Genomic DNA, 47,025 nt, shown 5'->3' with positions numbered 1-47,025 from the left:
GCTCCGTCCGGGTCGGAGCGGCCGCGGGCCCGGAGCGGGTCAGATCCGGGCCAGGTAGCCGTTCTCGACCAGCCAGAGCACGTTCGGCCTGGCCGGGCCGCCGGGCAGCAGGGCGCCGTCGAGCTGGTACTGGAGGCCCCAGCCGGGCTGGTTGAACCACGGCGCGATCGGGCCGGCGTGCACCGTGAAGGCCTTGACCACCTTGTAGTCGTGGTAGTTGCAGGCGGCCGGCGGGTTGCTGTCCAGGCTCTGCGGCGGGAGCGCGCGGTTGGCGTAGGGCAGGCCCTCGGGGGCGAGGTAGGCGCCGTACTCGCTGCCGTAGCGGTCGATGTTCTGGTTCGGGTACAGCGTGAGGTCGAACTCGATCGGGCTGCCGTCGGGCAGGGTGACGTAGCCGTCGGCCGGCGGGTAGATCCAGCCGCCCTTGCCGCCGTTGCCGGCCGGGTCGTAGTACTGGGCCAGGAAGGTCTGGTCGCTCGCGCCGCCGGTGCGCTGGTAGCCGGCGAGCTGGCGGCCGACCGGACCGGTGGTCGGGAGGTCGGCGGGGCCGAGGCGGGCGTCGTCGTGGTGGAAGGCGGCGGAGCACTGGTCGGAGGGGGTGGCCGCCGGGGCCGCGAGGGCGGCGGGGGTGCTCACGGCGGTGAGGGCGGCGGCCGCGGCGAGCGGCGCGACGAGCAGGCGAAGGCGAAGGCGCACGGTGTCTCCGTCGAACGGGTCAGCGGTCGAAAAGGGAGCCACGGAGGGGCGTTGTGCTCACCCTCCGTGGCTGGTTCGACACCAGGCAATCGGATCTTCTGATCATTCGTCAATATGATCCGTACGACTGCTCGTTCGACTGCGCGGATTCCACCGAACCCGGGACAGCGGGGCCGCCCGTCCAGGAGGATGGGCGGTCCGGCGCCACCGGGTCACCCGCCCGGGTCACCTCCCCGGGGCGACCCGACCGAGCAGGTGGAGCAGCCGGTCGAGAGCGTCCTTGGAGTTCGGCTCGGTCAGGTTGACCATCAGCCGGAACGCCACCTTCAGCAGCGCCGGGTGGCCCAGCCCGGCGGCCCCGGCCGCGCCGAGCAGCTTCGGGCGGCCCAGCAGGTCCGCGGCCAGGCGACCGAGCGCGAAGTAGCCGGCGTACGCGGAGCGCAGCGCCTGCGGGTAGGCGCGCAGGGCGAGTTCGCGGCCGCGGTCGGTGCGGCGGGCGAGGGCCTGGACGATGGTCTCGGCGGCGAACCGGCCGGACTCCATCGCGTAGGCGATGCCCTCGCCGGTCCCCGGGCTGACCGTGCCGCCCGCGTCGCCGACCAGCAGCAGGCCGTCGGCGTAGTGGGGCCGGCGGTTGAGGCCCATCGGCAGGGCGGCGCCGCGGATCGGCTCGGTGACCCCGTCGGGCGTGTAGCCGTACTCCGGGGGCAGGCCGTCGCACCAGCGGCGCAGCAGTTCCCGCCAGTCCACCTCGGTCCCGGTGGTGTCGAGGACCCCGAGGCCGACGTTGGCGGTGCCGTCGCCCATGCCGAACACCCAGGCGTAGCCGGGCAGCAGGCCCCGGGCCGGGTCGTCGGGGTCGCGCAGGTCGAGCCAGGCCTCCAGGTAGCGGTCGTCGTGGCGCGGGGTGGTGAAGTACGTCCGGTACGCGACGCCCATCGCGCGGTCGGTACGGCGGTAGCGCTTCATCGCCACCGACAGCCGGGTGGAGTTGCCGTCGGCGGCGACCACGACCGGGGCCCGGTAGGCGACCGGCCGGCGCTCCTCCCCCGACCTGGCGGTGACGCCGGTGATCCGGCCGGTCCGCTCGTCCAGCAGCGGGCCCGTCACAGTGACGCGTTCGACCAGCCGGGCACCGGCCGAGGCGGCCTTGCGGGCGAGCAGTTCGTCGAAGTCGGCACGGCGCCGGACCAGTCCGTACCCGGGGTAGGCGGAGAGCTCGGGCCAGTCGAACTCCAGCGAGCGGCGCCCGGAGATCAGCCGCAGGCCCCGGTTGTGCAGCCAGCCGGCGCCCTCGGAGACGTCGATGCCGAGGTCGGTCAGCTGCTTGACGGCGCGCGGGGTGAGGCCGTCGCCGCAGACCTTCTCGCGCGGGAAGGCGGACTTCTCCAGCAGCAGGACGTCCAGCCCGGTCCGGGCGAGGTGGGCGGCGGCGGTGGAGCCCGCCGGTCCGGCGCCGACCACGATGACGTCGGCGCTCTCCGCGGCCCGGACGGCCTCCTCGTCCCTGTCGGTCTCCTCGGGCCGGACGGTCCGCTCGGGTCGGACGGTCTGCTCTGGGCCGGGCATCGCACTCTCCCACGGGTCGGATCGGCTGTACTCGCGACGGATTCCTCGGACTGGGCGGTTCCGGACGGACGATAGAGAACCCCGGCACCCGCCCGCCGCCCCGACACGCAGGCCGCCGCCGCGAACCGGTCAATACCGGCCACCACGGCCGTCCGGGTTCACCCACCGGACCGGGGAGCGGAGTCGACGGCTCGGGCCGCTCGGGCCACTCGGGCCGCTCGGCGACACCCGGCACCATGACAAGCGGGTGATCGAGTACCTGCGGGGCGCCGCGGCCGGGCCGCGGCGCCACTGAGCCCCCGGCCCGCGAGCAGCTGCGGGACCAGGGGCTCCTTGTCGTTCCACGGTGCGCACCCCCTGGCCAGGGGGTCCACCGGCGGTCGCACCGGATTCGACGAGGGTCCCCGGCCACGGGGGCGGACCAGGGGCCCTCACCCGGTACCACGGCCGCCGCCGCTCCCCGGGTTCACCCACGGCCCCGCCGGCCACATCGGCCGCACCGGGCGCACGCGGTCCGCCCGGTCCGGCCCCGGGAACGCCGGAAGCCCCTGGTCCGCACGGGGGAACGGGCCAGGGGCTTCCACTCCGGACTACGGCCGGCGGGCCCTCACGGGTTCAACGCCAGCACCACGTACCCCGCCAGCACCGCCAGGTGCACCGCGCCCTGCAGCGGGGTCGCCCGGCGCGGGATGACCGTCAGGGTGAGCAGCATGATCGTCAGGGTCAGCAGCACCATGTGCGCCGGGTCGAGGCCGAGGACGAGGGGGCCGGAGAGCCAGCTGGAGGCGATCGCGACCGCCGGGATGGTCAGGCCGATGCTGGCGAGCGCCGAGCCGAGGGCGAGGTTGAGGCTGGTCTGCACCCGGTTGCGGACGGCCGCGCGCAGCGCCGCGATGGTCTCCGGCAGCAGCACCATCAGGGCGATCACCACGCCGACGACCGCGTGCGGGAGCCCGGCGTCGTCCACCGCCTTCTCGATGGTCGGCGACACGCCCTTGGCCAGGCCCACCACCGCCACCAGGGCGACGGCGAGCAGCAGCAGGCTGACCCCGGCGGCCCGGACGGTCGGCGGGGAGGCGTGCTCCTCCTCGTCCAGCACCCGGCCCTCGGGGGTGACGGGCAGGAAGTAGTCCCGGTGCCGGATGGTCTGGGTGGCCACGAACAGCCCGTACACCACCAGCGAGGCGGTGGCCGCGAAGGTGAGCTGGGTGGTGGAGAACTGCGGGCCGGGCGAGCTGGTGGTGAAGGTCGGCAGCACGAGGCTGAGGGTCGCGAGGGTGGCGATGCAGGCGACCGCGGCGCCGGTGCCCTCGGCGTTGAACACGGCGGTCCGGTACTTGACGGCGGCGACCACGATGGACAGTCCGAGGATGCCGTTGCAGGTGATCATCACGGCGGCGAAGACGGTGTCCCGGGCCAGCGTGGAGGACTTGTCCCCGCCGTCGGCCATCAGCGTCACGATCAGCGCGACCTCGATCACGGTGACCGCCACCGCGAGGACCAGTGACCCGAACGGCTCCCCCGACCAGTGCGCGATGACCTCGGCGTGGTGCACGGCGGACAGTACGGCGCCCACCAGGAAGCAGGCGACCACCGCCACCACCCAGCCGGGCAGTTCCTTGTGCCAGGTCAGGGCGAGGACGAGGAACGACACCACCGGAACGACGACGGTCCATTGCGCGACGGCCGCGCGGAGCTTCGTGATCATGCCGCCGAGGATCCCAGACCGGAGGCCCGTCACCCGGGTGCCCGCGCCGGGATTCGTAGGGATGTGGCATAACTCATCCCATTTCGCGGCGTCACCCTCCGTAGTCGCGAAGGTACTGAAGCACTTTGTCGACATGTGGTCGAACCCGTTCCGGGACGCCCCCGGCGGCCACCACGCTCTTGTCACTGGTGCGGTAGGCCGCCGCGACCAGGGCGGGCAGGCCGTGGGTGAGGCCGCGGTGCTTTATCTGCTGGTCGAGCCAGCAGACGTAGTTGCCCATCGCGGCGATCGCGTCGCCCGGGTCCCAGTACGACTTGGCTCCGGGGTGGGCGGCGGCCTTGCCCCAGGCCTCGAAGACCGAGGGCGTCCACATCGCGATGCCGTACTCGCCGGTCTCCGGGCGGGCCGCGTCCGGGTCGAAGCCGCTCTCGGCCTTCAGCATGGCCGCCAGCAGCACCGGGGTGACCTCCGGCTCGGGGCAGCGCCGCGCCGCGGTCTCGATCATTCCCCGGTAGGCCACCGGGACGTCCGAGCCGGCCGGGATCGCACCGGGCAGCGGGGGCACCGCGCGCCGGGCGGCGCCCGGCCCGCCCGGCTCCGGCCCGCCCGGCTCCGGTCCGCCGGTCAGGGCGAGGACGGCGAGCCCGCAGGCCAGCAGGCCCGCGCCGGCCCGGACGGCGGCGCGCCGGCGCCGGCCCGGCGGAGCGGCGGCCCGGGCGACCAGCAGGGCCGGCCCGGTCCGGGTCCGCTCCTCCCGCCCGGGGGCGAGGCAGGCGGTGACCACGGGCCGCCAGCGCGCCGGCAGCGCCTCGTCCAGCCGCAGCGGCGCGGCGCCCCGCGCGTACGCCTGGGCGGCCAGCGAGCGGGCCCGGGCGGTCGCGCCGAGGAAGGGGTGCAGGCCGCCGGTGAGCAGCTGGTGGGCGATCACGCCGAAGGCCCAGACGTCGGCGCTGGGGCGCACGGCGACGCCGCGGGCACCGGTGCGCTCGGACCACCACTCGGGCGGGACGTGGTCGGGCGAGCCGAGCGGAGGGGCGTAGGCGTGGGTGCCCTCCAGCTCGGCGGTGAGGCCGAAGTCGGCGATCTTGGCGGTGCCGTCGGGCATCAGCAGGACATTGGCCGGTTTCAGGTCCCCGTGCACCCAGCCGGCCCGGTGCATGTGGGTCAGCCCGGCGCAGACCTCGGTCAGGATGCGTTCGGCGCCGGGCACCGCCGTACCGGGGCGGGCCTCGGCCAGCAGGTCCTGGAGGCTGCGGGCGGCGCGTTCCATCACCAGGGCGACGGCGCCGTCGAGCTCCGGGTGGTCCGGGTCCTCGACGGTGGCCACGGCGAAGGTGCGGATCAGGTGGGGATGGTCGGCGCGGCGGCTGAAGCGCTGCTCGCTGCGGGCCATCCGGGCCACGGTCCGGCGCTGGCCGGGGCTGAACCGGGCCGCGCCGAGGATCTTGACGGCGGCCGGGCCGCCGTCGGGGCCCTCGGCGGCGTACACGCTGCCCCAGGCGCCCGCGCCGAGGAAGGCGCCGAGGCGGTAGCCGGCGATCGGGTAGCCCGCCGGGACCGCGAACGGCGGGCCGCCGGGCGTCACGGCCGGGCGGCCGGGCGCCGGGGCGGGAGCAGCGCGAGGTGCTCCTCCCGGACGAGGTCGAACCTCAGCGCCAGCGCCACCAGTTCCTCGCGCTTTCCGCCGCCCGGACCCTCCTCGTACGGCTCGCGCAGCCGCAGCTTGGTCGCCACCAGGTAGTCGATGTGGTAGTTGACCGCCGAGCGGCTCAGTCCGCGGCAGCCGGGCAGGGCGCGCAGCCGGGCGAGCACCTCGGTCACCCCGGGGACGGCCGCGGCGGAGGGCGAGCGCAGTCTGGGCTCGCAGAGCGCGAGCAGGACCAGGAAGTACTTGGCGGTCGGGTCCAGGGCGAACGGGCTGACGGTGCGCTCGCCCTCGGCGCCGCCGGGCCGGCCGTCGAGGTAGGCGTGCTGCGGGGCGAAGACCTTGAAGGCGGCGGGCCCGCCGAGGGCGGGCAGCAGCACCCGGGAGAGTTCGAACGGGACGGGCGCGCCGATCCGGCCGGGCGCGACCTTGACGTGCTCCCCCGCGCCCTCCAGGTTCTCCACCACGTAGGTGGCCGAGGTGCTGAAGTTGGACAGCCGCCAGTAGTCCTCGGCCGCGACCACCTCTCCCGCCCGGCGGGAGACGCCCTGGTCGGGCAGCGGGATGGGGACCGGCCGGCCGGGCTCCCCGCGCCCGAACACCGCGGTCTCGCCCGGGCCCATCCGCAGCAGGCCGGGGGTCTCGCCGGGCGCCACCTCGGGCCCCGGGCCGGGAAGTTGCACGATGACCGTGTCCACGCGGCACCTCCGTGGGATCGGCTCGATGGTATCCGTCCGATTCGCCCCGGGGGCAACCCGCCACCCGGACGGGTGAGCGGGGCACCGGGGCACCGCCAACCCCGCCGGGCCGTGGGCGGGTTGCCGATGCCACCCGCAGCTTCCCGATGAACCGATCGTCCGTCAGGACTGGAGTTGTCCGTGTGCTGAACGGGCGGCGAATGGTTGCAGGATGTAGTTGAACCGTCACCATGAGTGTGACGCAACGCACACACACCGGGTTCACAATGTGTGCAAGACTCATCTCAAGGAGTGAGATTCCCTTAATTTCCAAGGAGGTTCGCATCATGCGCGCTCGGATCGCAGCTGTGGTCATGGCAGCGGCAGGGATAGCCGGCCTGACGGCGGCCCCGGCCATGGCGGCCACGGCGACGTCCGGCACCGACGGCGCGGCCTGCGCCGCGGTGCTCAACCAGCCCTGCGTCTCGCACCAGGCCGACGGCGAGGGCATCGTGGGAGTCGCCCGGGTCAGCGCCGACCGGGGCCAGTTGACGCTGGTTCGGGTCGAGATCCGCACCCAGGCCGCCTGGGGCAGCCCGTGGAAGACGGTCGCCGCCGCGACCACCGTGCGGTTCGGCTCCGCCGAGGCGGTCACCCCGCGGGTGGCCACCACCGCCCCCCGCATGATCTGCGCGACCGCCGGCCCCGCGCTGGACGTCGCCCAGCAGGTCACCACCTGTACCAACCCGTTCTGACCGCGGGGCCGCAGAGGCGCCGCGGCCGCCCGCCCCACGCCGTCCGTACGACCGGGCAGCCGTCCGGACGACCGGTGAGCGGGAAGCCGTAGAGGACACGAACACCGGGCCGGCCGTCGGGACATCCCCCGACGGCCGGCCCCGGCCGTTCCGACCTGGCAGAACGGGCAGGGGCGGAAGATCGCCCGCCAGTCGGACCCGGGTGGACCTGGGGCACCCCTTCACGGCAAACTGGTCTAGACCTCGGAGGTCTAGACCTCAGACTCGCCTCAGAACGGTGGACCCAGTATGGAAATCGTGATCGTCCCTGACGCCCGTGCGGCCGGCGACCTCATCGCCGCGGCGATCACCGATCTGCTGACCGACAAGCCCGACGCCCTGCTCGGCGTGGCGACCGGCTCGACCCCGCTGCCGATCTACCAGGCCCTGGCCGAGCGGGTCCGCGACGGCCGGCTGGACGCCGCCGAGGCGCGCATCTGCCAGCTGGACGAGTACGTCGGCCTGCCCGCCGGCCACCCCGAGTCGTACCGGTCGGTGGTGCTGCGCGAGGTCGTGGAGCCGCTCGGCCTGACCGAGGACTCCTTCCTGGGCCCGGACGGCAACGCGTCCGACATCGCCGCGGCGGCCGTCGCCTACGACCGCGCGCTGGCCGAGGCCGGCGGCGTCGACCTCCAGCTGCTCGGCATCGGCACGGACGGCCACATCGGCTTCAACGAGCCCTGCTCCTCGCTCTCCTCCCGGACCCGGATCAAGACCCTCACCCGGCAGACCCGGGTGGACAACGCGCGCTTCTTCGACAGCATCGACGAGGTCCCGCACCACGTCATCACCCAGGGCATCGGCACCATCCTGGAGGCCCGCCACCTGGTGCTGCTCGCCACCGGCGAGGCCAAGGCCGAGGCCGTCGCGCTCGCCGTCGAGGGCCCGCTGTCCGCGGTCGTCCCCGCCTCGGCGCTCCAGCTGCACCCGCACGCCACCGTGGTGGTGGACGAGGCGGCCGCCTCCCGCCTCAAGTTCGCCGACTACTTCCGCGACACCTACGCCGCCAAGCCGGCCTGGCAGAAGCTCTGACCACTCCCGGGCGGCACCCCTGACGGGCCGGGGTGCCGGCCGCCGACTCCCCTCGGTGGCCGGCGCCCCGGCCGCTTCGCGTCCGCCCCGGGTCCGGCCCCGGGTGCGCCCCGGGTCCGCCCCGGGTGCGCCTCAGCGCTTGCGGAGCCAGTCGCCGAAGGCCGCCAGGCCGGGGCCCGGGTCGCGGCGGCCGAGGCCGATCCGGAAGCGGTCGGCCGGGGTCGGAGTCAGCTCCGAGCGGAAGACGTCGGCGGGCAGCAGCAGCACGCCCGCCTGTTCGACCAGGGCGGTGCAGAACTCCGCCACGTCGCCCGGGCCCCGGTAGCGCGGGTAGGCGACGCAGCCGCCGTCCGGCGCGCGCCACTCGAAGAGCTCGGCGAACTCGGCGAAGAAGGCGTCGAACCGCGGCAGGTTCTCGGCGATGATCGCGCGGTTGCGGGCCAGGATGTGCTCGCGGGCGGTGATCGCGATCCGGGCCAGCACCTCGCTCGGCGCCGAGTTGCAGATCGTGGTGTAGTGCTTGGCCCGCTCCAGGCGCGAGCGCAGTTCCCGGTCCCGGCAGGCGATCCAGCCGATCCGCAGGCCGGGCAGGCCGAGCGACTTGGAGGTGACGTTGAGCGACAGGGCCCGCTCGGAGAGGTCGGCGGCCTGCGGCAGGGTGCGGGCCCGGTCGTGCTCCAGGCCGCGGTAGACCTCGTCCGAGAAGAGCCGGATGCCGCGCTCGTCGCAGAGCTCGGCCAGCCGGACGAAGTCGGCGGTGTCGATCACCTTGCCGGTCGGGTTGTTCGGGAAGTTGACCGACAGCACCCTGGTGTTGGGGCGCAGCGCCGCCTCGACCGCGTCCAGGTCCAGCGCCCAGTCCCGCTCCGCGTCCAGCGCGACGCCGGTGACCTCGCACAGCGAGAGCGGAACGGTCTCGGCGGACTGGTAGTTGGGGGTCAGCACCACCGCGTGGTCGCCCGGTTCGAGCAGCACCTGCATGGCGAGGTTGAGCCCCTCCTGGGCGCCGCCGAAGCAGATCACGTCGTCCTCGCCGACCTGCTCGTACATCCCGGCGACGGCGCGGCGCAGTCCGGGGTCGCCGAAGGTCTCGGTGTAGCCGAGGGCCAGGGTGTCCCAGGCCTCGCGGTCCTCGGGGCCGGCCAGGGCGAGCAGTTCGGCCATCGTCATGGTCTGCGCGTCGGAGGCGGTGAGGTGGTACCGGGCGGTGAACTCCCAGCGCGAGAAGTGGGTTTCGAGCCGGAAGTCGGGGAGCTGGGTCACTGGTGGTACTCCTTGGCGGGGCCCGCCGGGTGCTGCTTGAGCTCGGCGAGCAGGCTGTACGCGGTGGAACGGGAGATCCGCAGCGCGGTGGCGACGACCGGGACGGCGCGCCGGACGGCGAACACCCCGGCCCGGTCCAGTTCGGTCAGGACGGCGAGCCGGTCCTCGCGGGTGAACCGCTCCAAGGGGCGGCCCCGGTCGCGGACGTACCCGCCGACCACGTCGTTGATCCGCTCGGTCCAGTCGCGCTCGAAGAGCGGTTCGGGGCGCGGCGCGGTGGGGGCGGCGAAGCCGGCCAGCAGGGCGGCGGCCTGCTCCAGCGGGCCCCGGTCGAGGTTGACGCAGAGCACCGCCGTGGGCTTTCCGGCCTCGTCGCGCAGCACGGCGCTGACCGAGGAGAGCCGCCGGCCGTCGGGCAGCAGCTTCTCGTAGGGGCCGTAGACGTCGGGGGCGGAGGGGTCGATCCCGTCCAGTTCGCCGAGCAGCGAGGGGTCGCCGGGGGCCCGGGGGGTCATCGGGTTCCAGATGGCGAGGACCCGGTCGGTGGCGGTGTCGTGCAGCACCACCTCGGCGTACGGGCCGAGCAGCAGGGCCACGGCGCGGCAGACCGGGGACCAGGTCGGCACGCGTGGGTCGGGGTTTTCCGCAGACATGGTCGGACTGTACGTCCGGATCGGACACTTCGTCCAGGGCTTTCGCGCACCGGGCCCCGCCGAAGGGTCTCGGCGGGGCCCGGTGCGGCTGCCCGTGCGCGGCGGGCGGGCGCTACTTGCAGGTAATCAGCAGCCCCAGGATCGCGGAGCAGCTGCGGGTGGCCCGGCTGGTGGCGGGCGACGGGTCGGCGGGCGCCCCGGCGGTGCGGGCCACGGTGACGTCCCAGCTGCGGAGCAGCGAGAACAGGCCGACCCCGACCGAGAAGTGCCGGGTGGTGCTCGCGCCCTTGGCCAGTGGCGCGGTCAGCGTGCAGCCGAGCTTCCCGGCGGCGACGGTGCAGTCGCCGGAGGTCGTGGTCAGTCCGGCGGGCAGGTCGGCGGTGACGGTGGCCGCGGCGACCGGGTCGGGGCCCTGGCCGGTGAGGGTGACGGTGTAGTCGACCCGGCTGGACAGCAGGCCGGTCACCGGGGTCGCGGTGAGCGCGACGCCCAGGTGGGCGGCGGGGGCGGTGTAGGTGAAGCGGTCGGCGGCGACGGCCGCGCTGGTGCCGCCGGGCCCGGTGACCCGCACGTCCACCGGCCCGGTGACGGTGGTCGCGGGGGCGGTCGCGGTGCAGCTGGTCCGGGTGCAGCTGAACGAGGTCGCGGCGCCGGCCGCGCCGAAGGTCACGGCGGTGGCGCCGGCCAGGTCGGTGCCGGTGACGGTCACCGTGGTGCCGCCCGTCCCGGAGCCGCCGTTCGGGCTGATCGCGGTCACGTCCGGCACCGGCAGCGGGAAGTCCACCACGTCGACGGCGTTGCCGGTGAAGTCGGCGAGGTAGCCGTGCCGCCCGTCGGCGGTCAGGGCCAGGCTGTACGGAGCGGCGCCCACCGGGACGGTCGTGGTGACCGTCCGGCTCGCGGTGTCCACCACGCTCAGGGTGTTGTCGGCGTAGTTGGAGACGTAGGCCGCCGCGCCGTCCGGGGAGAGCGTCACGGCGTAGGGGCCGGAGCCGACCGCTACGGTGCCGAGGACCGTGCCGGCCGCGGTGTCGATCACCGCGGCGGTGCCGTCGTCGCCGTCGGCGGCCCACAGCCGGGTGCCGTCCGGGCTGAGCGCGAGCCCGAAGGCGCCGTGGCCGACCGCAACGGTGCCGCCCACCGTGCCGCTCGCGGTGTCGACGACGGTGACGGCCTTGTCCCCGGAGGCGGCGACGTACAGCCGCGCGCCGTCCGCGGAGACGGCCAGCCCGTGCGGTTCGGCGCCGACCGGCACGGTCGCGGTCACGGTGCCGGACGAAGTGTCCAGCACGCTCACCGTGTTGGCGGCGGCGTTGCTCACGTAGGCCCGGGAGCCGTCCGGCGCGAGGGCGAGGCCCCAGGGCTGGGCGCCGACCGGGACGGTCGCGGTGACGGCGTTGGTCGCGGTGTCCACGACGCTGACGGTGTTGTCCAGGTGGTGCGTCAGGTAGGCCCGGTGCCCGTCGCGCGACACGGCGACGGCGTAGGAGCCGCTCCCGGCGGTGAAGGTGCCGGACACGGTGTTGGTCGCGGTGTCCAGCACGCTGACCGCGCCGCTGCTCTGGCTGGTCACGTAGGCGTGGCCGCCGTCCGGCGTCAGCGCGACGCCCGCCGGGTAGGGCGCCACCGCCACGTGCGCGGCGACGGCCGGCGGCGGTGTGACGGCCTCGGCCGTCGCGGGCAGCGACAGCAGTGCGGCCGTGGTCGCGACTGTCGCGGCCACGGCCGTCCGGGTACGGGGTGCGCCGGATATGCGGGGTGCACGGGATGTGCGGGGTGTTCTCATGGATCTCTCCTGCTGCTCGACACGTACGGGTGGTGCGGATGTGGTGGTGTTCGGAGCAGGGGGAAGCGTAGGAGGCTCTCTGACTTTCCGTCAGGGAGTGACTACTAATGTCGCCAAATGTTCAGATCCGATCGCAGCGCGACACAGCGAGGCCCCGCGCCCGCCTCCCCGAGGGCAACGTGACCGCGGTCCCGGTCGGAGTCGTGCAGAAAATTGGAGTTGGAGAGTCGTATTCGGTAGCGTTCCGAACGTGAGGCTGACCAAGAGCACCGACATCGCCCTGCGGATCGCCATGCGACTGGCCGTCCTGGGCGAGGGCGACAACCCGACCACCCGCGAGGTGGCCGAGTCGGTCGGCGTGCCGTACACCCACGCGGCGAAGGTGGTCAGCCGGCTGCAGCACCTGGGGGTGGTGGAGGCCCGGCGCGGTCGCGGCGGCGGGCTGATGCTCACCTTCGCCGGGCGCACCGGCTCGCTCGGACTGCTGCTGCGGGAGCTGGAGGGGGTCGGCGACGTGGTCGGCTGCGAGGACGACCCGCCGTGCCCGCTGCGGGCCGCGTGCCGGCTGCGCGGGGCGCTGCGGAACGCCCAGGAGGCGTTCTTCGCGGCGCTCGACCACCTCTCCGTCGCCGACCTGGTGGCCTCCCCCACCGGACCGGTCCTGCTCAGCCTCACCACCGGACCCCCTGACACCGCCGGACCCACCGGCTGATCAGCCCACCCGGGGCCGCGCACCCCCTTGCGGCCTTTAATGCGAATCTCAGATACCAATAAGGAGTCGTCTGATGCTGTCCGCGAAGTCCGCCGAGGTCATCGAGGCCACCCTGCCCGTCGTGGGCGCCGCCATCGGGGACATCACCCCGCGCTTCTACGACCGGATGTTCGCCGCGCACCCGGAGCTGCTGCGCGACCTCTTCAACCGGGGCAACCAGGCCAACGGCAGCCAGCGCGAGGCCCTGGCCGGCTCGATAGCCGCCTTCGCCACCGCCCTGATCGCCAACCCGGACCAGCGGCCGGACGCGATGCTCGCCCGCATCGCCCACAAGCACGTCTCCGTCGGCATCGCCGACGACCAGTACAAGATCGTCCACGAGCACCTGTTCGCCGCCATCGTGGAGGTGCTCGGCGAGGCCGTCACCCCCGAGGTCGCCGCCGCCTGGGACGAGGTCTACTGGCTGATGGCCAACGCGCTGATCGCCGTCGAGGACCGGCTGCGCGCCGAGGTCGCCGCCGGCGGCGACCCGGCCGACCTGTGGCGCCCCTACGCCGTGGTCGCCCGCGTCCAGGAGACCGAGGCCGTCACCACCTACCTGGTCCGCCCGACCGACGGCCGTCCGGTGCCGGCCTTCCGCCCCGGCCAGTACGTCTCCGTGCGCACCGAACTGGCCGACGGCGCCCACCAGATCCGCCAGTACAGCCTCTCCGGCGGCGCCGACGGCGCACTGCGCTTCAGCGTCAAGCGCGAGGACGGCGGCGAGGTCTCCGGCCACCTGCACGACCACCTGAAGGCCGGCGACCCGATCGACCTGGCGCCCCCGCTGGGCGACATCGCGCTGGCCGACGGCGACGGACCGGTGCTGCTCGCCTCCGCCGGCATCGGCAACACCCCGATGACCGCCATGCTCGACCACCTGGCCACCACCGGCTCCACCCGGCGGATCGTCTCCGTGCACGGCGACCGCGACCAGCTGAGCCACGCCTTCCGGGCCGAGCTGGCGCGGCTCACCACCACGCTGCCGAACGCCACCTCGCACGTCTTCTACGAGCAGCCGCTCGGCGAGTGGCCGGCCGAGCGCACCGGCCTGGTGGACCTCTCCACCGTCGAGGTCCCGGCCGGCACCACCGCCTACCTGTGCGGGCCGCTCCCCTTCCTGCGCGCCGTCCGCGAGCAGCTGCTGACCGCGGGCGTCCCGGCGGCGGACATCCACTACGAGGTGTTCGGCCCGGACCTCTGGCTCGGCGCCTGAGGTTCCGAGGCCCTGAAGTCCCGAGGCCTTGAGGTCCTGAGGTCCTGAGGCCTTGAGGTCCCCCCGCGGAACCGGTCCGCTCGGTACGATCACGAGCGGCCCGGTGCCGTTCGGCTGCCGGTGCCCTCCGCGTGTCCGCACGTCCGTACACCGGTGCGTCCGGCGGGAGTTCGGCAGAAGGGAGCCCGGATGCGGGTCGCGCTGTTCGCCACCTGCGTCAACGACGCGCTGTTCCCCGCCACCGCGGTGGCCACCGTCCGGCTGCTGGAACGGCTCGGCGTGACGGTGGAGTTCCCCGCCGGGCAGACCTGCTGCGGTCAGCCGCAGTACAACACCGGCTACCGCAGGGCCTGCGAGCCGCTGGTCCGGCGCACCGCGAAGGCCTTCGCCGGGTACGACCACGTGGTGACGCCCTCCGGCTCCTGCGTGGCGATGGTCCGGGACAACTACCCCCGGATCGGCGCCCGGGCCGCCGCCGATGGCCGGGGCACCGAACTCGCCGACCTGGCCACCGGCCTGGTGCCCCGGGTGGTCGAACTGACCGAGTTCCTCACCGACGTGCTCGGCGTCGAGGACGTCGGCGCGTACTTCCCGCACACCGTCACCTACCACCCGTCCTGCCACGGCCTGCGCCTGCTCGGCCTCGGCGAGCGCCCGCGCCGGCTGCTGGGCGCCGTCGAGGGCCTGGAACTGGTCGAGCTGCCCGGGGCCGAGGAGTGCTGCGGTTTCGGCGGCACCTTCGCGGTCAAGAACGCGGCGGTCTCGGCGGCCATGGCCGAGGACAAGCTCGCCAACGCGCTCGGCACCGGCGCCCGGGTCCTGTGCGGCGCCGACAACTCCTGCCTGCTGCACCTCGGCGGCACCCTGCGCCGCACCGGCGCGCCCCTGCGACCGCTGCACCTGGCGGAGATCCTGGCCAGTACCGAGGAGCACCCCTGGAGGCCGTCCGCATGAGCGCGCGCAGCGAGCGGACCGGGAACCCGGCCGGCACCTTCCTCGGCATGCCCGCCTTCCCGCAGGCCGCCGCCGGGGCCGTACGGGACGAGCGGCTGCGCGCCAACCTCCGGCACGCCACCCGCACCATCCGGGACAAGCGGGCCCGGGCCGTCGCCGAACTCGCCGACTGGGCGGAGCTGCGCACCGCCGGGAAGGCGATCAAGGACCACACGCTGCGCCACCTCGACCGCTACCTGGTCCAGCTGGAGGAGAACGTCACGGCGGCCGGCGGCACCGTGCACTGGGCCGCCGACGCCGAGGAGGCCAACCGGATCGTCGCCGGGCTGGTCCGGGCCACCGGACGGACGGAGGTGGTCAAGGTCAAGTCGATGGCCACCCAGGAGATCGAGCTCAACGAAGCGCTGGCGGCCGAGGGGATCACCGCCTACGAGACCGATCTCGCCGAGCTGATCGTCCAGTTGGGCGAAGACCGGCCCTCGCACATCCTGGTGCCGGCGATCCACCGCAACCGGGCCGAGATCCGGGAGATCTTCGCCGACCGGATGGCCTCCTGGGGCCGCCCGGCGCCCGAGGGCCTCACCGACTCCCCCGCCGAACTCGCCGAGGCCGCCCGGCTGCACCTGCGGGAGAAGTTCCTGCGCGCCGAAGTCGCCGTCTCCGGCGCCAACTTCATGGTCGCCGAGACCGGCACCCTGGTGGTGGTCGAGTCCGAGGGCAACGGCCGGATGTGCCTCACCCTGCCGCGGACCCTGATCTCCGTGGTCGGCATCGAGAAGGTCGTGCCGACCTGGCGGGACCTGGAGGTCTTCCTCCAACTGCTCCCCCGCTCCTCCACCGCCGAGCGGATGAACCCGTACACCTCGCTGTGGACCGGGACGACCGAGGGCGACGGCCCGTCCGAGTTCCACCTGGTGCTGCTGGACAACGGCCGCACCGCCGCGCTCGCCGACCGGATCGGCCGCCAGGCGCTGCGCTGCATCCGCTGCTCGGCCTGCCTCAACGTCTGCCCGGTGTACGAGCGGGCCGGCGGGCACGCCTACGGCTCGGTCTACCCGGGGCCGATCGGTGCCGTCCTGTCACCCCAACTGCGCGGCACCGCGAGCGCGGTGGACGCCTCGCTGCCGTACGCCTCCTCGCTCTGCGGGGCCTGCTACGAGGTCTGCCCGGTGGCGATCGACATCCCCGAGGTGCTGGTGCACCTGCGCGAGCGGGTGGTCGAGCAGGGCGGGCACCCGCTGGAGCGGGCCGCGATGGCGGCGGCCGGCTTCGTGCTGGACCACCCGGCGGCGCTCACCGCCGCCGAGCGGCTGGCCGGGCGCACCCGCGCGCTGCACCCGCGCCGGCTGCCCGGGCCCGGGCGGGCCTGGACCGACACCCGGGACCTGCCGGAGGTGCCCGCCGAACCGTTCCGCGACTGGTGGCGGAGGAACCGCACATGACCACCCCCGACCGCACGCGACCCGACAGCCCTTCCGGCTCGCGGGAGTTGATCCTCGGCCGGATCCGGGCCGCGCTCGGCGACACCGCCGGGGTGGCCGAACAGCCGCCGCCCCGCGACTACCTGACGGCGCACGTGCCGACGGACGACCCGGCGGCGCTGCTCGACCTGCTGCACCGCAACCTGGCCGACTACCGGGCCCTGGTGCACCGCTGCCGCGAGGACGAACTGCCGTGGCTGATCGCCCGGTTGCTGGTCGAGCGGGGCAGCCGGACGGTCGTGGTGCCGGACGGTCTGCCGGCCGGCCGGCTCGCCGCCGCCGAGGCCGAGGGGGTCGCGCTCCTCCCGGACGACGGGACGCCGACCGCCGCCCGGCTGGACACCGCGGACAGCGTGGTGACCGGCTGCGCGCTGGCCGTCGCCGAGACCGGGACGATCGTGCTGGACGCCGGTCCGGGCCAGGGCCGGCGGCTGCTCTCGCTCGTCCCCGACCACCACGTCTGCGTGGTGCGGGCGCCGGAGCAGGTCGTCGCCTCGGTGCCGCTCGCCCTGCCGCGGCTCGATCCGGTGCGCCCGCAGACCTGGATCTCGGGGCCGTCCGCCACCAGCGACATCGAACTGGACCGGGTGGAGGGGGTGCACGGGCCGCGCACCCTGGAGGTGCTGCTGGTCACGGCGGCGGAACGGGACGCCGGGTAGGGCGTGTCACCGCGGCCTGAGCTCCAGGGTGCAGCACTTCGCCCCGCCACCGCCCTTCAGCAGCTCCGAGACGTCCACCGGGACCGGCTGGTAGCCGTGCTCGGCCAGGCGGCCGGCCAGGTTCTTGGCCGCCTCCGGCAGCAGCACCCGGCGGCCGTCCGAGACCGCGTTGAGCCCGAACACCTCGGCGTCGGCCCGGTCGGCGAGGACCGCGTCCGGGTACAGCGCGCGCAGCACCGAGCGGCTGTCGGCGTCGAACGCCTCCGGGTAGTACATGACGTGGTCGTCGGCGAGCACCGCCAGTGCGGTGTCCAGGTGGTAGAAGCGCGGGTCGACCAGGGTCAGGCTGACCACCGGGACGCCGAACAGCTCCCCGGCCTCGGCGTGCGCGGCGCGCGAGGTGCGGAAGCCCGTCCCGGCGAGCACCCGGCGGCCCACCACCAGGTGGTCGCCCTCGCCCTCGTTGACGTGCCCGGCCCGGCGCACCTCGCGGTAGCCGTGCTCGCGGAACCAGGCCAGGTAGGCGTCCGACTCGGCGGCCCGCTCCGGGTGGCGGAAGGTGGCGACCAGGGCCCGGCCGTCCAGCACGGTGGCGCCGTTGGCGGCGTACACCATGTCGGGCAGGCCGGGCACCGGGTCGATCAGCTCGACGGTGTGGCCGAGCCGGCGGTACGTCCAGTAGAGCCGCTCCCACTGGCGCAGGGCGAGCGCGGTGTCGGTGGGCTGGGACGGGTCCATCCACGGGTTGATCGCGTAGTCCACGGTGAAGTGCGTCGGCCGGCACATCAGGTAGCGCCGCGGCCGGGCCTGGCGCTCCGGTATCTGCGTGAGCATGACTCAACCATCCTTGGATCGCGGGGAGTTCGTCGCACGGAGTTCGGGGTTCGCGAGGCCGAACACCTTCGTTCCCAAGGCGGCTGCCCCGGCGGAACCGTTCGCACACCCGGGCGGGCGCTCCCGGCGGTCGCACGCCCCCGCGCACCCGGCGCAGGCACCGGCGCACCGGCCCTCCGGCGCCCGGCTACCAGCGGACCGCGCCGAAGTCCACCGGCCCGGGCCGCAGCTCCCGGCACCGCTCCGCCAGCGCCCGCAGCCGGCGGTCCGCCTCCTCGGCGGACATCCGGCGCCGCCCGCCGTGGCCGGGCAGCAACCACTCGAAGCGCAGTACACCGAGGCCGCGCCGCAGCGAGGCGGCGAGCTCCTCGATCGAGTACCAGGTCACCGATTCCGCCACCTCGATGTCCCCGGTGGTGCGGGACCAGTACAGGCTGTCGCCGCTGAAGCAGTACCGCTGGTCCGCGAGGTAGAGCACGCTGCCCCGGGTGTGGCCGGGGAACGGGTGGGCGACCAGGCCGGGCGAGACCTCCGTCGGCCCGGTGCCGCGCAGCACCCGGTCGGCGTCGGGCGCGGCCTCCAGGTCGCCCTCGTGGATCCAGAGCCGGGCCCCGAGGCGGTCGGCGTACGCCCGGCCGTGCGCGGCGTGGTCGCGGTGGGTGAGCAGGACGTCGGTGACCGGGCCGAGCGCGGCGTACCGGGCGGCCAGGGCCTCGCTGTAGCGCGGCGTGTCGACCATCACCCAGCCGGTCGGGCGGCGGCAGAGGTAGGAGTTGGCGCCCGCGATGCGGCGGGAGTTGTGGCCGAGCAGCAGCAGGTCGTCGGCGAGGGCCAGCGGGAACGGGTCCTCGGCCGGGTCCAGCGGCCCGGTGCCGGGGCGGATGGAGCGGGTCGGGCAGGCGTGGGCGGCGGCGAGCAGCTGTCGGCGCTCGGCCGCGTCGCGCGGCTGGCGGACCAGCTCGGAGCGGCCCTCGTGCTCGCGGACCAGGCCGGGCGCGAGCTGCCGGGCGACGTCGCAGTTGGTGCAGCGGTCGTCGATGGACCAGTTCTCGGGCGGAACGGGGCGCAGGTCGGTGGTCATGGATGCCTTCCCCCAGGAGGACTGCGGCCGGAGCCGGCCGCTCCCTTCGAGCATCCGCCGGACGGGCCGGAAAGCGGAAGGGGGTGCCGATCCTGCGCTTTCCGGGGACCGGGTCTCTGCGGGCGGAAGCGCCCGGTGCGGGTACGTGGCCCATCTCACGTGCCGCCGGGGTCACCTACGGTGGCGTAGGTCACTTGATTGGGTGAACTATCTCTTTCATGCCGAATCTCCAGGAGACCCTTGACCTCGATTCGTACGCCGCCCTCGGGGACAGCTTCACCGAGGGTCTGAACGACCCCGGCATCGATGGCAGGTTCGCCGGCTGGGCCGACCGGCTCGCCGGGATCCTCGCCGACGGACGCCCGCCGGGCGACTTCCGCTACGCCAACCTCGCCGTGCGCGGCCGGCTGCTGGACCAGATCACCGCCGAGCAGGTGCCGCAGGTCCGCCGCCTCCAGCCCGACCTGGTCACCTTCTGCGCGGGCGGCAACGACATCCTCCGGCCGGGCAGCGACCCGGACGAGGTGGCCGGACGCTTCGAGGCCGCCGTCGTCCAGCTCACCGAGAACGCCGGGACGGTGCTGGTCTGCACCGGCTTCGACACCAAGGACGTGCCGCTGCTGAAGCACCTGCGCGGCAAGATCGCCACCTACAACGGTCACGTGCGCGCCGTCGCCGACCGCAACGGCTGCCAGGTGGCCGACCTGTGGTCGCTGCGCGCGGTGCAGGACCGCCGCGCGTGGAGCGAGGACCGCCTGCACCTGTCCCCCGAGGGCCACCAGCGGGTCGCCCTGCTGGCCGCCCGCTCGCTGGGCCTGCGCACCGCACAGGACCCGGAGGCCCCGTGGCCGGACGCCCGCGTGCTCACCCCCGCCGACCAGCGGCGGGAGAACATCCAGTGGGCCCGCGAGCACCTGCTGCCCTGGGTAGGCCGGCGCCTGCGCGGCGAGTCCTCGGGCGACCACGTCGAGCCCAAGCGGCCGGAGCTGCTTCCGCTCTGACGGTCCGTCGGTTCACTCCAGTGGTTCACTCCGCCGGATGGCTCCACCGAACGGCTCCGCCGGCCGCTGCGACCCGGGAGGTCCGCAGCAGCCGGTGGAGCGCTCCGGCACAGCCCGCGCCGACCAGGTACCAGAACAGGTCCGGCGGGTTGAAGGTCGAGCCCAGTACCAGCCGGGCCAGGACGCTGTGCCGCCCCCAGGCGTCCGGCAGGCCGGTGAGCTGGAACAGCTCCACCGCCCAGCTCAGCGCGGCGGCCAGGACCGCGGCCCGGCCGGGGCGCAGCCTCGGCGCGGCCAGCACGAGCAGGGCGTACAGCAGGACGGTGTAGAGCGCGTCCCCGGCGTCCTTGGCGAGGTCCCCGCCCAGCGCCGCCCGCACCCCCAGCCCGGCCGCCACGGTCAGCGCGGCGGCGGCCCCTGCCGCCAGGCGCACCCGAAGGCCCTTCCCCCCAAGATCGTCCACCCGCCCCACGCTACCCCGCGCGGCACGCACTCCGCCCCGGCCGCCCGCCGCCCACCGCCCACCGCCCACCGGAGCCCAGACGCTCCGCCCCGCGCCCGATCCCGACCCGCGCCACCTGCGCCCCGCAACCGGACCCCCTTCCCCCGGAACCACCGCGCGACGCCGCACGTCACTCCCCCCGACGAACGTCCGCGCAGGTCGCGGGCGGGATGAGGACCGGAAGGGACGGGCGGGACAAGTGGCGCACGTGGGTGGGGCCGAGGCGGCCGAGGATCGGTCGGGGCCGGCGGCGGGGCGGGACGAGCGGACCCGGCGCGGGTTCGCGGTGGCCGGGTTCGCCCCGGCGCAGGACGGGAGGGCGCGGGAGCGCGGCAAGGAGCTGCGGGCGAGGGTGCCCCGGGAGCGGCACGCGGAGTTCGCTCCCGCGCCCGACCGGCCGACCGCCGTGTCCGCGCTGGAGACCTCCAACACGGGCCGAATAGCCCGGCTGGTACCGATCCGGGTCGGCCGGATGGCCGCGAGCCCGTTCGCGTTCCTGCGCGGGTCGGCCGGGCTGATGGCCGCCGACCTCGCGGGCACCCCGGTGACCGGGGTCGGCGCGCAGCTGTGCGGGGACGCGCACGCCGCCAACTTCGGTCTGTACGGCGACGCCCGCGGCCAGATCGTGCTGGACATCAACGACTTCGACGAGACCGTCCCCGGCCCCTGGGAGTGGGACCTCAAGCGGCTGGCCGCCAGCCTGGTGCTGGCCGCCCGCGAGGCCGGGGCGAGCGAGAGCACCGCGCGCGAGGCCGCCCAGCACGCGGCCGGCTCCTACCGCCGGACGGTGCGCACGCTCGCCAAACTCCCCGGGCTGGACGCCTGGAACGCCATCGCGGACGAGCAGCTGGTCTCCTTCGCCGAGGCGCACGACCTCGCCGAGGTGCTGCGCAAGGTCGGCGCGAAGGCGCTCGGCAACACCAGCGCGCGGTTCGCCGCCCGCAGCACCGCCCGTACCGCGGACGGCGGTTGGCGCTTCACGGCCGCTCCCCCGGTGCTCACCGAGGTGACCGACGCGACCGCCCGCGCCGTCGCGCACGCACTCGGCCCGTACGTCGAGACGGTGCCGGCCGAGGTGCGCACCCTGCTGTCCCGCTACCGGGTGCAGGACGTGGCGTTCCGGGTGGTGGGCACCGGCAGCGTGGGCACCCGCTCGTACGTGGTGCTGCTCACCGACCACCGGGACCAGCCGCTGGTGCTGCAGGTGAAGGAGGCGCGTCCCTCCGCGCTGCTGCCGTACCTGCCGGCCGGGCCGCGGTCCGTGCCGGACGGGCACGAGGGCCGCCGGGTGGTGCTCGGGCAGAAGCACATGCAGGTGGTCAGCGACACCCTGCTGGGCTGGACCACGGTCGACGGACTCCCCTACCAGGTACGGCAGTTCCGCAACCGCAAGGGCAGCGTCGACCCGGCCGCCCTGCAGCCGTCCCAGCTGGACGACTACGCCCGGATCACCGGCGCCCTACTGGCCCGGGCGCACTCCCACACCGCCGACCCGGGCCTGCTGGCCGGGTACTGCGGCAAGGGCGAGACCCTGGACGAGGCGGTCGCCGCCTTCGCGGTCGCCTACGCGGACCGCACCGAGGCCGACCACGCCGACCTTCTGACGGCGGTGCGCAACGGGCGGCTGCCCGTCGAACACGGCGTCTGACCCGCCCGGCCGCGGGTCGGCGGCTCAGCGGGCCCGCGGCTCACCGGCCGTGCGCCTCAGCGGGCCAGGAACGGCGCCACCGCGGCGACGAACTCGGCGGGCCGGGCACCGTGCACCAGGTGCCCGGCCTCGACGGTGACCAGGCGGCAGTCCGGGATCAGCCGGGCGAGTTCGGCGATCCGCTCCTGCGGGATGTGGCTGGCCGGGCCGCCGGCCACCGCCAGGGTGCGGGCCGTGATCCCCGCCAGCCCCGCCCGCCAGGCCGGGTCGGGGTCGTCGAGCTGGGCCCGGACGGCCCGGACCATCGCCCAGTCGAAGTGCACGTCCGGGTCCGGATCCTCGGGCAGCGCGCTCGCCGGGCGCGGGTACAGCGCGGGGATGTCCTCCAGGACCAGCCGGTCGATCCGCTCCGGCGCGGCCTGGGCGAGCAGGTAGGCGACGGCGCCGCCCATCGAGTGGCCGACCAGGTCGACGCGGGCGAGTCCGAGGGCGTCGAGGAAGGCCAGCACGTCGTCCCGCATCGCCTCCAGCGAGTAGGCGGCGGTGCGGGAGCTGCCGCCGTGGCCGCGCAGGTCGAGCGCGTACACGTGGTGGCCGGGGGCGAGCCCGGGCAGGACGGGTGCCCAGTCGGCGGCGCGTTCGCCGAGGGCGTGCAGCAGGACGAGGGGGGGACCGCCGGGGCGTCCGCTCTCCCGGTAGGCGAGCGTCACCCCGGGCAGGTCCACGGTCCGGTTCCGTACGGCGTCGGTCATGCCCGCCACGGTACGCACGGACCACCGGCTAGCGGACCGGCGTTCGCCCTCGGCGGATCGCGACCGGCTCGCCCTCGCGCTGCTCGCGGGCCGCGGCGCGGCCGGCGAACACCGAGGCGAGGACGGCGAGTCCGGCCACCGCGGCGCACACCGTGCTCGCCGTCAGGAAGGCCGAGCGGTGCCCGCCGCCGCCGGCGGTCTCCCGCAGGTAGACCCCGGACAGGGCCGAGATCGCGACGGCCGCCGCGATCCGCTGCGCCATCTGCAGGATCGCCCCGCTCACCCCGGCCGCCTCGGCGGGCGCGTGGCGCAGCACGAACGCCTGGTTGGTGGAGCCCATCAGTCCGACCGAGGCGCCGCCGAGCAGTTGCAGCAGCGCCAGCAGCCAGGGCAGGACGGCCGCGGGCGCCCAGTGCGCGAGCAGCCCGCTGAGCAGCATGGCGAGCCCCGAGCCGACCATCCCGGCGGTGACGGTGCGCCGGCCGTAGCGCTGGACGACCCGCCAGGCGAGCGCGGAGGCCGTGCCCATGGCCACGGCGGAGGGCAGCGCGACCAGCGCGGCGCCCATCGGGGACAGGCCGAGGCCGTCCTGCAGGAACATGGTCAGGACCAGCGAGGCCGCGAGCGAGGAGCCGAACTGGGCCATCGCGGTGGCCGTCCCGAGCGCGTACGGCGCGGAGCGGGTGAGGGCCGGGTGGATCAGCGGCCGGCCGCCGGCCCGGGCGTAGCGGCGCTGCCACCAGACGAGCGCGCCGAGCAGCAGCAGGGCGGTGGCCGCGAAGGCGAGCCAGCCGGTCCAGCCGGGCGGCCGGACGAAGGGCAGCATCAGGGCGAGGGTGAGCGCCCCGACCAGCAGCAGGCCGAGGAGGTCGAGGTTGGCGCCGCGCGCGCTGGGGCGGGGCTTCGGCAGGTGGCGGGCCGCCAGGACGACGGTGGCCAGCCCGAAGGGGACGTTGAGCAGGAAGGTCAGCCGCCAGCCGTTCTCGGGGCCGGCCAGGGCCAGCACGGCGCCGCCGATCGGCGGGCCGAGCGCGAAGGCGAGGCCGCCGGTGACGGCGTACATGCCGAGGGCGCGGGCCCGCAGCTGGCCGTCGAAGACGTCCTGGAGGGTGCCGATCATCTGGGAGTTGACCAGGCCGGCGCCCGCGCCCTGGAGCAGCCGGGCGGCGATCAGCACCCCGGGCTCGGTGGCGGTCGCGGAGACCAGGCTGACCAGGGTGAACAGGGCGAGGCCGGTGACGAAGAACCACTTGCGGCCCTTGACGTCGCCCAGCCGCCCGCCGGGGATCAGCGCGAGGCCGAAGGCCAGCGAGTAGCCGGCGACGATCCACTGGAGGTCGGCGGGCCCGGCGTGCAGGGTCTCGCGCAGGGCGGGGATGGAGGTGTTGAGGACGGACTGGTCGAGCAGCGTGGTGAAGCCGCCCGCGACGCAGACCAGCAGGATCCGGCGCCCGGCGGCGTCGAAGCGCTCCTTGGGCTTTCCGGATCCTCCGGGCTTTGTGCTGTCCTCGGGCTCCCTGCTGCCCTCGGGCTTTCCGGGCTCCCCGGGCTCCCCGGGCTCCCCGGCTATCGGGTCGGCGGCGGCGCTCACGGCTCGACCACCACCAGCGCGTACCGGGCCTCGCCCGGGCCGAGGCTGCGGAAGCGGCTGGTGACGCCGACGTAGCGCAGGCAGTCGCCGGGGCCCAGCGGCTGCGGCTCCCCGTCCACGGTCAGTTCCAGGTTCCCCTCGAACAGCCACAGGTGGTGCTCCCGGCCGGGCGTACAGGCGCGGTCGTAGGCGATGTCCGCGCCGGCCGGCAGCCGGCCCTCGATGATCTCCGCCCGCAGCGAGCCGTGCGGCGGCGAGACCGACCGGCGGACGAACCCGGTCGTCCCGTCCCGCCAGACCTGCTGCTCCCCGGCCCGCACCAGCCGGGCCGGGCCGGACTCCACCTCGGCGAGCAGCCGCGACATGGTCCGCCCGTACACGGCGCACAGCCGACCGAGCAGCGCGGCCGTCGGACTGACCTCCGCCCGTTCCACCCGGGACAGCGTCGAGCGGCTGACGTCCGCCAGCCGCGCCAACTCCTCCAGGGTCCATCCGCGTTCCAGCCTCAGCTCGGCGAGCCGTTGCGCCAACCGCTCGTCGGCGGCCGTGTCGATTCCCATATTCGCGATGCTATCCCGGATCTGAGATCATCTCACCGGGTCCGGGCCCGCGACTCCGGCCGGCCGGCGCAGCCGGGACGGCGGGCAGGGGGCGGGGGCGGGGCGAGTGGCGGGCGGCGAGTGGCGGGCGGCGAGTGGCGCACCCCTGGGGAGGTGCGTCCGCCACCTCCGCCCGGTCTCCGGGGCTTGACGGGGCCTCGGCCCGAACGGGGCGCCGATCATATGATGTGCGGCGGATCGTGGCCGGTCGGCGGCCCGTGAAGCAAGGGGGACCAGCGTGTTCGGCATCATCAGACCGTGCAGGCACCGATTGTCGGAGCGCCTGCAGACTTCCTGGATGGCCCACCTGTGCGGGCTCTGCCTCGCACTGCGGGACGACCACGGGCAGCTGGCGCGAACGGCGACCAACTACGACGGTCTGATCATCTCCGTGCTGGTCGAGGCCCAGGCCGCCCGGGAGGACTCCTCCTGGCGCCGCACCGCCGGGCCCTGCCCGCTGCGCGGCATGCGGACCGCCTCCGTCGCCAAGGGCGAGGGCGCCCGGCTCGCCGCCGCCGTCTCGCTGGCACTCGCCTCGGTCAAGATCCGCGACCACGTCGAGGACCGCGACGGCGTCTTCGCCCGCCGCCCGGTCGCGGCCGGAGCCCGTGCCGTCACCCGGCGCTGGGACCGGCAGAGCGCGGGCAGCGCCTCCACGGTCGGCTTCGACACCGCGGTGCTGCTCGACGCGGCCTCCCGGCAGGGCGAGTTGGAGCGCTCGCTGCGGCCCGGCGGGTCCGTCCTGCTGGTCACCGAGCCCACCGAGACCGCCACCTCGGCCGCCTTCGCGCACACCGCCGTGATCGCCGGGCGCCCCGGCAACGCCGCCCCGCTCGCCGAGGCCGGACGGCTGTTCGGCCGGCTCGCCCACCTCCTCGACGCCGCCGAGGACCAGGCCGCCGACGCGGCCTCGGGCGCCTGGAACCCGCTGACCGCCACCGGCACCGACCGCGCCGAGGCCGAACGGCTCTGCCGCGACGCCGTCCACGGCATCCGGCTCGCGCTGCGCGAGGTCGAACTCACCGACCGCACCCTCGTGCACGTGCTGCTCGCGCACGAGACCGAGCGGGCGGTGGAGCGGGTCTTCGGACCGGCCCGGCACGGGGCGGCCTGCCGCCGCCCGGACGCGGCGGGCACCGCCACCGGCGAGCACCCGCACCAGGCGCCGCCGCAGCAGACGCCGCCCGGCCAGGCGCCGATCCCGCCGTGGGTGCCGCAGGGCCCGGGGTTCACGCCGCCCGGCCAGAAGCCGCCGAACCCCCGCAACCTGCTCGCCGGGTGCGCGATGTGGGCGCTGATGGCCTGCACCTGCCAGCTGCTCTGCTGCGACCACGAGGACCCGTTCAGCCGCGAGCGCCGCGAGGGCTTCTGCGTGCGGAACGACTGCGAGTGCGGTGACTGCGGCGGCTGCGGCGACTGCTGCCAGTGCTGCGACGGGGACTGCTGCGACGGGTGCGACTGCTGCTCGTGCGACTGCGGCTGCAGCTGACCGGTCAGTCCCTCCGGTCGGCGCCGCCCTCCCGCTCCCGACCGCCCACCACCGGCCCGGGGTGCCCCCGCAGCACCCCGGGCCGGTCCGCGTTCCGCTCCTGCCCGGCCTCCCCGCGCCGCCAGAGCGGCAGCACGGCCACCGGCAGCACCGCCACCGGACCCGGCCCGGCGCACTCGGGCGCCTCGGCGCACTCAGGCATCGCGCCCCGCCGCCTTCCGGTCCACCACCAGCGAGTCCTCCAGCCGCGCCAGCAACCGCCGGAACCGCTCGGTGTCCTGCTCCGTCATCCGCCCCTCGGGCGACGCCCCCGGCCGCTCGGCCGCTCTCTCGTCCATGCGCCCGAGGCTAGGCGGTGGCGATCAATGGGCGATAAACGCGCGTTCGGGCGAAAAGCACTCGCCCGGTGCGGTTCGGCCGGGAACCGCCGCCCCGCATGGCGCCCCCTCCGCACCCCGCCGGCACCGCCGACACCATCGGCACCACCCGCTGCCGCCCGGCACCGCCCGAGGCCGAGGGGCAACGACGGCCCGTACGCGGCGGTCGCCACGGGCGACGGGGTGCGCCCGGCCCCCCGCCCCCGCCCCCGACCCCGTCGCCCCCTCCCCCGACTACCGCCCCGGCGCCGCGGCCAGCAGCAGCCGGGCGGCCTCCCTCGCGTCGGCGGCGGCCGTCGGATCGCCGTGGACGGCCGCGCTGGTGATCGCCCCCTCGGCCAGCAGGGTCAGGTGGACGGCCGTGGCGGACGGGGCTCCGGCGGCCCGGGCCAGGCCCGCGAGGTAGCTCCCGAACTCCGCCTTGTGGTGCCGGGCGGCGGCCACCACCGCGGGGCTGACGGCGCCCAGTTCGCCGAGCGAGTTGACGAAGGCGCAGCCCCGGAAGCCGGGTTCGGCGAACCACCGGCCGAGCCAGTCGTAGACCGCGAGCAGTTGCTCCCGCGGGTCGCCGCCGGTGCGCGAGACGTACTCGGCGAGGCTCGCCCGCCAACGGCCGTCGCGGCGCAGCAGGTAGGCCTCGACGAGCTCACCCTTGGACGGGAAGTGCTGGTAGACGCGGCGCATGGTCATGCCGGAGGCGGCCCGGACGGCGTCCATGCCGACCGCCTGGATGCCCTGCCCGTAGAACAGCTCCTCGGCCGCGTCGAGGATTCGGGTCCGCGGGTCTTCCTGCTCCATCTGCCGTGCCCTTTGCGTGAGAACGATGATTCTCCTATCGTATCCAGCAGAGTGAGAACGATCGTTCTCACCGGTGGAACGCCCATTCCGAGGAGCATCCATGCCCGAGACCGGCACCGAGCAGCGCCCGCCCCTGCCCCCGTTCACCGAGGAGACCGCCCGCCGGAAGGTCCGGGCCGCCGAGGACGCCTGGAACACCCGCGACCCCCGGCGGGTCGCCCTCGCCTACACCCCGGACAGCCGCTGGCGCAACCGCTCCGAGTTCCTCGCCGGCCGCGAGCGGATCGCCGACTTCCTCACCCGCAAGTGGCAGCGCGAGCTCGACTACCGCCTGATCAAGGAAATCTGGGCGCACGACGGCGACCGCATCGCGGTCCGCTTCGCGTACGAGTGGCACGACGGCGACGGCCGCTGGTACCGCTCCTACGGCAACGAGAACTGGGAGTTCGACCGCGACGGCCTGATGGCCCGTCGGCACGCGTCCATCAACGACCTGCCGATCACCGCCGAGGAGCGCCTGTTCCACTGGCCGCTCGGCCGCCGCCCGGACGACCACCCGGGCCTCACCGAACTCGGCCTCTGAACCGCCCCCGCCACGGGGCCACGGCACTCCCCCCGCTGTTCCACGGCTGTGACACGGCGCACATCCGCCGCTGACCTCGCACTGCGAGGCTCCTGGTCGAAGGCGAACAGCACACAAGGGGGACCAGGAAGATGTCCGTGCGCAACAGCTCCGTGCGAAACCGGTTCGGCACCACCGCGGCGATCGCGCTGATGGTCGGCGTCGGCGCCGTCCTGGTCTCCGCCTGCGGCCCCGAGAACGGCGACTCCGCCCCCACCGCCGCTCCGACCGGCGGCGCCGCCCCGGCCGGTACCGCCCCCGGGGCGGCGTCGCCGGGAACGGCCGCACCCGGCTCCTCCGCCCCCTCCGGCAGCGCCGCGCCCGGCGGCGGCAAGGAGGTCAACGGCACCTCGGCCGCCAACCACCTGACCATCTCCACCGGCACGGCGACCGTCGCACTGAACGGCACCACCGTCGACTTCGGCACCGTCGTCCGGGACCTGGCCTGGTCCCCCGACGGAAAGAAGGCCGCCTTCGTCAACGGCAACGGCGACCTGATGACCGCCAACCCGGACGGCACCGGCAAGGTCGTCCTCGCCAGGAACCCCGGCGGCGAGACCTGGTCCCACCCCACCTGGCAGCACGCCACCGCCGACCCGAGCGTCACCGCCGGCGGCGACGCGCTGGATCGGTTCGCCGCGATCGTCTTCACCTCCGACAAGGGCGGCACGCTGCGGTTGGAGAAGGTCCCCACCAAGTCCCCCGGCGCCACCCCCGAGGTGCTCACCCCGCACATCTCCGAGGGCGGCGGCGATCCGGTGCCGCAGCCGCCGCAGACCGGCAACACCTGGGCCAACGCGGGCGGCCACCGGGGCGAGATCGTCTACGCCAACACCCCGACCAACGAGGTGTACCTGTACGACGACTACATCCGCCCGGCCACCCGGGACCTGGGCAAGGGCTCGCAGCCGGCCCTCGCCCCGGACGGCGAGCACCTCGTCTTCGTCCGCTCGGTGAACGGGCACGACCACCTGTTCACCCGCTCCACCCGGATCGACCAGAAGGCCGAGAAGGACCTCACCCCGTCGGCCACCACCGACTACACCCAGCCCGCCTGGTCCCCCGACGGCAGGACCATCGCGGTCCGCACCCCGGACGGCATCAGCACCCTGCCCGCCGACGGCTCGGCCGCGCCGACCCAGGTCTCCACCGTCAAGGGCCTGCCCTCCTACCGGCCCTGATGCCAGCTCGGTCGGAGCGGCGGCCACCGGTACCGGACCGAGACGCCGTTACCGGAACCTGATCCTCTCGACGGACGGCCGAGACCCGTTCCACACAAAAGTCTGACGTCCCGCGCCTAGCGTGCCGGACATGCCGAAGACACCCGTAACCCCGACCGGAACACCGACCACCCGCCGCGCACTGCCCCGCAGGCTCGCCGCCGTGGGCGCCCTCCTGCTGAGCGCGACCACGGCGGCGGTGCTGCTGCCGAACACGGCCCTCGCCGCGGAGCGGGAGACCGTCACGACGCACGCCGGCGCCACCACCGCGCAGGAGCGCGACCTGGTCGACGCCTACTGGACCCCCGCCCGGATGAAGCTGGCGGGTGCCATGGTCCCCGAGATCACGCCCGTGCCCGAGGACGACAACACCCCCGACGACCCGCGGCCGCTGCCCGCGGACACCCTGGACCCCGGGGCCGTGTGGGCCCACGGCGGAGCGGTGACCCGCAGCGTCGGCCGGCTCTTCTTCACCTTCTCCGACGGCTACGACGGCAGTTGCACCGCGACGGTCGTCGCCGGCGCGAACCGCAGCACCGTCGTCACCTCGGCCCACTGCCTGCGGGGGGTCGGGGCGCCCGCCGCCGCCGACACCTGGAACCACAACCTCTACTTCGTGCCCGGGTACCGCAACGGGACCAAGCCGCTCGGCGGCTTCAGCATCAGGACCATGGCCACCTCCTCCCGCTGGGACTCCGCACCGAGCGGGACCGGGTCGGACGGGGTCGCCATGGCCGGCCACGACGCCGCGGTCCTGGTGGCGAACCGTTCGGCCGAGGGGCGGCGGGTCGCGGACGTGACCGGCAGCCAGCGGATCGCGTTCACCCCGCCCGTCGAGGGCGAGTTCGTCCACTCCTTCGGGTATCCGAAGGACCGGCTGAACAACCCCGACGGCAAGTACACCGGTTCGCGCCTGATCCACTGCGCCGGACCGAGCCACCCCGGACCCAAGGCCCCGCTGCTGTGGGGCGAGCCCTGCGACATGTCGCACGGGGCCAGCGGCGGCCCCCACTTCACCGGGTTCGACCCCGCCACCGGGACCGGCACCCTCGTCGGCGTCACCACCACCTCCGAGGAACTCGCGGGCGGCCCGGCCGGCACCTCGTACGCCACCCGCCTCGGTGACGGCGCCCGCCGCCTCTACGACTGGGCGCAGACCCGGGCGGTCTGACCCCCGCGGCCCCGAACCCGCCCGGCCGGCAGCTCCGCCGGCCGGGCCACCGGGGCCGCACGGGCCACGAGAGTTACCGAGGCTTCGCCAACTCGGCTCGCAGCTCGGCCAGGTGCTCGTCGGCCGACTCGTGCGGCAGGAACTCGACCACGTCGAGGAAGCGGAACAGCACCCGGGTCCCGGTGACGGCGTACTCGTAGTCGCCGAACCCGACCACCGCGCCCGTGCCGCCGCGCGCCGCGCCCCGGACGGCGGCCGAGGTCAGCTCGTCCGCCGTGTCCCCGGTGCTCACCCGCCGCCGGGCGTTGGGGCGCGCCAGGTACGGGCAGACCATGGCGGCGTAGAGCATGCAGGACCGGTGGCCCGGGCCCTCCATGGTGGGCGCGAGGTTGCGGTACGGCTGCCCGGCCGCGAGCGCCCCGGCGATCGCCGCGCTCTCGGCGGCGCCGACCACCCGCCACACCGGTCCGCGGTCCATGAACCGCCCGCACACCGAGCACCGCCGCTCCAGCGCGCAGTCGGCGCTGCGCCCGTAGTCGGTCAGCGCGAACTGCGGGACGTCGCCCTGCCACGGCGTGATCGCGGGCACCGGGTAGCCCCGCCCGTCCCGGGGCCGCGCCCCCACGCCGTCCGGCACCGGCACAAGTTCGAATCGCACGCCCCTATCGATACCAGGGACGGACGCCGCGGGTCGACCCCGGCCGCCCGCCCGGCCGCCCGCCCGGGGGGCCTACCGCTCGCCCTCCTGAGCGAGCATCACCTTCCGCAGCAGGTCCGCCAGCGTGCGCCGTTCCTCCTCGGAGAGCACTCCCAGCAGCCGCCGCTCCTCCCGGCCCACCACGTCCAGGGCCTCCTGCCAGGCGGCGCGTCCGGCCTCGGTCAGCACGATGTCGACCTTCCGGCGGTCCTCCGTGGACGGCGTGCGCAGGACGAAGCCGCGCCGTTCCAGGGTCTCCAGCCGGCCGGTGACCGAGGCGGGGGCGAGGTTGAGGTCGGCCCGGAGGTCGGAGGGGGCGGCGTGGCCGCCGCGGCCGGCGAGCACGTGCAGGGTGTCGAACTCGTGCTTGTGCAGGCCGTAGTCGGCGACGCCCTGTTCGCGGACCCGGCCGAGGTGGCGGGTGAGTCGCGACATCCGGGTGACGGAGGCCTCGATGTCCGGGTCGAGGCCGGGCAGCACCGGCTGCCAGCGGTCGAGGTGGCCGTCCGTCCAGTCCCGGGCCTCCGTCCGGTCACGGCTGTCCGTCCGGTCGCGGGGCGCAGTGGGCTGCTCGGGAGGGTGCTCGGCCATGGGAGGAGTCTACAAACCGCAGCAGAAACAACGGCGCAAAAATATTCGTTGCCGAAATTTCGGCAGCGAAATACAGTGCGGCGCGTGACACGACACCCCTTGAACCTGAGCGGCTTCCGCCTGCTCTTCGTCGGACGGACCCTCTCCACCCTCGGCGACTCCGTCGTCCCGGCCGCCCTGGCCATCGCCGTCACCCGCGCCACCGGCTCGGCCGCCGCACTCGGCCTCGTCCTGGGCTGCGCGATGGTGCCGAGACTGCTCCTGCTGCCGGTCGGCGGCGTGGTCGGGGACCGCTTCGACCCGCGTCTCGTCGCCCTCACCACCGACCTGGTCCGAGCCGCCGCCCAACTGCTGGTCGGACTCGAACTGCTCGGCGGGAACCCGGACCTGGCGCACGTCGCGCTCGCCTCGGCGGTCGGCGGCACCGCCTCCGCCTTCGCCATGCCCACCGCCTCCCCACTGGTCGCCGCCACCGTCCGGGGCGAGCTGCGACTGCGCGCCAACGCCCTGCTCGGCTCCGCCACCGCCGCCGCCCGGCTCGGCGGCCCGGCCCTCGCCGGACTGCTGGTGTACACCGCCGGGCCCGGCTGGGCGTTCGTGCTGGACGGCGCCTCCTTCGCACTGAGCGCCGCGCTGCTGACCCGGCTCCGCATCGACCACGTGCCCGGCGAACCGCGCTCGCTGCGCCGGGACCTCGCCGAGGGCTGGAGCGAGGTGCGCTCCCGGGACTGGTACTGGACCAGCCTGATCGCCCACGGGGTGTGGAACGGCGCGAGCTCCGTGCTGCTCACCCTCGGCCCGCTGATCGCCGCCACCCGGCTCGGCGGGGACGGCGCCTGGGTGGCGCTGACCCAGGCGGGCGCGGTGGGTCTGCTGGCCGGCTCGCTGATCGCCGGACGGCTGCGGCCCCGCCGCCCGGTGCTGGCCGGGAACCTCGCCCTCGCGCTGTACGGGCTGCCGCTGCTCGCACTCGCCCTCCCGGCCCCGGCGCCGCTCGCGGTGGCCGCACAGGCGGTGGCGATGGCCGGGCTGGGCTTCCTCAACCCGGTCTGGGAGACGGTGGTCCAGCAGGAGTTCCCGCCCGGGGCGCTGGCCCGGGTCACCTCGTACGACTGGCTGCTGTCGCTGGCCGGCGCCCCGCTCGGGTACGTCCTGGCGCCGTTGGCCGCCGACGCCTGGGGCGACCGGGTGCCGCTGCTGGCGGTGGCGGGGCTGGTGACGGCGGTCTGCGCGGGCACGGCGGCGGTGCCCGGCGTCCGGCGGTACGGCGCCCGGCAGGCCGCCGGAACCGCGCCCGCGCCCGGGCCGGCGACCGAACGGCCACCGGCCCGGACCCGGGCTCACGATCGGGCTCGGACCCCGGATCAGGAGCCGGACCAGGCCCGGGAACAGGCCCCGGAACAGGACCGGAGCCCGGAACAGGACCCGGCCGGGATCAGGGCCTGACCGCCGCCGTTCAGTTCCAGATGCCGGTGATGTCCGCGGCGGAGGCCGCGTTGCCCGCGTGGCCGGAGGCACCGGCCAGGTCCTCCAGGGTGCGCAGCACGTTGTAGTGGTTGTAGGTGGTGGCGCTGCTGCTGCCGGGCGTCACGTGGGCGCCGTAGATCACGGTCGGGATCCGGTTGCCGGACAGCTTGTTGTCCTCGTCGAAGGTGACGACCAGCAGGCTGTTGTGGGTCTGCGCCCAGGTGGCGTACGCGCCCAGGTTGTTCTTGATCCAGGTGTCGCCGGTGCCGACCGAGCAGTCGTGCATGTCGCTGCAGAGGTTCGGCACCACGAAGGAGACGTTCGGCAGGGTGCTGTAGTCGGTCGGGAACTGGGCGAAGGTCTTGGCGGAGCCCAGCGGGACGTTGCCGAAGCCGAACCAGGGGTTGTGCTTCTGGGCGTAGCTGCCGCTGCTGCACACGGTGCTGCCCTGGCTGGGCAGGGACTCGTTGTAGCTGCCCCAGGTCTTGCCGGCGGCGATCACCTCGGAGGCGAGGTTGGCGGCCTGGAAGCCGCCGACCGTCACACAGCTGTCGTCGACGGTGCCCTGGGTGGAGCCGGAGAACAGCGCGTAGTAGTTCGGCTCGCTCGGGTGGGTGATGCCGAAGGACTGGGTGAGGTTGGCCCCGCCCGCCTTCAGGGTGTTGTTGATGTACGGGGCGCTGCTGCTGCCGATGACCTGGGTGTAGGCGTGGTTCTCCATCACCACGACGACGATGTGGTCGGGCGTGGGCAGCGCGGCGGCCTGGGCGGTGGTGGCGGTGGCCGCCCAGAGGCCGGCGGAGGCGGCGAGCAGGGCGACGGCGGAGCCGATCGCGGTCGCGGTGCGGCGGGAGCGGGCGCTCAGGGCCTTCGTGGACGAAGTCATGACAATTCCTCGGGTGGAAGACGGCCCGGCGAGCCGGGCTCGGGACGGGAGGTGCCTGCCGCCGGTGTGCGGCGTCCGGGGTGCGGCGCCCGGGTACGACCGGGCGCAAAGCGCCCGAACAGCATCGGGCGCGGAGTTCGACGCGGGTAGACGACGGCAGGTGAAACCTTGGCCCCGGCGCGGGAAACGAACGGTGCGGCCGCCGACCGCCGCATCGACAACGCGAAATGCGGGCGAACCGGTTCACATTGCCACGGACCGCCCGGGCCGGTGATAGTGATCTTCGAACGACGCGGTCCGACGCCGCGTCAGCTCACGAGAGAACCGAGGAACATGGCGAAGACCAGCCTTCTGCGCCCGCTCGCGGTGGCCGCCGCCGGCGCCGTCCTGGTGGCGACCGGTGCCCTGCCCGCCGCGGCCGCCGGCCAGGACACCACCGCCGCGACCGCCCCCGACCTCGCCGGTGTGCGCGCCGCCCTCCAGGCCACCGTCTCGGCCGGCGCCCCGGGCGCCTTCGCGGTGATCCGCGACCACGACGGCGGCGACCGGACCCGCTCGGTGAACGTCGGCCTGGCCGACCTGGACGGGACCCCGATGAACTCCTCGTGGAGGTTCCGGGTCGGCAGCAACAGCAAGATGTTCACCGCCGTTCTCGTGATGCAGCTGGCGCAGGAGGGCCGGATCGACCTCGACCGGCCGCTGCGCGACTACCTGCCCGCGGGCACCCTCCCGGAGGGCTGGACCATGACGGGCCGCCAGGTGCTGGAGCACCGGGCCGGGATCTTCGACCACACCAACGACCTGCTGGAGCAGGCCGGCGAGGAGACCACCAGCGCCTTCGAGGCCCGCATCCGCAGCACGGTCTACGACCCGCGCGAGCTGGTCGCGATGTCGGTCAAGCACGGCCTGCAGTACACCCCCGGCACCCGCTACTCCTACTCCAACACCGACTTCGTGCTGATGGGCCTGGCGGTCGAGCACCTCACCGGCCAGCCCTTCCCGGAGGTGCTGAACGAGCGGATCATCCAGCCGCTCGGCCTGCGCAGGACCTCCTTCGTGGTGCCCGACCAGGCGATCCGCGGCGCCCACGTCACCGGCTACCTCACCAACGACGACCGCACCAAGCCGCTGCTGAACTCCACCGAGCAGAACGGTTCCTGGGTCTGGGCCGCCGGGGCCGTCATCTCCACCGCCGAGGACCTCGACCGCTTCCTCACCGCGCTGACGGCCGGCGACGACGGCGGGCTCGTCTCGACCGCCTCGCTCCAGCAGATGACCGCCGCCCTGCCCACGCCCACCGCGAAGATCTCCTACGGCCTGGGCCTGCGCCGCATCTCGCTCTCCTGCGGGGACGTGTACGGGCACGGCGGCATCGTGCAGGGCTTCAACAGCCAGTCCTTCACCACCCCGGACGGTCGGCGCAGCGTGGTGGTCTTCGCCAACGCCTCCAACAACGGCTCGGTGACCCAGGGTCTGATGAACACCCTGGAGCCAGCCTTCTGCGGCAAGCAGCCCACCGTCGCCCCGCGGACGGCCTTCGCACCCGCCTCCGCACCGGCCTCGGCCCCGGTCGACCCGCTGCCGGTGGTGGAGGACACCCGGATCTGACCGGTCCCACCGGTCCCACCGGTCCCACAGGTCCGACCGGCCGCTCCGACCCGCGCGCCCGCCCGCTTCCGTTGGGACCGGAGGCGGGCCGGGGCGTTTCCGGGTGCGGCCGACCGGCTCCGGGCAACCACCGGCCGGGCGCCTCGGGAGAACCGGTCAGTGCCGGGCGCCCGCCGCGCGGGGGCCCTCCGCGCTCAGGTCGGTGAGCGCCTCGGTCAGCAGCTCGCGGGCCTCCTCGGCGCGGCCCTGCTCGATCAGCGCGGTGCCCAGTTCGGTCAGCGTCTTGGTCATGCTGTCCGGGCGGCCCACCGCCTCGAAGTGCACCAGGGCCTGCCGGTAGGCCTTCTCGGCGGCCGGCCAGCGCCTCAACGCCGCGCGGTCCAGGCCGAGTTCGTGCGCGGTCATGGCCGCCAGCAGGTGCATCAGCGGCGAGGACCAGCGCTCCACCAGCTCCAGCGCCCCGGCCAGGGCCCGCCGGCGCGAATCCACCGCCTCCTCCGCCCGGCCGGACTCCCGCAGGCAGTTGGCGGCGCCCCGCAGGGTGACCAGCCGGCCGATCATCGCCGAGCGGCTGGCGAGCTCGGCGAAGGCGTCCGCCGCCCGCTGGAAGGCGTCGGTCGCCTCCCGGTGCCGCTGGAGGTGGCGCAGGCCCGAGGCGAGGTAGGTGAGCGCCCAGCCCTGCTGCTCCCGGTCGCCCACCGCGAGGGCCAGCTCCAGCCCCTCGGTGGCCAGTTCGATGCCGCGCTGGTAGCGGTGCAGGCAGGTGATGTACGTCCAGGCCAGGTAGTTGACGTGCACCGCCTCCACCCGCTGGTCCCCGGTCGCGCGGGCGGCGTCCGCCGAGAGCTGGAACACCTCCGCCCAGATGCCCCAGCTCAGCAGCCGGTCGGAGAACCAGTGCATCGCCTCGGCGGTGTCCACCACCTCCCGGTAGCGGCCGGCCAGTTGCGCCTGGTGCAGGGCGGCCAGCCACTCGGGGTGCTCGTACTCCAGCCAGGCGGCCGCCTCGGTGAGGTGCGGGGGCGCGCCGCCGCCGGTGCCGGCCGCGTCCGTGGCGTGGTCGGGGTCGAACCGCAGTCCGTACTCGGCCGCCCGGCCGAGGATCCAGCGGCCGGCCCGGGTGCGGGCCTCGGCCAGCTCCTGGCCCGTCTCGTCGGCGGTCAGCCGCTCGCCCGCGTAGAGCCGCACCAGGTCGTGCAGGCGGTAGCGGTCCGGGGTGGCCGCCTGCATCAGCCCGGCGTCGACGAGCTGCTCCAGCACCAGCTCGGTGCGGGCCGCCGACAGGCCCGCGTAGGCCGCGGCGATCTCCGCGGTGAAGTCCTGCCCGGCGGTCAGCGCGCAGCGGCGCAGGACCAGTTGGGACTCGGCGGGCAGTCGCCGGTAGGACAGCTCGAAGGCCGGGCGGACGGCCAGGTCGCCGGTCTCCAGCAGGTCCAGCCGGTTCTCCTCGGCGGTGAGCTGGCGCACCAGGTGGGCGACCGGCTGCTGCGGGCGGGCGACCAGGCGCTGCCCGGCGATCCGCAGCGCGAGCGGCAGGTAGCCGCAGAGCCTGGCCAGCTCGGCGGTGGCGTCGGGCGCGGCCTCGATCCGCTCGCGGCCGGCGATCCGGGCCAGCAGCCCGGCCGCTTCCGCCGGGGAGAGCACGTCCAGGCTCAGCCGGTGCACCGACTCCAGGCCGGGCAGCACGTTGCGGCTGGTCACGATGGTCACGGCCGGGCCGGAGCCGGGCAGCAGCGGACGCACCTGGCCCTCGTCGGCGGCGTTGTCCAGCACCAGGACGAGCCGCCGCTCGCGCACCAGCGCCCGGTAGAGGCCGGCCCGCTCCTCCGTCCCGGCGGGCACCGCGGCATCGGCCACGCCCAGGGCGCGCAGCACCTGGCCGAGCGCGTCCCGGGCGGGCAGCGGCTGCGAGGACATGCCGCCGAGGTCCAGCGAGAGCTGGCCGTCCGGGAAGCGCGGGGCCAGGACGTGGGCGGCGTGCAGGGCGAAGGAGGTCTTGCCGAGGCCGGGCTGGCCGCTGACCAGCACCACGCGCGGGTGGGCCGGCCGCTCGTCCTCGGCCAGCCGGGCCAGCAGGGCGAGGGCGTCCTCGCGGGCGGTGAAGTCGGCGATGTCGCGGGGCAGCGCGAGGGCGCTCTGGCCGGTCCCGGCGGCGGGCACCGCCGGGGCCGCGGCGCGCGGCGCGTCCGTACGGGCGGCGGCCTCGTGCGCGGCCGACCGGAGGGGCCGGGCGCGGCCCCCGGCGGGCGCCGAGCCCGGCCGCACCCCGCGCGGGCGTCCGGACTGCGCGGCCCGGTCCAGCGCCTCCGCCTGCACGCCGTCCAGCCCGAGCGCCTCGGCCAGGGCCCGCACGGTGCGCCGCTGCGGGCCGCGGGTGCGACCGCGCTCCATGTCCCCGAGGGCGCGCAGGCTGACCCCGGCGGCCGCGGCGAGCTCCTCCTGGGTCAGACCCGCGGCCACCCGGTGCCCCGCCAGCAGACAGCTGAACCCGTTCGCGTCCGTGTCCGTACCGCCCCCGGCCGCCATGCCCCGCCCCCACTCACTCGGTCCTGCGCAGTTCCGCACTTCTGCCTGGAGTCGCCTCCGGCGGTTCGTTCCAGGCAGAAGTATGCCCGGGCGGACGGATTCCTCCCAGTCGCCCCTCCCTCAGGATATCCGCCCAGGTCAGGAGGGATGCGTGCGGACGGGGCGACGCAGGCGGGGGCGGTTGCGCGGGAGCGGACCGCTGATAGTTCCGCCTGTGGTTCCGCCGGCCGATCAGCGGTTTTCCGCCACGGACGGCCGGTCTCCGGCGGCGGTTTCCCGCCGCCGGGGCGGCCGGGGCAGGGCCCGGCGGGCGACGGCCCTACACCAGGCGTCTCGCCTCCGCGCCCTCGACGGTGCGGCCGAGGGCGTCCAGCAGGTCGGCGAGCAGGCCGTGGGAGCGGGCTTCGAGCGCCGGGTCTCCGACGGTGCGGCCGAGGGCGACGGCGAGCCGGGCCGAGGAGAGCGCGGCGTCCCGGCGGCCGAGCGCGTGCAGGGCGCGGGCCCGGCTGTGGGTGGCGAGGACGGCCTCGGCGCCGCCGGAGCGGGCGGTGGCGGCGCGCACCGCCTCGTCGGCGTGGCGCAGGGCGGGCCCGGGGTCGCCGGCCAGGACGAGCGCGTCGGCGAGGTCGGTGAGCGCGCGGACCAGCAGGTGGTCGGTGGCCGGGGTGCGGGCGGCGGCCACCAGGTCGCCGAGCATGGGCACCGCCCGCTCGTACCGGCCGGTCCGCAGCAGCGCGGCCGCCACCCGGCTGCGGCAGTGGTGGCGCAGCGCCGCGTCGCCGGCCCGGTCGGCGGCGTCGACCGCCCGCTCCAGCTGGTCGGCGGCGGTGCGGTGGGCCCCGCGGTCGACGTGCAGGACGGCGAGGTCGGTGCCGAGCCGGGCGACCGCCGCCTCGTCCCGGTCCGCGTGCGCGGCGCGCATTCCGGCCTCGACCACGGCCCGCCAGTGCGTCCGGTCGTGGCCGGTGGTCTCGTACAACCGGCCGACCCGGTGGGCGAGTCGCCAGGCCGCGGTGGGCCGTCCCTTCTGCTCGGCGCAGAGCACGACGGCGCGCAGGGCGCTCTCCTCGCGGCGGAACCAGGCCGCCGCCGACCCGCTGCCCCCGGCCTCCGCCCCCTCGCCCGCCCAGTCCGCGGTGACGTCCAGGTAGTGGGCGATCAGCCGGTCGAGGGCCAGGTACCGCTCGTCGCAGGCGAGTTCGGCGGCCTGCGCGGCGGCGTGGCGGCGGACCAGCTCGCGCCGGGCGTACCGGCCGGGGCTGGTCTCCTCCAGCAGGTGCACGGCGTCGAGCCGGGTCAGCAGGGTGCGGGCGGTCGCGGGCGGGAGGTCGGCGAGGGCGGCGGCGGTGTCGGTGCCGATCTCCGCGCCGGGGTGCAGGCCGAGCAGGGTGAACAGCCGGGCGGCGTCCGGGGCCAGCGCGCGGTACGTGCGGTCCAGCGCCGTGGTGAGGCCGAGCGGGCCGCGGTCGGTGCCGGCGCCGGCGCCGGAGAGCGCGGCCAGGCCGGTCTGCTCGTCGGCGAGTTCGGCGGCGAGGTCGGCCGCGGACCAGTCGGGCCGGGCGGCGAGGCGGGCGGCGGCCAGGCGCAGCGCGAGCGGCAGGTGGTCGCAGCGCTCGGCGAGTTCGGCGACGGCCTCCGGCTCTCCGGCCGTGCGGTCCGGGCCGAGGATGCGGGCGAGCAGGTCGGCGGCCTCGTCGGCGCCGAGCGCGCCGAGCGGCACCGGTATGCCGCCGGTACGGACCAGCAGGTGGCGCAGCCGGCTGCGGCTGGTGACGATCGCGACCGGGGCGGGTTCGCTGTCGGTGGCCGGCGGGTCGGGCAGCAGCGGGGCGAGCTGCTCGTAGGAGGCGGCGTCGTCCAGGACGACCAGCATCCGCCGGCCGCCGATCAGTTCGCGGTAGTGGCGGGCGCGGTCCTCGGGTTCGGCGGGCAGCGCGTCCGGGTCGACGCCGAGGGCGGTGAGGAGCTCCCCGAGCACCTCGCCGGGTTCGCGCGCCCCGTCCGGGTCGAAGCCGCGCAGTTCGGCGCGGAGGACGCCGTCCGGGAAGTAGGCGTCGCCGCGCCGGGCCGTCCACTGCCGGACCAGGCTGGTCTTGCCGACCCCCGCGGGCCCGGTGACCAGGATCGGCCGGCCGTCCCGCGCGGCGGGCAACACCTGGTCCAGCCGGGCGAGTTCGACGCTCCGGCCGACGAACCGGCGGTCGGCGGCGGGCCGGGCGCCGGCCAGCTCGCCGGCCCGGCGCAGTTCGGGGCCGGGCGGCCAGCTGAGCCGGGCCACCGCCCGCTCGTAGCGCTCCCGCGCCTCGGCGCTCCGCCCGTCCTGCTCCAGGCAGCGCACCAGCCGGGCGGCCAGCGGCTGCCGGGCGGGGTGGCCGTCGGCGGCCTCGTCGAGTTCGGCGGCCAGCTCGCCGCCCCGGCCGGCCCGGAGCAGGCCGTCGGCCAGGAGCTCCAGGGCGCGCAGCCGCAGGTCGGTCAGGTACGGGAGGGTCCGCTCGCGCAGCAGGGCGGAGCCGCAGTCGGCGAGCGCCGGACCGCGCCAGAGGTCCAGCGCGGCGCGCAGCAGGGGCAGTGCCCGGTCCGGCGCGGCGCCCCGCGGCGGGCCGGCGGGCTCGGGGAGCAGCACGCCCGCCTGCTCGCAGAACCGGGCGAAGCGCAGCACGTCGATCCGGTCGGGCTCACCGGCCAGCAGGTAGCCGGAGCCGCGGGTGTCGAGTTCCAGTCCGGGGCCGTCCAGCAGCTGGCGCAGCGCCGCGACATGGCCCTGCAGGGCGGCCCGCGCGGTGGGCGGCGCGCAGCCCTCCCAGACCAGCTCGATCAGCTCCTCGGTGGCCACCGTCCGGTTCAGCCGCACGGCGAGCGCGCTCAGCAGCGCCCGGCGCTTGGGCGCCGAGGGCGTCACCGCCGTCCCGTCCTCCCGCCGCACCACCACCGGTCCGAGCAGATCGATGTGCACGCGCCCGTTCCCCTCCCCCGTCCTCGACTCCCCGGCCCGACCGAGGATAGGGCCGGTCAGGCCCTTCGCGCCGGTCCGGGGCCGTCCTCGGGCACCGTACCGCGCGGGTACGACACGGCGCCCCGGCCGGACCGAGGGGTACGACACGGCGTTCCGGCCCGATCCCCCGCCGGCGCAACCATCCGCCGCTCCCGACGCGTCAACCGGGGGCAGGGACAACCGACCGACATGACCGGACATCTTCTCGCACTACACTGCTCCACCCCGAGGGCCGATGGCCGCTTCGGGACGTGATGCGCGGTTCTGCGGTGAAGTGGGGGTACTGGTGCGGATTCGGCTGCTCGGGCCGGTGGAGTTGCGGATCGGGGCAGGCGGCTTCACGAGCGTGGCGGGCGCGCAGCGGCGGGCCGTGCTGGCGCTGCTGGCGCTGCGGCTGGGGCACCTGGTCACCGTGGACCAGCTGTGCGAGCTGCTGTGGGACGAGCAGCCGCCGCCGAGCGCGCGGGCGGCCGTGCAGGGCCACGTCGCCGCGCTGCGCAAGGTGCTCGCCGGCACCCCGTTCGAGCTGCACACCCGGGACTCCGGCTACCTGCTGGCCGGGCCGGCCGACGAGGTGGACGCGCTGCGCTTCGAGGAACTCACCGGCGCCGCCGACCGGCAGGCCGGCCACGGCGACTGCGCCACGGCGGTCGCGCTGCTGGAGGGGGCGCTGCGGCTGTGGCGCGGCGAGGCGCTGGCCGACCTGCCCGACACCCCGCTGCGCTCCGCCGCGGTGGACCGGCTGCGGCAGTCCCGCACCGCCGCCCTGCTCCGCTGGGCCGGGCTGCGGCTGGGCCAGGGCGCCGGGGCGTCGGCCGTGCCGCTGCTGGAGCAGGGCGTCCGGATGGACGGGCTGCGCGAGGAACTGGTGGCGCTGCTGATGCGCTGCCTGCACCAGGCGGGCCGGCCCGCCGAGGCGCTGACCGCCTACCACCGGGCCCGGATGCGGCTCGCCGAGGAGCTGGGCATCCACCCCGGCCCGGCGCTGCGGGCGGCGCTCGCCGAAGTGCTGGCCGACGACCGCACGGTGGAGCCGCCGGCCGCCGCTCCCCCGGCCGCCGAGCCGGCGCCGCAGGCCCCGCCGGTCCCGCCGGTCCCGCTGGTTCCGCGCCAACTGCCGCGTCGCCACCCGGACTTCGTCGGCCGCGCCGGCGACCTGGCCCGTCTCGACCGGGCCTGCGGGCCGGGCCCCGACGGGGGCGGCCGGACCGGGGACGGCCCGGTGCTGGTGGTCGGCCCGGCCGGGGTGGGCAAGAGCGCGCTGGTCACCGCCTGGGCGCACCGGGTCGCCGACCGCTTCCCGGACGGCCTGCTCCACGCCGAGCTGCACGGCCTCGCCCCGGACGGCCCGGCCCGGCCCGAGGCCGTCCTGGCCGGCTTCCTGCGCGCGCTCGGCGTGCCGCGGGACGGCATCCCCGCCGGGCGCGCCGCCCGGGCGGCGCTCTACCGCGAACGCACCGCTGGCCGGCGGCTGCTGGTGCTGCTGGACGACGCCGCCGACGCCGACCAGGTCGCCGACCTGCTGCCCGCGGGCCCGGCCGGCACCGCCGTGGTCACCGGCCGGGGCGCGCTGGAGGGCCTGGTCGCCCTGGAGGGAGCGACCCTGCTGCGCCTGGCCGCACTGCCCGAGGACGACGCCCTGGACCTGCTGGAGCGCGCGCTGACGCCCGAGCGGCTGCGCGCCGAGCCGGAGGCCGCCGCCCGGCTCGCCGGGCTCTGCGACCGTCTGCCGCTCGCCCTGCGGATCGCCGCCGCCCGGCTGGCCGCCCGGCCGGACTGGACGATCGCCGAGCTGGTCGCCGAACTCGCCGACGAGCGGACCGGGCTGGCCGCCCTGGACGCCGACGGCACGCTCTCCGTCGCGGGCCGGCTCCGGCTGACCCACCGCCGGCTCTCCGAACCCGCGGCCGAACTGCTGACCGTCCAGGCCGCCCACCCCGGCCGCGAGCTGGACCCTTCGGCGAGCGCCGCGCTGCTCGGCAGCGACACCGCCACCGCCCACCGGGCGCTCGGCGAGCTGACCTCCCACCACCTGCTCACCGGCACCGCCCCCGGGCGCCACGTCCGCACCGACCTGGTCCGGCGCTACGGCGCCGGGCTGCTCGCCGAACGGCCCGAGCGGCACCGGCGGCTGCTGCGCGAACGCCTGGCCGACCACTACCTCACGGCCCTGCGGCACTGCGGCTCCTTCCTCGACCCCGGACAGGAGGACACCGCCCCGCCCGCCGGCCCGGCGCAGTCCCTGCCGGCCGCCGTCGACATCCGCACCGCGCTCGACTGGTTCGACGCCGAGGAGCCGGCGCTCTCCGCGCTGGTCGCCTCCCCCGACACCGACCCGGCCCGCGCCTGGCGGATCGCGCTGACCTGCGGCTCGCTCTACTACGGCGCCGGCCGCTTCACCGACTGGCTCGCCTGCGCCCGGCTCGGGCAGGCGGCGGCCGAACGGTGCGGCGACCCGGTCGCGCTCGCCCTGCTGCTCAACTGCCGGGCGCAGGCCCTGGTCGCGCTGGAACGCCGGCAGGAGTGCGCGGAGGCGGCCCGGCGGGCGGTGGCCGCCGCCGAGTCCGGGACCGGGCCCGCGGCCGTGTCCGCGCACGTCCGGGCGCTCGCCACGCTGGCCATGGTCACCGCGATGCTCGGCAACGGCGCCGAGGCCGAACGGCTGGCGGCCGGCGCCACCGCGCTCGCGCTGGAGTCCGGCGACCGCCGGCGGCTGGTCGACGCCAAGGTGCACCAGGGCTGGGTGAGCCTGGCCGTCGGGGACCGGGAGGGCGCCCAGCGCCGGTCCCGCGAGGCCCGGGAGCTGCTGCCGGCCACGCCCGTCACCCAGGTCCACCTCTGGTCGCTGCTGACCGAGGCGCAGGCCCTCCCGCCGACCGTCCGCGACGTCGCCGCCGACCTCGCCTGGCACCGGCTGCTCGCCGCGTGCGAGGAGGCCGGCCTGCTGTACCTGCACGCCGTGGCCGAACAGTCCTACGCCGCCCACCTGTCGGCCCGGGGCCGGGAACCGGAGGTGGGTGCCAGGCTGCGCTCGGCGCTGGAGCGCTTCCGCTCGCACGACCGGCGCGCGGGCTACCGGAGCGGGTTCACCACCGGCCTGGAGGCGTCGCTCAAGCTCCGTACCGGGCGGCGGCCGGCGGACGACTGACCCGGGCGGCGGCCGGCGGACGACTGACCCGGGCGGAGGCCGGCGGGCCCGTGCCGCCCGACGGGACGGCGGCCCGGTCAGCCCGCGGCCGAGGCGGCCCCGCGCTCCGTCGGGGCGTACCCGTGCTCCGCCGCCAGCACCGGGCGCAGCGCCCGGATCGCGTAGAAGTTGCGGGACTTGACCGTCCCCGGCGGCACCCCCAGCCGGGCCGAGGCCTCCAGCACCGAGCGGTCCTTGAGGTGCAGCTCGACCAGCACCTCGCGGTGGTGCTTCTGCACCCGGCGCAGCGCCAGCGCGATGTCCCGGGCCACCACCACCCGCTCGTAGGGGTCGTCGGCGACCGGCCGGTCCTCCATCGGCTCGCCGATCACCTCCTTGGCGCGGGCGGCGGCCATCCGGTAGTGGTCGATCGCGATCCGGCGGGCCACCGTGAACAGCCAGGGCCGGCTCGCCTCCGGCCCGGCGGACAGCGCCTCCGGGTGCTGCCAGGCGCGCAGCAGGGTCTCCTGGAGGATGTCCTCGGCCTTGCCGCGGTCCCCGCCCGTGGCCCGCAGCAGCGCGCGCAGCAGGTAGCCGCCGTGCAGCCGGTGGATCTCGGCGAGCGTGTCCGGGTCGAGCGTCGGACGGGCCGGGGCGGTGACGCCTTCCGGCGCGTCCGCCGGACCCTCGGACGACGGGGTGACGGACGTGGGCTGGGCGACGGACGGCTTCGACACGCGCTACCTCTCAGGTCGGGCAGGGGCGCAGCACGGGCAGGGCGTGCTGGGCAGCGACCGGACATCCCCCGGCGGTGGCTGCAACAGCACACTGCCGGAGGCCGCCAAGTCCGCACCAAGGCAGCACCAACGCCCCCGCCCGGGGCACTCGGACCGGTCCCGGGTGCCACCGTTGGCGGGCGCCGACGACTGTTGGCCGGTCGTTAGCGGCCGTGAGCCGCGGCGCCCGCGCCACCGCCCGGACGGCGCCCCCACCGCCCCGGGCCCGGCGGTGTCAGCCCCCGCCGAGCGCCCGGAGCAGCTCCTGCACCCCGTCCTCGCCCCGGTGCTCGATCAGCACCGCGACCCAGCCCGTCAGCCGCTGCCGCTCCGCCGCCGACCACTGCGGGGCCGACGGGTGCTCGTCCACCACCAGCGCCGTCGCCATGTCCAGCAGCGCCGTCGCGGGCCGCGGCCACCACCGGCCCTCCGGCACCACGCGCAGCGCCATCCTCCGGGCGACCGCGATCACCTCCTCCGCCTCCGCCTCGGGCACCGCCAGCGCGGCCGGCCCGTCCGCGCTCGGCGCCCCGGCCCGCACCAGGGCCGCGACGAACTCCCGCGCCTCCGGCCCGTCCGCGGCCATGCCGCGTCCCTCCCCCGTCCCGTTCACGGGACTCACGCTCCTTCCGACTCGGTGGCACTCGGCAGGCGCCGGGTGCCACCGGATGACGGTACCGATCGGTAGCCGGTGGGGCGGAGGGTTTTCCGATGCGGACCTCCCGATGCGACCAGGGTGCTCCGTGCACCCTGCCCCGCTCAACGGGCCCCCCACCGAGGGCGGTTCAGTGAACCGGAGCGGCGCCTTCAGCCGTACTCCCGGCTGTACGGGCCGGCCGGACCGGAGGCACCGGTCCGGCGCACCCTGGACCGGGAGGTCATCCGATGGCTTTCTCCGACGGCACCGCGGGCGCGGGCAGCACCACCCCGGCCGCACCCGACTACTCGCCCGCCGCCTGGCCCGAGCCGGTCGCCCTGCTGCCCCGGCGCCCGCTCGACCCGCTCGGCACCGTCCTCATCCCGCCCGCCGAACGCCAGCTGTTCACCCGCGCCCAGACCGCCGAACCCCCCTCGGCGGCGCCCTCGGCCGTCCCGCCGGCGGAGCCGCCGGCCCGGCACACCGACACCGGCGCGGCACCCGGACCGCTGCCCGAGCCGCCCGCACAACGCCCCGGCACGGACCTCCCGCGCGCCCTGCGGCTCGTCCTGCCCGGCGGCGGGGAGGCACGGCGGCGGCGCCTGGTCGAACGCGTCCGGGTGCCGCTGCGGGCCTGCCACCGGATCGCCGTCCTGGGCGGCCCCGCCGAGGGGGCCGCCGCCGTCCTCGGCGCCCTGCTCGCCGAGCACCGGGCCGACCCGGTGCTCGTCCTGTCCACCGCCGGGCCCGCCGGGAGCGAGTGCCGTACCGGCGGCCGGCTCGTGCTGCGATCCGTACGACCCGACCCGGCCGCCGTGCGGGAGGCCCTCGACGAGGCCCGCGGCCACTACCCGGTCGTCCTCGCCGACACCACCGACGCCCCGGCCGAGGTCCAGCTCGCCGCCGTCGACCGGGCCGACCAGCTGATCCTCTGCGCCCGGGCCAGCGCCGACGGCGCCCGCACCGCCGAAGACCTCCTCGAACACCTCACCGCCCTCGGCCACGAGCAGCTGGCCCGCGGGGCGACCGCCGTCTTCACCCCCGCCCCGCCCACCGACCGCCCGGTCGCCGGCCGCGACCTCCTCCTCCACTTCCGGACCCGCTGCCGCGGCGCCCTCGCCCTCCCGCTCCCGGGCCGCCCCCAGGCGG

The 47,025-nt window shown here is 75.7% G+C and carries 40 protein-coding genes and 1 pseudogene; 17 read left to right on the top strand and 24 right to left on the bottom strand.

Features of this window, described 5'->3' with window-relative positions:
- Positions 1-39: 39 nt before the first annotated feature.
- The 5 genes from ACFVHV_RS25840 to ACFVHV_RS25820 all read right to left on the bottom strand — a co-directional run bounded on the left by ACFVHV_RS25840 (position 40) and on the right by ACFVHV_RS25820 (position 6,316).
- Positions 40-696 carry a TNT domain-containing protein gene (locus tag ACFVHV_RS25840; RefSeq protein ID WP_359899340.1) on the bottom strand — a complete coding sequence of 219 codons (657 nt, stop codon included), beginning with the start codon at positions 694-696 and terminating at the stop codon, positions 40-42.
- A gap of 225 nt (positions 697-921) precedes the next feature.
- Entirely contained in the window at positions 922-2,265 is a 1,344-nt protein-coding gene (locus ACFVHV_RS25835; RefSeq protein ID WP_359899342.1) for a geranylgeranyl reductase family protein, read from the bottom strand.
- Between the two features lie 607 nt (positions 2,266-2,872).
- Entirely contained in the window at positions 2,873-3,973 is a 1,101-nt protein-coding gene (locus ACFVHV_RS25830) for an ionic transporter y4hA (protein WP_359899343.1), read from the bottom strand.
- A 91-nt stretch (positions 3,974-4,064) separates the two neighbouring features.
- A complete protein-coding gene (locus tag ACFVHV_RS25825; protein WP_380353815.1) occupies positions 4,065-5,558 on the bottom strand; it encodes a protein kinase in 1,494 nt (497 codons plus the stop codon).
- Positions 5,555-6,316, bottom strand: a complete 762-nt coding sequence (locus tag ACFVHV_RS25820; RefSeq protein ID WP_359899347.1) for a serine/threonine protein kinase — start codon at positions 6,314-6,316, stop codon at positions 5,555-5,557. Before ACFVHV_RS25820 ends, ACFVHV_RS25825 begins: the two co-directional genes overlap by 4 nt.
- A 326-nt stretch (positions 6,317-6,642) precedes the next feature.
- Here ACFVHV_RS25820 and ACFVHV_RS25815 point away from each other — a divergent pair, with 326 nt between their 5' ends.
- On the top strand, positions 6,643-7,050 hold the full coding sequence (locus ACFVHV_RS25815) for a hypothetical protein (protein ID WP_359899348.1): 408 nt from the start codon (positions 6,643-6,645) through the stop codon (positions 7,048-7,050).
- A 288-nt stretch (positions 7,051-7,338) separates the two neighbouring features.
- Entirely contained in the window at positions 7,339-8,121 is a 783-nt protein-coding gene (gene nagB, locus ACFVHV_RS25810; protein ID WP_380353813.1) for a glucosamine-6-phosphate deaminase, read from the top strand.
- Between the two features lie 132 nt (positions 8,122-8,253).
- Here the strand turns inward: nagB and ACFVHV_RS25805 are convergent, their stop codons facing one another.
- The 3 genes from ACFVHV_RS25805 to ACFVHV_RS25795 form a co-directional block, all read right to left on the bottom strand.
- Positions 8,254-9,384 carry an aminotransferase class I/II-fold pyridoxal phosphate-dependent enzyme gene (locus ACFVHV_RS25805; protein WP_380353812.1) on the bottom strand — a complete coding sequence of 377 codons (1,131 nt, stop codon included), beginning with the start codon at positions 9,382-9,384 and terminating at the stop codon, positions 8,254-8,256.
- Complete coding sequence (locus ACFVHV_RS25800) at positions 9,381-10,037, bottom strand: transcriptional regulator (RefSeq protein WP_380353810.1); 657 nt, start codon at positions 10,035-10,037, stop codon at positions 9,381-9,383. Before ACFVHV_RS25800 ends, ACFVHV_RS25805 begins: the two co-directional genes overlap by 4 nt.
- A gap of 112 nt (positions 10,038-10,149) precedes the next feature.
- Complete coding sequence (locus tag ACFVHV_RS25795) at positions 10,150-11,760, bottom strand: beta-propeller fold lactonase family protein (protein ID WP_380353807.1); 1,611 nt, start codon at positions 11,758-11,760, stop codon at positions 10,150-10,152.
- Between the two features lie 313 nt (positions 11,761-12,073).
- Here ACFVHV_RS25795 and ACFVHV_RS25790 point away from each other — a divergent pair, with 313 nt between their 5' ends.
- The 5 genes from ACFVHV_RS25790 (at position 12,074) to ACFVHV_RS25770 (ending at position 16,884) form a co-directional block, all read left to right on the top strand.
- Positions 12,074-12,535 (top strand): Rrf2 family transcriptional regulator, encoded by a 462-nt coding sequence (locus tag ACFVHV_RS25790; protein ID WP_359899358.1) that lies wholly within the window; start codon positions 12,074-12,076, stop codon positions 12,533-12,535.
- A 73-nt stretch (positions 12,536-12,608) separates the two neighbouring features.
- Positions 12,609-13,790, top strand: coding sequence for a globin domain-containing protein (locus ACFVHV_RS25785; protein ID WP_359899360.1), 1,182 nt, complete (start codon positions 12,609-12,611; stop codon positions 13,788-13,790).
- Between the two features lie 189 nt (positions 13,791-13,979).
- Positions 13,980-14,744: a (Fe-S)-binding protein gene (locus ACFVHV_RS25780; RefSeq protein ID WP_380353803.1), complete on the top strand. Its 765-nt coding sequence runs from the start codon at positions 13,980-13,982 to the stop codon at positions 14,742-14,744.
- Complete coding sequence (locus tag ACFVHV_RS25775; RefSeq protein ID WP_380353800.1) at positions 14,741-16,186, top strand: LutB/LldF family L-lactate oxidation iron-sulfur protein; 1,446 nt, start codon at positions 14,741-14,743, stop codon at positions 16,184-16,186. The genes ACFVHV_RS25780 and ACFVHV_RS25775 overlap by 4 nt, the downstream gene beginning before the upstream one ends.
- On the top strand, positions 16,183-16,884 hold the full coding sequence (locus ACFVHV_RS25770) for a lactate utilization protein C (RefSeq protein WP_380353797.1): 702 nt from the start codon (positions 16,183-16,185) through the stop codon (positions 16,882-16,884). Before ACFVHV_RS25775 ends, ACFVHV_RS25770 begins: the two co-directional genes overlap by 4 nt.
- 6 nt (positions 16,885-16,890) lie before the next feature.
- Here the strand turns inward: ACFVHV_RS25770 and ddaH are convergent, their stop codons facing one another.
- Together ddaH and ACFVHV_RS25760 are read right to left on the bottom strand one after the other, a co-directional pair.
- Positions 16,891-17,718, bottom strand: coding sequence for a dimethylargininase (gene ddaH, locus ACFVHV_RS25765; RefSeq protein WP_380353794.1), 828 nt, complete (start codon positions 17,716-17,718; stop codon positions 16,891-16,893).
- 187 nt (positions 17,719-17,905) lie between these two features.
- Entirely contained in the window at positions 17,906-18,799 is an 894-nt protein-coding gene (locus tag ACFVHV_RS25760; protein WP_359899370.1) for a 4Fe-4S domain-containing protein, read from the bottom strand.
- A gap of 218 nt (positions 18,800-19,017) precedes the next feature.
- Here ACFVHV_RS25760 and ACFVHV_RS25755 point away from each other — a divergent pair, with 218 nt between their 5' ends.
- The gene (locus ACFVHV_RS25755; protein WP_359899372.1) at positions 19,018-19,800 is read left to right on the top strand and encodes an SGNH/GDSL hydrolase family protein; all 783 of its coding nucleotides are present in this window, start codon (positions 19,018-19,020) and stop codon (positions 19,798-19,800) included.
- Positions 19,801-19,825: 25 nt separating this feature from the next.
- Here ACFVHV_RS25755 and ACFVHV_RS25750 read toward each other — a convergent pair whose 3' ends face one another.
- Positions 19,826-20,263, bottom strand: a complete 438-nt coding sequence (locus ACFVHV_RS25750; protein WP_359899374.1) for a DUF2809 domain-containing protein — start codon at positions 20,261-20,263, stop codon at positions 19,826-19,828.
- A gap of 238 nt (positions 20,264-20,501) precedes the next feature.
- On the opposite strand from ACFVHV_RS25750, the gene ACFVHV_RS25745 reads away from it, so the two are divergent.
- Complete coding sequence (locus ACFVHV_RS25745) at positions 20,502-21,950, top strand: DUF2252 domain-containing protein (RefSeq protein WP_380353790.1); 1,449 nt, start codon at positions 20,502-20,504, stop codon at positions 21,948-21,950.
- A gap of 56 nt (positions 21,951-22,006) precedes the next feature.
- On the opposite strand, the gene ACFVHV_RS25740 is transcribed toward ACFVHV_RS25745, so the two are convergent.
- From ACFVHV_RS25740 to ACFVHV_RS25730, 3 genes are read right to left on the bottom strand one after another with little or no spacing between them, the layout of a single operon-like run.
- On the bottom strand, positions 22,007-22,702 hold the full coding sequence (locus ACFVHV_RS25740) for an alpha/beta fold hydrolase (protein ID WP_380353788.1): 696 nt from the start codon (positions 22,700-22,702) through the stop codon (positions 22,007-22,009).
- Between the two features lie 28 nt (positions 22,703-22,730).
- Positions 22,731-24,293: an MFS transporter gene (locus tag ACFVHV_RS25735; protein WP_359899378.1), complete on the bottom strand. Its 1,563-nt coding sequence runs from the start codon at positions 24,291-24,293 to the stop codon at positions 22,731-22,733.
- Positions 24,290-24,853: an XRE family transcriptional regulator gene (locus tag ACFVHV_RS25730; protein ID WP_359899380.1), complete on the bottom strand. Its 564-nt coding sequence runs from the start codon at positions 24,851-24,853 to the stop codon at positions 24,290-24,292. Before ACFVHV_RS25730 ends, ACFVHV_RS25735 begins: the two co-directional genes overlap by 4 nt.
- 277 nt (positions 24,854-25,130) lie before the next feature.
- Here ACFVHV_RS25730 and ACFVHV_RS25725 point away from each other — a divergent pair, with 277 nt between their 5' ends.
- Positions 25,131-26,381, top strand: coding sequence for a DUF5685 family protein (locus ACFVHV_RS25725; RefSeq protein WP_359899382.1), 1,251 nt, complete (start codon positions 25,131-25,133; stop codon positions 26,379-26,381).
- Positions 26,382-26,385: 4 nt separating this feature from the next.
- Here ACFVHV_RS25725 and ACFVHV_RS25720 read toward each other — a convergent pair whose 3' ends face one another.
- The 3 genes from ACFVHV_RS25720 to ACFVHV_RS25710 all read right to left on the bottom strand — a co-directional run bounded on the left by ACFVHV_RS25720 (position 26,386) and on the right by ACFVHV_RS25710 (position 27,556).
- A complete protein-coding gene (locus ACFVHV_RS25720; protein ID WP_359899384.1) occupies positions 26,386-26,583 on the bottom strand; it encodes a hypothetical protein in 198 nt (65 codons plus the stop codon).
- Positions 26,576-26,719, bottom strand: a complete 144-nt coding sequence (locus ACFVHV_RS25715; protein WP_359899386.1) for a hypothetical protein — start codon at positions 26,717-26,719, stop codon at positions 26,576-26,578. Before ACFVHV_RS25715 ends, ACFVHV_RS25720 begins: the two co-directional genes overlap by 8 nt.
- Positions 26,720-26,992: 273 nt before the next feature.
- Positions 26,993-27,556 carry a TetR/AcrR family transcriptional regulator gene (locus tag ACFVHV_RS25710; RefSeq protein ID WP_380353783.1) on the bottom strand — a complete coding sequence of 188 codons (564 nt, stop codon included), beginning with the start codon at positions 27,554-27,556 and terminating at the stop codon, positions 26,993-26,995.
- 100 nt (positions 27,557-27,656) lie between these two features.
- Here ACFVHV_RS25710 and ACFVHV_RS25705 point away from each other — a divergent pair, with 100 nt between their 5' ends.
- The 3 genes from ACFVHV_RS25705 to ACFVHV_RS25695 all read left to right on the top strand — a co-directional run bounded on the left by ACFVHV_RS25705 (position 27,657) and on the right by ACFVHV_RS25695 (position 30,569).
- Positions 27,657-28,139, top strand: a complete 483-nt coding sequence (locus ACFVHV_RS25705; protein ID WP_380353780.1) for a DUF1348 family protein — start codon at positions 27,657-27,659, stop codon at positions 28,137-28,139.
- A gap of 137 nt (positions 28,140-28,276) precedes the next feature.
- Positions 28,277-29,359 carry a hypothetical protein gene (locus ACFVHV_RS25700; protein ID WP_359899392.1) on the top strand — a complete coding sequence of 361 codons (1,083 nt, stop codon included), beginning with the start codon at positions 28,277-28,279 and terminating at the stop codon, positions 29,357-29,359.
- Positions 29,360-29,489: 130 nt separating this feature from the next.
- A complete protein-coding gene (locus ACFVHV_RS25695; RefSeq protein WP_380353777.1) occupies positions 29,490-30,569 on the top strand; it encodes a trypsin-like serine peptidase in 1,080 nt (359 codons plus the stop codon).
- A gap of 73 nt (positions 30,570-30,642) precedes the next feature.
- Here the strand turns inward: ACFVHV_RS25695 and ACFVHV_RS25690 are convergent, their stop codons facing one another.
- A complete protein-coding gene (locus ACFVHV_RS25690; RefSeq protein WP_380353774.1) occupies positions 30,643-31,227 on the bottom strand; it encodes a hypothetical protein in 585 nt (194 codons plus the stop codon).
- Between the two features lie 72 nt (positions 31,228-31,299).
- Positions 31,300-31,857, bottom strand: coding sequence for a MarR family winged helix-turn-helix transcriptional regulator (locus ACFVHV_RS25685; protein ID WP_380353771.1), 558 nt, complete (start codon positions 31,855-31,857; stop codon positions 31,300-31,302).
- An 84-nt stretch (positions 31,858-31,941) separates the two neighbouring features.
- Here ACFVHV_RS25685 and ACFVHV_RS25680 point away from each other — a divergent pair, with 84 nt between their 5' ends.
- A complete protein-coding gene (locus ACFVHV_RS25680; RefSeq protein WP_359899399.1) occupies positions 31,942-33,303 on the top strand; it encodes an MFS transporter in 1,362 nt (453 codons plus the stop codon).
- A 10-nt stretch (positions 33,304-33,313) separates the two neighbouring features.
- Here the strand turns inward: ACFVHV_RS25680 and ACFVHV_RS25675 are convergent, their stop codons facing one another.
- Complete coding sequence (locus ACFVHV_RS25675; RefSeq protein WP_380353769.1) at positions 33,314-34,210, bottom strand: alkaline phosphatase family protein; 897 nt, start codon at positions 34,208-34,210, stop codon at positions 33,314-33,316.
- A gap of 333 nt (positions 34,211-34,543) precedes the next feature.
- Between ACFVHV_RS25675 and ACFVHV_RS25670 the strand changes: the two genes are divergently transcribed.
- Positions 34,544-35,818, top strand: coding sequence for a serine hydrolase domain-containing protein (locus ACFVHV_RS25670; RefSeq protein WP_380353766.1), 1,275 nt, complete (start codon positions 34,544-34,546; stop codon positions 35,816-35,818).
- 156 nt (positions 35,819-35,974) lie between these two features.
- Here ACFVHV_RS25670 and ACFVHV_RS25665 read toward each other — a convergent pair whose 3' ends face one another.
- The gene (locus ACFVHV_RS25665; protein ID WP_359899405.1) at positions 35,975-38,344 is read right to left on the bottom strand and encodes a tetratricopeptide repeat protein; all 2,370 of its coding nucleotides are present in this window, start codon (positions 38,342-38,344) and stop codon (positions 35,975-35,977) included.
- A gap of 319 nt (positions 38,345-38,663) precedes the next feature.
- Positions 38,664-41,297 carry a BTAD domain-containing putative transcriptional regulator gene (locus ACFVHV_RS25660; protein ID WP_380353763.1) on the bottom strand — a complete coding sequence of 878 codons (2,634 nt, stop codon included), beginning with the start codon at positions 41,295-41,297 and terminating at the stop codon, positions 38,664-38,666.
- Positions 41,298-41,622: 325 nt separating this feature from the next.
- Between ACFVHV_RS25660 and ACFVHV_RS25655 the strand changes: the two genes are divergently transcribed.
- Positions 41,623-44,484, top strand: a complete 2,862-nt coding sequence (locus ACFVHV_RS25655) for a BTAD domain-containing putative transcriptional regulator (protein WP_380353760.1) — start codon at positions 41,623-41,625, stop codon at positions 44,482-44,484.
- Between the two features lie 77 nt (positions 44,485-44,561).
- Here ACFVHV_RS25655 and ACFVHV_RS25650 read toward each other — a convergent pair whose 3' ends face one another.
- Positions 44,562-45,200, bottom strand: coding sequence for a sigma-70 family RNA polymerase sigma factor (locus ACFVHV_RS25650; RefSeq protein WP_359899411.1), 639 nt, complete (start codon positions 45,198-45,200; stop codon positions 44,562-44,564).
- Between the two features lie 274 nt (positions 45,201-45,474).
- Positions 45,475-45,852, bottom strand: coding sequence for a hypothetical protein (locus tag ACFVHV_RS25645; RefSeq protein WP_359899413.1), 378 nt, complete (start codon positions 45,850-45,852; stop codon positions 45,475-45,477).
- A gap of 272 nt (positions 45,853-46,124) precedes the next feature.
- Here ACFVHV_RS25645 and ACFVHV_RS25640 point away from each other — a divergent pair.
- Positions 46,125-47,025, top strand: a pseudogene (locus ACFVHV_RS25640) (hypothetical protein); the annotation flags it as partial.

Origin of the sequence: Kitasatospora sp. NPDC127116, from assembly GCF_042677365.1 — a bacterium.
GTDB classification, from domain to species: domain Bacteria; phylum Actinomycetota; class Actinomycetes; order Streptomycetales; family Streptomycetaceae; genus Kitasatospora; species Kitasatospora lactacystinica.
Note: the sequence above shows the minus strand (reverse complement) of the source record. Positions and strands in the feature narration are given on the sequence as shown.

Excerpts from the sequence above, each read along its gene's own strand:
- ACFVHV_RS25835 (WP_359899342.1), bottom strand. The coding sequence starts at position 2,265 with ATGCCCGGCCCAGAGCAGACCGTCCGACCCGAGCGGACCGTCCGGCCC.
- ACFVHV_RS25830 (WP_359899343.1), bottom strand. The coding sequence starts at position 3,973 with ATGATCACGAAGCTCCGCGCGGCCGTCGCGCAATGGACCGTCGTCGTT.
- ACFVHV_RS25815 (WP_359899348.1), top strand. The coding sequence starts at position 6,643 with ATGCGCGCTCGGATCGCAGCTGTGGTCATGGCAGCGGCAGGGATAGCC.
- nagB (WP_380353813.1), top strand. The coding sequence starts at position 7,339 with ATGGAAATCGTGATCGTCCCTGACGCCCGTGCGGCCGGCGACCTCATC.
- ACFVHV_RS25800 (WP_380353810.1), bottom strand. The coding sequence starts at position 10,037 with ATGTCTGCGGAAAACCCCGACCCACGCGTGCCGACCTGGTCCCCGGTC.
- ACFVHV_RS25785 (WP_359899360.1), top strand. The coding sequence starts at position 12,609 with ATGCTGTCCGCGAAGTCCGCCGAGGTCATCGAGGCCACCCTGCCCGTC.
- ACFVHV_RS25780 (WP_380353803.1), top strand. The coding sequence starts at position 13,980 with ATGCGGGTCGCGCTGTTCGCCACCTGCGTCAACGACGCGCTGTTCCCC.
- ACFVHV_RS25775 (WP_380353800.1), top strand. The coding sequence starts at position 14,741 with ATGAGCGCGCGCAGCGAGCGGACCGGGAACCCGGCCGGCACCTTCCTC.
- ACFVHV_RS25770 (WP_380353797.1), top strand. The coding sequence starts at position 16,183 with ATGACCACCCCCGACCGCACGCGACCCGACAGCCCTTCCGGCTCGCGG.
- ddaH (WP_380353794.1), bottom strand. The coding sequence starts at position 17,718 with ATGCTCACGCAGATACCGGAGCGCCAGGCCCGGCCGCGGCGCTACCTG.
- ACFVHV_RS25760 (WP_359899370.1), bottom strand. The coding sequence starts at position 18,799 with ATGACCACCGACCTGCGCCCCGTTCCGCCCGAGAACTGGTCCATCGAC.
- ACFVHV_RS25755 (WP_359899372.1), top strand. The coding sequence starts at position 19,018 with ATGCCGAATCTCCAGGAGACCCTTGACCTCGATTCGTACGCCGCCCTC.
- ACFVHV_RS25740 (WP_380353788.1), bottom strand. The coding sequence starts at position 22,702 with ATGACCGACGCCGTACGGAACCGGACCGTGGACCTGCCCGGGGTGACG.
- ACFVHV_RS25730 (WP_359899380.1), bottom strand. The coding sequence starts at position 24,853 with ATGGGAATCGACACGGCCGCCGACGAGCGGTTGGCGCAACGGCTCGCC.
- ACFVHV_RS25720 (WP_359899384.1), bottom strand. The coding sequence starts at position 26,583 with ATGCCTGAGTGCGCCGAGGCGCCCGAGTGCGCCGGGCCGGGTCCGGTG.
- ACFVHV_RS25715 (WP_359899386.1), bottom strand. The coding sequence starts at position 26,719 with ATGGACGAGAGAGCGGCCGAGCGGCCGGGGGCGTCGCCCGAGGGGCGG.
- ACFVHV_RS25710 (WP_380353783.1), bottom strand. The coding sequence starts at position 27,556 with ATGGAGCAGGAAGACCCGCGGACCCGAATCCTCGACGCGGCCGAGGAG.
- ACFVHV_RS25705 (WP_380353780.1), top strand. The coding sequence starts at position 27,657 with ATGCCCGAGACCGGCACCGAGCAGCGCCCGCCCCTGCCCCCGTTCACC.
- ACFVHV_RS25695 (WP_380353777.1), top strand. The coding sequence starts at position 29,490 with ATGCCGAAGACACCCGTAACCCCGACCGGAACACCGACCACCCGCCGC.
- ACFVHV_RS25685 (WP_380353771.1), bottom strand. The coding sequence starts at position 31,857 with ATGGCCGAGCACCCTCCCGAGCAGCCCACTGCGCCCCGCGACCGGACG.
- ACFVHV_RS25675 (WP_380353769.1), bottom strand. The coding sequence starts at position 34,210 with ATGACTTCGTCCACGAAGGCCCTGAGCGCCCGCTCCCGCCGCACCGCG.
- ACFVHV_RS25670 (WP_380353766.1), top strand. The coding sequence starts at position 34,544 with ATGGCGAAGACCAGCCTTCTGCGCCCGCTCGCGGTGGCCGCCGCCGGC.
- ACFVHV_RS25665 (WP_359899405.1), bottom strand. The coding sequence starts at position 38,344 with ATGGCGGCCGGGGGCGGTACGGACACGGACGCGAACGGGTTCAGCTGT.